The 41,026-nt window shown below is 63.4% G+C and carries 41 protein-coding genes and 1 pseudogene (1 of these 42 running past the window's edge); 17 read left to right on the top strand and 25 right to left on the bottom strand.

Features of this window, described 5'->3' with window-relative positions; translation table 11 throughout:
* Positions 1–703 (top strand): iron-sulfur cluster-binding domain-containing protein (locus EOA19_RS14055; protein WP_164892925.1); only part of this gene is annotated, 703 nt, incomplete at its 5' end.
* 95 nt (positions 704–798) lie between these two features.
* Here EOA19_RS14055 and EOA19_RS14050 read toward each other — a convergent pair.
* A complete protein-coding gene (locus EOA19_RS14050; RefSeq protein WP_127270219.1) occupies positions 799–996 on the bottom strand; it encodes a hypothetical protein in 198 nt (65 codons plus the stop codon).
* Between the two features lie 120 nt (positions 997–1,116).
* Complete coding sequence (locus tag EOA19_RS14045) at positions 1,117–1,350, bottom strand: hypothetical protein (RefSeq protein ID WP_128303946.1); 234 nt, start codon at positions 1,348–1,350, stop codon at positions 1,117–1,119.
* A 409-nt stretch (positions 1,351–1,759) separates the two neighbouring features.
* Here EOA19_RS14045 and EOA19_RS14040 point away from each other — a divergent pair, with 409 nt between their 5' ends.
* The 4 genes from EOA19_RS14040 to EOA19_RS14025 are packed head-to-tail and all read left to right on the top strand — an operon-like array spanning position 1,760 to position 5,648.
* Positions 1,760–2,764, top strand: a complete 1,005-nt coding sequence (locus EOA19_RS14040) for a substrate-binding domain-containing protein (protein ID WP_128303945.1) — start codon at positions 1,760–1,762, stop codon at positions 2,762–2,764.
* Positions 2,761–3,762, top strand: a complete 1,002-nt coding sequence (locus EOA19_RS14035) for an ABC transporter permease (protein WP_128303944.1) — start codon at positions 2,761–2,763, stop codon at positions 3,760–3,762. The genes EOA19_RS14040 and EOA19_RS14035 overlap by 4 nt, the downstream gene beginning before the upstream one ends.
* Positions 3,759–4,523: an ATP-binding cassette domain-containing protein gene (locus EOA19_RS14030; protein ID WP_127269572.1), complete on the top strand. Its 765-nt coding sequence runs from the start codon at positions 3,759–3,761 to the stop codon at positions 4,521–4,523. The genes EOA19_RS14035 and EOA19_RS14030 overlap by 4 nt, the downstream gene beginning before the upstream one ends.
* Positions 4,524–4,562: 39 nt before the next feature.
* Positions 4,563–5,648 carry a Gfo/Idh/MocA family oxidoreductase gene (locus EOA19_RS14025; protein ID WP_128303943.1) on the top strand — a complete coding sequence of 362 codons (1,086 nt, stop codon included), beginning with the start codon at positions 4,563–4,565 and terminating at the stop codon, positions 5,646–5,648.
* Between the two features lie 15 nt (positions 5,649–5,663).
* Here EOA19_RS14025 and EOA19_RS14020 read toward each other — a convergent pair whose 3' ends face one another.
* A complete protein-coding gene (locus EOA19_RS14020; protein ID WP_127269574.1) occupies positions 5,664–5,939 on the bottom strand; it encodes a hypothetical protein in 276 nt (91 codons plus the stop codon).
* Positions 5,940–6,081: 142 nt separating this feature from the next.
* Between EOA19_RS14020 and EOA19_RS14015 the strand changes: the two genes are divergently transcribed.
* Positions 6,082–8,103 (top strand): amidase, encoded by a 2,022-nt coding sequence (locus EOA19_RS14015; RefSeq protein ID WP_128303942.1) that lies wholly within the window; start codon positions 6,082–6,084, stop codon positions 8,101–8,103.
* 10 nt (positions 8,104–8,113) lie between these two features.
* On the opposite strand, the gene EOA19_RS14010 is transcribed toward EOA19_RS14015, so the two are convergent.
* The 9 genes and pseudogenes from EOA19_RS14010 to EOA19_RS13975 all read right to left on the bottom strand — a co-directional run bounded on the left by EOA19_RS14010 (position 8,114) and on the right by EOA19_RS13975 (position 16,107).
* Positions 8,114–8,524 (bottom strand): hypothetical protein, encoded by a 411-nt coding sequence (locus EOA19_RS14010; RefSeq protein WP_127396571.1) that lies wholly within the window; start codon positions 8,522–8,524, stop codon positions 8,114–8,116.
* 128 nt (positions 8,525–8,652) lie between these two features.
* Positions 8,653–9,300 (bottom strand): ThuA domain-containing protein, encoded by a 648-nt coding sequence (locus EOA19_RS14005; protein WP_128303941.1) that lies wholly within the window; start codon positions 9,298–9,300, stop codon positions 8,653–8,655.
* Positions 9,301–9,342: 42 nt separating this feature from the next.
* Positions 9,343–10,365, bottom strand: coding sequence for an LLM class flavin-dependent oxidoreductase (locus EOA19_RS14000; RefSeq protein ID WP_164892928.1), 1,023 nt, complete (start codon positions 10,363–10,365; stop codon positions 9,343–9,345).
* 70 nt (positions 10,366–10,435) lie between these two features.
* On the bottom strand, positions 10,436–11,323 hold the full coding sequence (locus EOA19_RS13995) for an ABC transporter permease (RefSeq protein WP_127326506.1): 888 nt from the start codon (positions 11,321–11,323) through the stop codon (positions 10,436–10,438).
* The gene (locus EOA19_RS13990; RefSeq protein ID WP_128303939.1) at positions 11,320–12,279 is read right to left on the bottom strand and encodes an ABC transporter permease; all 960 of its coding nucleotides are present in this window, start codon (positions 12,277–12,279) and stop codon (positions 11,320–11,322) included. Before EOA19_RS13990 ends, EOA19_RS13995 begins: the two co-directional genes overlap by 4 nt.
* A 7-nt stretch (positions 12,280–12,286) precedes the next feature.
* Positions 12,287–13,399, bottom strand: coding sequence for an ABC transporter substrate-binding protein (locus EOA19_RS13985; protein ID WP_281040478.1), 1,113 nt, complete (start codon positions 13,397–13,399; stop codon positions 12,287–12,289).
* Positions 13,400–13,491: 92 nt separating this feature from the next.
* Positions 13,492–13,923: pseudogene (locus EOA19_RS36395) on the bottom strand (ABC transporter substrate-binding protein); the annotation flags it as partial.
* 34 nt (positions 13,924–13,957) lie between these two features.
* Complete coding sequence (locus tag EOA19_RS13980; protein WP_128303938.1) at positions 13,958–14,734, bottom strand: DUF427 domain-containing protein; 777 nt, start codon at positions 14,732–14,734, stop codon at positions 13,958–13,960.
* 14 nt (positions 14,735–14,748) lie between these two features.
* Complete coding sequence (locus EOA19_RS13975; protein WP_127294813.1) at positions 14,749–16,107, bottom strand: LLM class flavin-dependent oxidoreductase; 1,359 nt, start codon at positions 16,105–16,107, stop codon at positions 14,749–14,751.
* A gap of 191 nt (positions 16,108–16,298) precedes the next feature.
* Between EOA19_RS13975 and EOA19_RS13970 the strand changes: the two genes are divergently transcribed.
* Together EOA19_RS13970 and EOA19_RS13965 are read left to right on the top strand one after the other, a co-directional pair.
* Entirely contained in the window at positions 16,299–18,107 is a 1,809-nt protein-coding gene (locus EOA19_RS13970; RefSeq protein ID WP_128303937.1) for an ABC transporter ATP-binding protein, read from the top strand.
* Positions 18,108–18,362: 255 nt separating this feature from the next.
* A complete protein-coding gene (locus tag EOA19_RS13965; RefSeq protein WP_023809388.1) occupies positions 18,363–18,785 on the top strand; it encodes a hypothetical protein in 423 nt (140 codons plus the stop codon).
* A 105-nt stretch (positions 18,786–18,890) separates the two neighbouring features.
* On the opposite strand, the gene EOA19_RS13960 is transcribed toward EOA19_RS13965, so the two are convergent.
* From EOA19_RS13960 to EOA19_RS13920, 8 genes are all read right to left on the bottom strand, one after another.
* A complete protein-coding gene (locus EOA19_RS13960) occupies positions 18,891–19,673 on the bottom strand; it encodes an ABC transporter ATP-binding protein (protein WP_023809389.1) in 783 nt (260 codons plus the stop codon).
* Between the two features lie 10 nt (positions 19,674–19,683).
* On the bottom strand, positions 19,684–20,451 hold the full coding sequence (locus EOA19_RS13955; RefSeq protein WP_031212557.1) for an ABC transporter permease: 768 nt from the start codon (positions 20,449–20,451) through the stop codon (positions 19,684–19,686).
* Positions 20,452–20,551: 100 nt separating this feature from the next.
* Entirely contained in the window at positions 20,552–21,559 is a 1,008-nt protein-coding gene (locus EOA19_RS13950; RefSeq protein WP_128303952.1) for an ABC transporter substrate-binding protein, read from the bottom strand.
* 207 nt (positions 21,560–21,766) lie between these two features.
* On the bottom strand, positions 21,767–23,059 hold the full coding sequence (locus EOA19_RS13945) for a hypothetical protein (protein ID WP_128303936.1): 1,293 nt from the start codon (positions 23,057–23,059) through the stop codon (positions 21,767–21,769).
* Positions 23,060–23,166: 107 nt separating this feature from the next.
* The gene (gene hutC, locus EOA19_RS13940; RefSeq protein ID WP_128303935.1) at positions 23,167–23,898 is read right to left on the bottom strand and encodes a histidine utilization repressor; all 732 of its coding nucleotides are present in this window, start codon (positions 23,896–23,898) and stop codon (positions 23,167–23,169) included.
* Between the two features lie 32 nt (positions 23,899–23,930).
* Entirely contained in the window at positions 23,931–24,956 is a 1,026-nt protein-coding gene (locus EOA19_RS13935; protein WP_128303934.1) for a zinc-binding dehydrogenase, read from the bottom strand.
* A 15-nt stretch (positions 24,957–24,971) separates the two neighbouring features.
* On the bottom strand, positions 24,972–26,294 hold the full coding sequence (gene hisD, locus EOA19_RS13930; protein WP_128303933.1) for a histidinol dehydrogenase: 1,323 nt from the start codon (positions 26,292–26,294) through the stop codon (positions 24,972–24,974).
* Between the two features lie 207 nt (positions 26,295–26,501).
* Positions 26,502–27,275, bottom strand: coding sequence for a 3-oxoacyl-ACP reductase family protein (locus tag EOA19_RS13920; protein WP_128303932.1), 774 nt, complete (start codon positions 27,273–27,275; stop codon positions 26,502–26,504).
* A 130-nt stretch (positions 27,276–27,405) separates the two neighbouring features.
* Here EOA19_RS13920 and EOA19_RS13915 point away from each other — a divergent pair, with 130 nt between their 5' ends.
* Both EOA19_RS13915 and EOA19_RS13910 read left to right on the top strand, forming a co-directional pair.
* On the top strand, positions 27,406–28,509 hold the full coding sequence (locus EOA19_RS13915) for a histidinol-phosphate transaminase (protein WP_128303931.1): 1,104 nt from the start codon (positions 27,406–27,408) through the stop codon (positions 28,507–28,509).
* Between the two features lie 268 nt (positions 28,510–28,777).
* Positions 28,778–28,981 carry a hypothetical protein gene (locus EOA19_RS13910; RefSeq protein ID WP_245486178.1) on the top strand — a complete coding sequence of 68 codons (204 nt, stop codon included), beginning with the start codon at positions 28,778–28,780 and terminating at the stop codon, positions 28,979–28,981.
* A 137-nt stretch (positions 28,982–29,118) separates the two neighbouring features.
* On the opposite strand, the gene EOA19_RS13905 is transcribed toward EOA19_RS13910, so the two are convergent.
* From EOA19_RS13905 to EOA19_RS13885, 5 genes are all read right to left on the bottom strand, one after another.
* The gene (locus EOA19_RS13905) at positions 29,119–29,802 is read right to left on the bottom strand and encodes an SGNH/GDSL hydrolase family protein (protein ID WP_128303930.1); all 684 of its coding nucleotides are present in this window, start codon (positions 29,800–29,802) and stop codon (positions 29,119–29,121) included.
* 64 nt (positions 29,803–29,866) lie between these two features.
* Positions 29,867–30,820, bottom strand: a complete 954-nt coding sequence (locus EOA19_RS13900; RefSeq protein WP_128303929.1) for an ABC transporter permease — start codon at positions 30,818–30,820, stop codon at positions 29,867–29,869.
* A 3-nt stretch (positions 30,821–30,823) separates the two neighbouring features.
* Positions 30,824–31,786, bottom strand: coding sequence for an ABC transporter permease (locus EOA19_RS13895; protein WP_128303928.1), 963 nt, complete (start codon positions 31,784–31,786; stop codon positions 30,824–30,826).
* A gap of 10 nt (positions 31,787–31,796) precedes the next feature.
* Positions 31,797–33,308, bottom strand: a complete 1,512-nt coding sequence (locus EOA19_RS13890; protein WP_128303927.1) for a sugar ABC transporter ATP-binding protein — start codon at positions 33,306–33,308, stop codon at positions 31,797–31,799.
* Positions 33,309–33,389: 81 nt separating this feature from the next.
* Positions 33,390–34,469, bottom strand: coding sequence for a substrate-binding domain-containing protein (locus EOA19_RS13885; protein ID WP_023809403.1), 1,080 nt, complete (start codon positions 34,467–34,469; stop codon positions 33,390–33,392).
* Positions 34,470–34,811: 342 nt separating this feature from the next.
* Here EOA19_RS13885 and EOA19_RS13880 point away from each other — a divergent pair, with 342 nt between their 5' ends.
* The 7 genes from EOA19_RS13880 to EOA19_RS13850 all read left to right on the top strand — a co-directional run.
* Positions 34,812–35,462 carry an SGNH/GDSL hydrolase family protein gene (locus EOA19_RS13880; RefSeq protein WP_023809404.1) on the top strand — a complete coding sequence of 217 codons (651 nt, stop codon included), beginning with the start codon at positions 34,812–34,814 and terminating at the stop codon, positions 35,460–35,462.
* 57 nt (positions 35,463–35,519) lie between these two features.
* A complete protein-coding gene (locus tag EOA19_RS13875) occupies positions 35,520–36,614 on the top strand; it encodes an ROK family transcriptional regulator (RefSeq protein WP_128303926.1) in 1,095 nt (364 codons plus the stop codon).
* 135 nt (positions 36,615–36,749) lie between these two features.
* Positions 36,750–37,442 carry an XRE family transcriptional regulator gene (locus tag EOA19_RS13870; protein ID WP_023809406.1) on the top strand — a complete coding sequence of 231 codons (693 nt, stop codon included), beginning with the start codon at positions 36,750–36,752 and terminating at the stop codon, positions 37,440–37,442.
* 3 nt (positions 37,443–37,445) lie between these two features.
* On the top strand, positions 37,446–38,525 hold the full coding sequence (locus EOA19_RS13865) for an extracellular solute-binding protein (protein ID WP_128303925.1): 1,080 nt from the start codon (positions 37,446–37,448) through the stop codon (positions 38,523–38,525).
* A 24-nt stretch (positions 38,526–38,549) separates the two neighbouring features.
* Positions 38,550–39,458, top strand: a complete 909-nt coding sequence (locus EOA19_RS13860) for an ABC transporter permease (RefSeq protein ID WP_128303924.1) — start codon at positions 38,550–38,552, stop codon at positions 39,456–39,458.
* Complete coding sequence (locus EOA19_RS13855) at positions 39,455–40,243, top strand: ABC transporter permease (protein WP_127267129.1); 789 nt, start codon at positions 39,455–39,457, stop codon at positions 40,241–40,243. Before EOA19_RS13860 ends, EOA19_RS13855 begins: the two co-directional genes overlap by 4 nt.
* A gap of 1 nt (position 40,244) precedes the next feature.
* A protein-coding gene (locus EOA19_RS13850; protein WP_128303923.1) for an ABC transporter ATP-binding protein crosses the window boundary here: on the top strand, positions 40,245–41,026 show its 5' portion. The gene runs 328 nt beyond the window's last position; 782 of the gene's 1,110 nt are visible here — the first part of the coding sequence; it begins with the start codon at positions 40,245–40,247; the stop codon falls past the right edge of the window.

The raw sequence follows: 41,026 nt of genomic DNA, 5'->3' as shown, positions 1-41,026 counted from the left end.
TCTCGATGACCTGCCCTATGAAAAGCCGCTCTTCCTTTCGGGCGGCAGCGGGATAACGCCGGTGATGTCCATGCTGCGTGCGCTTACCGACCGCGCGGCCGACCAGGATATCTCATTCGTTCATAGTGCCAGAACGCCTGGTGACATAATCTTTCGACGGGAATTGGACGCACTTGCCTCTCGCTTTCCCAACGTAAAAGTAACGTGCGTTTGTAGCCAGGAAGATCCCACCTGGAGGGGGCCGACTGGCAGAATAGACAGTCAGATGCTGCTGACCCTCGTTCCCGATCTCCACAACCGCACTATCTTTGCCTGTGGCCCTGAAGCGTACATGAAAGCCGCACGTGCCTGCCTGGATGCGATTGGCGTGGCTCCGTCGCGGTACCACCAGGAGAGCTTCGGCGGCGGCAGCAGCCCTCAGTTGGAACCGGCCCCGACAATACCATCTTCAGTCCGTTTCGTCCGCTCCGGGATCGTGCATAACTGCTTGCCCGGAGAGACGCTGCTGGAGGCGGCGCGCCAATGTGGGGTCTACGTCCCAACCGCCTGCCAGCAGGGAGTTTGCGGCACATGCCGCATCGCCAAGTTGTCCGGCGAAGTCGCCATGGAGGATCTCGGCGGGCTGGCCCCTGAAGAGAAGTCGGCCGGCTATGTCCTGGCATGCTGCAGCCACCCTCAGGGCGCGGTTTCGCTCGATCTTTAACCCCGGGTGCTTGGTTCAGCATTGAAGCCGGCGCAGTAGTGTTGAACTGCCGGTGAAGGCGTTGCCGGCGTAGCGGACTGATGCCCATCGACCCCTCAGAAGTCGAGAGCGACCATCATGCCGCGGACTTCGGCCATTTCCAGCAGCAGGTCCTGCAGTCTGTCGTCCAGCGCGGCACCGGTCAGCGCCAGAAGCTCGGTGATGCTCTCTCTCATCGATATGACGGCGGCGCCTGTCTTCTCGGCAAGCAGCCGTCCGATGGCAGCCCGGATCAGCTCGTCCTGATCAGACATTGCTTCACCTCCCGACGCACTGCAACCTCCCCTTGCTTTCCATGCCTCACCGCCGCTTTCGACAACAGTGCGTGATTTTCCCATACGGTATGTTTTTTGATGCGACCGCGGCGGCTTTGCTCACGCCAGCAGATCGTCTTTATCGACCCGCCAGTCGTTCAAAGCCGCCAATGAAGGCAGCGGCGAAAAATGGCCGGGTTGGACCGTTTCAACCGCTGCAAGCAGCTCCTGCGGCACTTTCTGCCGATAAAGCCCGGTGCATACGCCCCTTTCGACCATTGCCGGCAATTCCGTGATTGCGTCGAAAATCGAAACCGCACCCGTTGATTCTTCCAGGATCTCGAAACGCCCCATCCGAAACCTCCCTCTTGCGCAAAAAAGTAGCGACTAACGCCGCTATCCCCAAGTGGTTCCTTAGGCCGGCACATTTTTCGCGCCTTGGTTGTAGCGCATGCCGGCAGGACAGTCATGCCCCCCAAGGGTGCATAGTCAAATCGCTACGCACCACTTTTAAATCTTGACGCGTGTCAATTTTTTATAAAACATGCGCAAACGCCGGATTGGCATCGGCCGGCGCTCTGGGAGGAGCAATGCCTGACATCGAAAAGTGCCCGAACCTGGGCTGCAGTCCGCAGATTCCAAAGCGGGCAGCAATCTGTTGGCGGGACCATCGCGCCGGGGTCGCTTGCGCGCCGTCTAACATTGCAGTCACCGGACAGCGACATTGATGCAGCCCATAAAACAATCAGGAGGAGGAAAAACCATGCGTATGTTCAATTGCCCGAAGCTTGGCACGAACCTGCTTGGCGCAGGCATGCTTGCAGCCATCGTCGCAGCGCCCGCCCAGGCCGAGGATACGGCGAAAGTCGCGGCCATCGTCAAAGGCCTCGACAATCCGTTCTTCCAGACCATGCAGAAGGGCATCGAGGAACAGGCCAAGGCAAACGGCGTGAATGTCAGCGTCCAGGCCGCCGCCAATATGGGTGACGCCACCGGCCAGGCCGACCGCCTGACCGCCATGGCCATGCAGGATTTCGATTGCTACCTGGTCAACCCGATCAGCGTCTCCAATCTCGTCCAGGCGCTGGTGCCGGTCGCCCAGAAGAAGAAGCCGATCGTCAACATCGACTCGACCATAGACCCCGAACAGGCCAAGGCCGCCGGCTTTGTCGTCTCGACCTATATCGGCACCGACAATGTCGCCGCCGGCGCGCTGGCCGGCGAAGAGATGCTGAAGCTGGTGCCGAAGGGCTCCAAGGTCGCGCTGGTCGCCGGCATCGTCGGGGATGTCGGCTCCAACGCCCGCATCAAGGGCTTCAAGCAGGCGGTGGAAGGTAAACTCGACATCGTGGTGATGGTCAGCGCCGACTGGGATCGCGAAAAGGCGCTGACCGCCGCAACCGATATCCTCGCTGCCCATCCGGACCTCGCTGGCTTCTTCGCCGCCAACGACATCATGGCGCTCGGCGTCGAGCGCGCCGTGCGAACCTCGGGCAAGGACGTCAAGGTGATCGGCCTCGACGGCATCGTCGACGCGCTCAAGTCGATTGCGGCAGGCGAACTCACCGCCACCGTCGCCCAATATCCCTATGTCGTCGGCGCCATGGGCCTCGAGGCTTGTGCAGTGGCGGCCAAGGGCAAGGAACTGCCGGCCAACGTGCCGGCGCCGGTGCTGTTGATCAACAAGGACAATGCCGAAGCCTCGCTGAAGAACTTCCCGCGTCCCGGCGGCGACTACCCCGATCCCTTCCGCGAGATGCTGAAGTGAGCACACCTGCAGACAACGCGCCCGCCGCCCATTCGGCGGGTGCGGAGGAGAGCCGTCCCTCCCTGGCGGCTCTCCTCCTCGATCCCTCCTTCTGGGCCGACTGGGCATCCGTCGTCGGCCTGGTCGGCCTCGTCATCGTCTTCGGCATCGCCCAGCCGGTCTTTCTCAGCGTCGCCAATCTGCAGGCGCTGCTGTTGGCGGCTGCGATCCTGGTCGTGCTGTCGATCGGCCAGACCTTCGTCATCGCCACCTCGGGCATCGACCTGTCGCTGGCGGCAGCCGTCATGCTCGGCGCCATCATCCTCGGCCTCGTCAACGCCGCCGGCTACGGCATCTTTGTCGCCTGCGTGCTCGCGGTTCTCGCCACCAGCGCCGTCGGCTTCCTCAACGGGCTGATCATCACGGCAGGCAAGATCCCCGACTTCGTGGTGACGCTCGGCACGCTGTCAGGCATCACCGGCCTTGGCCTCATCCTGTCGGGCGGCGAGCCGACCATGGTCGGCTCGACCTTCCTGCTCAGGCTCGCTTCCGGCTCGCTCGGACCGTTCGGTTATCCGGTCTGGGTAGCAATCGCAGCCGTCATCGTCGCGCATATCGCACTCTACCACACACGCTTCGGCGTGCATCTGCTGGCGACCGGCGGCCAGACCGAAAGTGCCGGCGCGCTCGGCATCCGCACCAACCGGGTCAAGATTGCCGCCTATACAGTCTCGGGCTTCTGCGCCGGCATAGCGGCCATTCTTCTGGTCGCCCGTATCGGCTCGGCCGAACCGCAGATCAACACCAGCCTGCTCTTGAATTCGGTGGCGGCGGTGGTGCTGGGCGGCGTCAGCCTGTTCGGCGGCCGCGCCAGCATTCTGGGACCGGCGATCGGCGCGCTGATGCTCACAGCACTCGTCAACGGCCTGACCTTGCTCAACGTCTCAGCCTTCTACCAACCGCTTGCCGTGGGCGCCATCGTGGTGCTGGCGGCCCTGATCATGCGATATCAGAAATGAGCGCGCTCCATCACATCCCCGCCGCTGAGGCGATCATCGCCTGCGAAGGACTGAGCAAGCATTTCGGCGGCATCCGCGCCTTCACCGACGTCGCCTTCCAGGCCCGTCGCGGCGAGGTCACCGCCGTCATCGGCGACAATGGCGCCGGCAAGTCGACGCTGATCCGCAGCCTGGTCGGCGTGCATCAGCCGGACACCGGCAATTTGTTCTTCGACGGCCGGGCGCGGCCCTTCGCCAACCCCGACGAGGCACGCAAGGCCGGCATCGAGACCGTGCACCAGAACCTGGCGCTGATCGACGAACTGACGGTCGCGCAGAACCTGTTCCTCAACCGCGAGATCGTGCGTCGCATCGGGCCGTTCGCTTTCCTCGATCGCAAGGCGATGAAGCGCGAGGCCCGTTCCATGCTGTCGCGCCTGTCGATCAACGTGCCGTCGATCAACCAGCGTGTGCGGCGCTTGTCGGGCGGCCAGCGGCAGGCGATCTCGATCTGCCGCGCTGTCGGCTCCGGCGCCAAGCTGGTGGTGATGGACGAACCGACGGCAGCACTCGGCGTGCAGGAGACCGCCAATGTCGAGGCTCTGATCCGGCGTCTGCGCGAGCAGTCGGTCTCAGTCATCCTGGTCAGCCACAATTTCGATCAGGTCCGCCGCCTGTCCGACCAGATCTGGGTGATGCGGGCGGGAAAGATGGCGGCGACCGTGCGCGCTTCCGAAACGTCCGGAAACGAGCTCGTCGCGCTGGTCACCGGCGCGGCATAGTCCTGCAGCATCAGACTTAAAATCAAAGGGAGTTCGCCTGTGGCACCAATTCGTGTCGGACTGATAGGTCTTGGAGAGGTCGCGCAGTCGATCCATCTGCCTGTGCTGGGCGATCAGCGCGACCGCTGGGTGGTCGCGGGCGTGTACGACGTGTCGCCCAGCCTGGTGTCACTCGTCACCTCCGAATTTGCGACGGCAAAGGCCTTCGACACAGCCGAGGCGCTGATTAATTCGCCCGACATCGACGCGGTGTTCGTGCTGTCGTCCGATGACACCCACAGCCGCTTCGTGCGGGCGGCGATTGCTGCCAACAAGCATATCCTGCTGGAAAAGCCCGCCTGCCTGACGGTGCGCGAAATCGACGATCTGCTGGCGCTGATGCCAGGCTACGACAAGACCCTGTTCGTCGGCTATATGCGCCGCTACGCGCCGGCCTATCTGGCGGCCAGGGACGAGCTGCCGGCATACGCCGACATCACCCATGTCCGAATCTTCGACCTGATCTCGGAAGGCCGGCACTTTCTCAAGAAGAGCCAGAACGTCCTCTATCCCAACGACGTAGACCCTACCCTGCTGGCGCGTGGCGCAAGCGAGCGCGACGCGCTGATTCGCGAAGTCGTCGGCGCCGATGCGCCGGCCGACCTGGTGCGCGCCTATCGCGGCCTGACGGCGCTTTCCTCGCATCACATTTCGGCGATGCGCGGGCTGATCGGCGAGCCGGCGCGCGTGCTGGCCGCGCACCGCACCAATGGCGGCGCCAACACATCAGTCACCTTCGACTACGGCCATTTCGCTTGTGTCTACGACGCGGTGGTCGACGATCTCGGCCTGTTCGACGCCATGATCGAGGTGCGCTCGAACACCAGGCGTGTGCGCATTCTCTACGACACGCCCTACATCCGCAGCCTGCCGACGCGGCTGGAGGTCACCGATGCCGGCCCGCTTGGCCCGGTGACGAAGACCTTCGGCCCGCTCTATGGCGACGCCTTCTCGAATGAACTGGAAATTTTCCACCGCCACATCACCGAAGGCACAAAGCCTCTGACCGACCTCGCCGATTCACGCCGCGACCTGGCGCTGATGGCCGAGATCATCGAGCGGATGAAGGAGAGTGGCGGGCGCTGAGGCGCCGCCTGCCGCCTACTTCCCACAGTGATGATCGTTGATCTTGTTCACCGCATTCGCGTCGGGTCCGACGCGATGGTAGGAGCACGCGCCGGCCGCCGTCGTCACCAACTGCTGATCGTAGTAGCGCGGGCCGCCGAACAGGATGTCGATGAGATCGCCTTCGGCGGGAACGTAGCGTTCGGATTGGACCCGGCGGTCGTGGTGCCGGTCGCCAGCGAAAGCCGGGGCGCAAGCGCTTGAGCCCATGGCGACAGCGAGAGCTAGGATCGCAACGCATTTGGTGGTCATGCCAATACCCTCCTGGCCATTCCGGAATCACACCATACATCCAAAACCGCCAGCCGGACAAAAGTTCCGGAGAAGACCGCGATAGGCTTGCCGAAGCCAGCTGCCTCGCTCATCCATGGTGCGTGGAAATGTGGAACCTGTGATGACCGATGCCAGCCTTCATCTCGTCGAAGCGACGATCGACCAACTGCGCCGCGCGCTTGATGACGGCACCGTCACCAGCGTCGAACTGGTCGGGGCTTATCTCAGGCGCATCGGGCATTTCGACCGCCACGGCATCAGCCTCAATGCCGTCCCAGTGCTCAATCCTGATATGTTCGAGGAGGCGGCAGCCTCCGACCGGCGCCGCCGCAACGGCGCCGTGCTCGGACCGCTCGACGGCATCCCCTACACCGCCAAGGACAGCTACAAGGTATCAGGCCTGACGGTCGCCGCTGGTTCGCCCGCCTTCGAGCATCTCATCGCCAATGAGGACGCCTTCACCATCGCCCGGCTGCGCGCCGGCGGCGCCGTGCTGATCGGGCTGACCAACATGCCGCCAATGGCCAATGGCGGTATGCAGCGCGGCGTCTACGGTCGCGCCGAGAGCCCCTACAATGGCGACTATCTGACCGCCGCCTTCGCATCGGGCTCATCCAATGGCTCCGGCACGGCGACAGCAGCCAGCTTCTGCGCCTTCGGGCTTGGCGAGGAAACCTGGTCGTCCGGCCGCGCGCCGGCCACCAACAATGCGCTGGTCGCCTACACCCCGTCGCGCGGCGTCATTTCGGTACGCGGCAACTGGCCCCTGGTGCCGACCATGGATGTCGTGGTGCCGCACGCGCGGACAATGCCCGACATGCTCGAATTGCTTGACATCATCGTCGCCGACGATCCCGAGACGCGAGGCGATTTCTGGCGCGCGCAGCCCTGGGTCGAGCTGCCGAAAAGCTCCGATATGCGGCCGCCCCGCTATACCGATCTCGCATTGGCGGGATCGTTGAAAGGCAAGCGCCTGGGCGTGCCCAGAATGTATATCGGCCGCGACAGCGAGGCCGATGCGCCGATCGAAACCCGCGCCTCGGTGCTTGCCCTGTGGGAGCGGGCCGCGGCCGATCTCACGCGGCTTGGCGCCGAGGTGGTCGAGGTCGATTTTCCCGTCGTTTCCAACTATGAGCGCGACCGCCCCGGCACGCGCACCATGGTCGAGCGCGGGCTGATGCCCCCAGAGTTCGCCGAGCGCGAACTCTGGGATCTCTGCATCTGGGGCTGGGACGACTTTTTGCGCGCCAATGCCGACCCGGCCTTGCCCGATCTCGTTTCGGTCGACGGCCCAAAGATCTTCCCGCAGCCGCCCGGCACGCTGCCCGATCGCTATGAAGGCGGCTTCGACCTGAGGGAATATGTCGAGCGGGCATGGTCCGGCGTCACGCCCTTCGTGGACATTCCAACGCTGGAAGAGGGACTGAAGGGACTGGAAGCGACAAGGCGGATCGATTTCGAGGACTGGCTGGACGCGCAAGGCATCGACGCCGTGGTGCTGCCTGCCGCCGCCGATATCGGGCCGGCCGATGCCGATATTGATGAGATGTCCGCCGACCTTGCCTGGCGCAATGGCACCTGGGTCGCCAACGGCAATCTGGTCTGGCGCCATTTCGGCATCCCCACCGTCACCGTGCCGATGGGAACCATGGCCGATATCGGCATGCCGGTCGGCCTCACCTTTGCCGGCAAGGCCTATGACGATGAGAGACTGCTGCGCATGGCCGGCGACTTCGAACGCTCCACGCAGCGCCGCACCCGCCCGCCGCGCACGCCGGAACTTGACGACGATGTGTTTTCAGGCCGTCCTGCCCGAGCCGGCGACAGCAAGGTGCCAGCGTTCGCGATCACGCTTGCCGCCGAGACGCGGCCTTCCGGCGACCAGGACGAGATCGTCATCACGCTCGAACTGCCCGGCGAGGCCGCCGAAACGGCCAACATCCAGGTGCATGTCAACGGAGAGGTCGTCGTGCTGCAGCGAAGCGGTGCGCGCCTCAGCGGGCATGCCCTCATTCCGGCCGCCGAGCATCAGCGCTTCCACAGCGTCTGGCGTGGCTCCTACGGTTCGATCGTGACGGCGGTGGTGCGGCTGGAGGATGGGCGCACCGCTGGCGCCTTTGCGGTCACCGGCGGGATAAAATGAGTGCTGGGCACTAGGAGGGCAGAGAGGCCAGCCATTCTTCCCAAAATTCCTGCTGAATGTGGACGAAAACCGGAACCACGTCGACGCCATCGTCAAATATGTCGACCAGATCCGTCTCTTGGGGAAATCGCCCCATCGTCACCTTGCAGGCCATCAATCCGCGACTCTTCTCCATCACGGTATTTTCGGGATAAACATTGGCACTCGCCCCGTAGCAGAAGGGCAGCAAACCATCGGCTTCGAGCCCCTGACGGATCTGGAACAGAGCTTCGAAAAAATCTTCCTCTTCGGCCCTGATCACCTTGTCCCGGTAGCCGCATGTCAGGCTGCAGACGGCGCCCTCTACATGCAGCGTAAACACGGCTTCCTCGTCTCCGCCCGTGCCCCCTCCGACCAAGAATACTGTCCGCTGATGATCCATTCCACCCCCCTTTGCTGTTCACCGGATGGTAGTTCGACAGCGGCCGACTTTCTAGCCATTGCAGGAATTCAGACCTCGCTGCCTCCGCGGTTCGCCGCTCGCCTTTCGCAATTGGTGACTGACAGAGGCTACCCCCGCGCCGCCCAAAGCAAACCCCGCTCCACCATCAGCGCCATTTCCGGCACCGCGAACTCATCCGCCGTGTGACCAAGGGAACTGTAGAAAACCTTCCCCGCTCCATAGCGCCGTTTCCAGACGACCGGCATGACAACGCCGCCGATGCCCGGAAAATGCGAGTCGGTAAAGGTGGTGGTCGCCAGCACCTCATTGCTTGGGTCGACATGCATGTAATATTGCTCCGACCGGTAGGCGAAATCGCTGATGCCTTTTGTGATCGGATCGTCCGGCCGGGTGATCGCGACAGTATAGTCGATGATGTTGCCGGGATGCGCCACCCATTGGCCGCCGGTCATGAACTGATAGTCGGGCTCGTTGCGGAAACTGTCGCCCATCGTGCCGTGGAAACCGCCGAGCCCGCTTCCCCCGCGAACGGCAAGCGTAAGGTTCTGCAACTCGGCCTTTTCGATCGTCGACATCGTGATGACGGGCACGATGAGATCGAAGGAAGCAAGCTCCGGATCGGCGAACATCGCGGTGCCCTCGCCGAGCGTGACGTCGAACCCGTTGCGTTCAAGCAGGTTGCGAACGATCTTCGCGCTCTGCTCCGGCGTGTGGCCCTCCCAGCCGCCCCAAGCGATCAAGGCCTTCTTTGGCATGGTGTCCCTCCCTTGGAGCACTCCGCTTCGATCTATCTGGCGTCAGCGCCAGCCCAGCGCCGGCGCGACATGGGTCAGGATCGCCTCGATGACATGCGCATTGTAGTCGACGCCAAGTTGGTTCGGAACGGTGAGCAGCAGCGTGTCGGCCTCGGCGATCGCCTCGTCCTGCGCCAATTCCTTGATCAGCACATCCGGCTCGGCCGCGTAGCTGCGCCCGAAGATCGCCTTGGTGTTCTCCTCGATGAAGCCGATCTGGTCGCGGCTCTCATTGCCGCGGCCGAAATAGGCGCGGTCGCGATCGTCGACCAGCGCGAAGATGCTGCGGCTGACCGAGACGCGCGGCTCGCGACTGTGATCGGCCGCTTTCCAGGCCTCGCGATAGATGCGGATCTGCTCGGCCTGCTGGATATGGAACGGCTTGCCGCTCTCGTCGAATTTGAGCGTCGAACTCTGCAGGTTCATGCCGAGCTTGGCCGCCCATTCCGACGTGGCGTTGGTGGCCGCGCCCCACCAGATCCGCTCGCGCAAACCCTCCGAATGCGGCTCGAGGCGCAAGAGGCCGGGCGGGTTGGGGAACATTGGCCGTGGATTGGGCTGGGCGAACCCCTCGCCGCGCAGCGTCTCGAGGAAGACCTCGGCGTGGTGCCTTGCCATGTCGGCGTCGCTCTGCCCTTCCGGCGGCGCGTAGCCGAAATGGCGCCAGCCATCGATCACCTGCTCGGGCGAGCCACGGCTGATGCCAAGCTGCAGGCGGCCGCCGGCGATGATGTCGGCGGCGCCCGCGTCCTCGGCCATGTAGAGCGGGTTCTCGTAGCGCATGTCGATGACGGCGGTGCCGATCTCGATGCGGCTGGTCTTGGCGCCGACGGCCGCCAGCAGCGGGAACGGCGACGCGAGCTGGCGGGCGAAGTGATGTACGCGAAAATACGCGCCGTCCGCGCCCAGCTGCTCGGCGGCCACAGCCAGCTCTATGGATTGCAAAAGCGCGTCCGAAGCCGAGCGTACTTGCGATTGCGACGAGGGCGTCCAGTGCCCGAACGACAGGAAACCGATTTTCTTCATAGCCATGCGATATAAGGATGCGCGTCAGGCTTCAATGCAAAAGAGATTTTTCGACACGCCCGATCAAGGCTCATGCATCGCTATTCTCGAAGGCGCCGATGCCTTGTGCGATCAGATTGGTTGCCATCACCAGCGAGACGATTGCCGCGGAATTGAAGACGACGACCCACCATTTGCCGCCGGTCAGGAAACCATAGCCGTCGGCGACGGCCAGCCCCCAATCGGCCGATGGCGGCTGGATGCCGAGGCCGAGAAAGCTCAGCGTCGCGATCGAGAAGAACGCGTAGCCCAGCCTTGTGACGAGCTCGATGAGGATCGTTTCCCTGATGTTGGGCAGGATCTCCAGGAACATGATGGCGAGCGGACCTTCGCCGCCGAGCCGCGCGGCGCTGACATAGTCGCGCTCTTTCTGCTCGCGCACGGCAGCGCGGACAGTACGCGCCACCAGCGGCGCGTAGGCGATGCCGATCACCAGGATGACGGTGAGGTTCGATGGGCCGATCGCCACCAGCGTCATGGTGACGAGAACGATGAACGGAAACGCCATCAGCGTATCGAGCAGCCGTGCGCCGATGGCATCGACCAGGCCGTCGAAATAGCCGAGCACCAGGCCGATGATGCTGCCGGCGGCAACGCCGGCCAGCGTCGCCAGCGGCGCAACCAGCAGGATGTCGCGCGACCCGACGACAATGCGCGACAGCACGTCGCGGCCGAGCTGATCGGTCCCGAACCAGTGCAGCGCGTCGGGCGGCGTCAGCATCGCCAGGAAATCCTCGGCATAGGGATCGTAGGGAACGAAGAGGTTGCCTGCTATGGCGCACACGACCCAGAACAGAAGCAGCAGCGATCCGACCACGACCGACGGCGGCAATCCGGCGAAAGCACTGCGGATCCGGCGCACTGCCGGAAAGCCGGCCACGGAGCGCGGTGGTGCGGGAAACTCCGCCAGATCCGTCATGGCGAGGTCCGGCGGCGTTGCCGCGGATCGAGCAGCGCCAGTACGAGGTCGCCGGCCGCCGCCGACAGCACGAAGATTGCCGCCATCACCAGCACGCCGGCCTCGAGCATCGGGAAATCGCGTGCCTTGGCCGCATTCAGAACCAGATTGCCAAGCCCCTGGATGCCGAACAGCGCCTCGATCACCACCAGCCCGCCAAGCATGTAGCCGGTCTGCGTCGCCAGCACCGCGATGGTCGGCGTCAGCGCGTTGCGCAGCACGTGCCGAAAGATGATCTCGCGCCGCTCGAGCCCTTTCAGGACGGCGGTGCGCGTATAATCGGCGGCCATTGCCTCGATCACCCCTGCCCGCGTCATCCGGGCGATGTAGCCGGCAAGGTTCAGCACCAGCGGCAGCGCCGGCAGGATCAGATAATAGCCATGCGTCCAGAAGCCCGCGCCATCGGGCGCAACACCGGAGATCGGGAACCAGTTCAGCCACAGGCCGAAAACGATGAGCAGCATCAGGCCAGAAACGAAATCAGGCACAATGCCGAAGGAGACGCCTGCCATCACGATCAGCCGGTCGATCAAGCGGCCCGCATTGAGACCGGCAACGACGCCGGCACCAACGCCCAGCGGAATGAGAAAAATCAGAATAATGCCGGCAAGGGCGGCGGAGCGCTTGAAGCTTTCCAGCACGAACGGTGCCACCGGCCCGCGCATCGACAGCGAAGTGCCGAAATCGCCGGTCACCGCCTTGCTGAACCAGAGCCAGTACTGGACGAGAACCGGCTGGTCGGCGCCCAGCCGCTTGTTCAGTTCCGCCACCGCCTGCGCGTCGGCAAAAGGCCCGAGCATGACGCGGCCGACATCGCCGGGCAGAACCTGCCCGGCGAAGAACACCAGGATGCTGACCAGCCATAGCGTGAGGAGAAGTGTGCCCACACGCGCTGATAGAATGCGGCCGGTCAGCATGTCGCGATCATGCCTGGACGAAGGAAACGCGGTCGAGCAGGAGATGCGAAATCGCGGTGAAGCGCACGCCCTCGACCTTGGAGCTGACGATGCGGCTGTATTGCGAGAAGTAGCTGATGATCGCCGGCGTCTCGTCGAGCAGCAAGGTCTGGATCTTGCCGGCAACGAGGCGCTGTGCCTGCAGATCACGCGCCTTCGAGTAATCGAGCAGCAGCGCATCATAGGCCGGGTTGTTGAAATGCGCCGCGTTCCAGGCTCCCGAACTCTTCAGCGTTGCGTTGAGGAAGATGTCGGGCGTGCCGCGATGGCCGTAGTCGGTGATGCCGAGAACCGAATCCAGCCATGGCGAGCTGCCGAAAGTCGCCGAGCCGTAATAGGCGTCCTGCGGCAGGACATTGAGCTTGACGTCGATGCCGGCCTTCTTGGCGAAGTTCTGGATGATCACCGCATAGTCGGGAATGTCATAGGCGCGTTCGGTCGTCAGCGTCACCTCGAAGCCGTTGGGCACGCCCGCCTCGCCAAGCAGGCGCTTGGCCTCGGCAATGTCTTGCTTGCGCTGCGGCACCGATGGATCGGCCGATGGGAAGATCGGCGCGAACGGGGTGTCGTTGCCGACGATGGCGCGGCCCTTCAGCAGGCCCTTGACGATCGCCTCGCGATCGAGCGTGAGCGCCAGCGCGCGGCGGACCCGCTTGTCGGTGAACGGAGCCTGGTCGGTTCTGAGATGCACCTGGTCATGCGAGCTTGCCTGCACGCTGAGCAGCTTGAAGTTGGGATTGCCTTCGATCGCCAGCTCCAGGCGCGTCGTGCTCGGGATGACGTCGAGCTGGCCGGCCTGCAGCGCCAGCACCTGCGCCTGCTCATCATCGAAGAACTTGATCTCGACCCGGTCGGGCAGCGCCTTGTCGCTCCAGTAATCCTCATTGCGCACGAAGCTGGCGCCTTGCTTGGGACGGAAGGATTCCAGCTTGAACGGGCCGGTGCCGTTGAAAGTCTTCTCGAAATCACCGGCATAGTCGGCCGGCAGGATGACGGCATTGTAGACGTCGGAGGAGACATAGAAGGGGAAGTTGCTGTCGGGGCCATCGAGGTCGAAGGCGACCGTCTCATCGTCGACCAGCTTGGCGCCGCCCTTGGACAGGATGCCCTTGTAGGCGACAAGGCCGACGAGCCGCTGGCCGGATCGACCAGCCGCTCGAAGCTCGCCACAACATCCCTAGCGGTGACCGCGCGACCATCGTGGAATTTCACCCCTGGCCGCAATTTGAAGGTCCAGCGACTGGCCGTCTCGTTTGCCTCCCAGGACAGAGCGAGCTTCGGCTGCAGACCATCCTTCGGATCGTCGAGGATCAGATATTCGCCGACCTGGCTGATCACCCCGATGCTGGCCGGATCGGTCACTGAAACCGGATCGATCGCCTTGGTCGGCTGGCCGAGCCCGACGCGAACCGTGCCGCCGGCAGCAGTCGCGGCGCGCGCGCCTCCAAGCCCCTGCGAGGCGGCAAAGCCGGTCAGGCCGAGCAGTGCGGCGTATTTCAGGAGATCGCGGCGCTTGAGAAAGCCGCCCTGGTATTCGTCGACGGCGACATTCCAGATGTCCCCCGACAGGTTGCGAACTGCGTCGATATCTCTGCGTTTGGTCATGTTAAATCCCTGCTCTGAAATGAAGATTGAAAAGCTAGGCGACGGGTTCGCCGTCGAGATGGATGCGGTCTACGGCCTGCGGATAGAAGGCGATGAGCCCTTTGATCTTCGGCATTTCCTCTATCGGATTCCGGTAGCTCCAGGCGATGTCCGGGCGCACCGAACCGTCGCTCAGCAGGCCGGACCAGTAGGAGGCGATGCCCTTGTAGGGACATCGCGTCGTTGTGGCCGAGGTCGTCAGCCGCTCCAGCCGGACGTCTTCCGCTGGCAGATAGAAACGCGTCGGCAGATGCGTCTCGAACAGCAGCACAGGGCGGTGGCTTTCGGCGATCGGCTCGCCGTCGAACCAGACCTGCACATGGCTCGAGCTTTGCAGCACATCGATGCGCGCATACGGGTCTCGGGCGTGGACGAAGACTTCCTCTTCCTCCTCGAACCATTGGTCGACGGCCTTCCAGGTGAAGGCGATGCGCCCGGCCAGCGGCGCCAGGTTTTCATCCGGCGGCGAGACGAACGACCAGGCGGCGTTGGCGCTTCGCCTGTCGCCGCTGTCGATATCCCAATAGGCGGTTTCGCCACCGACCGGATGCGGCTCGCGATGCAGCGAGGGTTTCAGCACCGACGGATCGACCGCCGACGGCGGGAAGAAATAGATCGGCAGGAAATGGTTGGAGCGCAGCACCAGCACGTTGCGGCTGTCGGCGATGGTACGGCCGCCGAATCTGACGCGCACGCGCTTGGGGCTGTGCAGGACATTGACGAGCCGCGGCGCGGTTGCTTCGCGCGGCTGCAATCTTGGTGCGACGGTCATGATTGGTCTCCCGGTCAGGACACGGCGCGCGCATTGTCGCGCTGTTCGGCGAAGCGGTTGGCCGGCCGCGCCAGGCCGAAGCGGTCGCGCAGCGTTCCCGGCGCGTATTCGAGGGGGAATACGCCACGGCGCTGGAGCTCCGGCACCACCTGTTCGGCGAAGTTCACCCAGTCCTCGGGCAGCAGCGGGAACATCAGGTTGAAGCCGTCGGCGGCACCCGAAACGAACCAGTCCTGCAACTGGTCCGCGATCTGTACCGGCGTGCCGGCAACCGTCGGCACCGAACCGCTGTTGGCGAGCTTGCGGGCGATCTCGCGCAGGCTGAGATTCTGCTTCGCCCACTGCTTGACCCGGTTGAGCGATGTGCGCCCGCCATTGAACGTGCTTTCGTCCGGCAGCGGCGGCAGCGGCCCGTCCGGCGGGAACAGCGACAGGTCCAGCCCGCTCCAGCTCGACAGAAGGTCGATGCCGACCTGGTCGGGCAGCAAGGTCTGCAGATACTCCTGCTTCTCCCGCCCTTCCGCTTCGGAGGCGGCGACGATCGGCAAGATGCCGGGCAGGATCTTAAAGCTCTCCGGCCGCCTGCCGTGGCGGGCGAGGCGCTCGTTGATATCCTGCCGGTATTTTATGCCGTCTTCCTTGGTGCTGTAGATGGCGAAATGCGCATCGGCCTGGGCGGTGGCGAAGTTCTTGCCGTCCTCGGACGATCCGGCCTGGACGATCAGCGGATGGCCCTGCGGTGGCCGTGAGACGTTGAGCGGCCCGCGCACCTTGAAATGCTTGCCCTTGTGATCGATTGCGTGGACCTTGTCGGGGTCGGCGAAATAGCCCGACGCCTTGTCGATGAGCAGCGCCTCGTCTTCCCAGCTGTCCCACAGCGCCTTGACGATATCGAGGAATTCGGCCGCGCGCTCATAGCGGAACGCATGTTCGATGTTGCCGTCGCGGCCAAAATTGCGCGCCTCCTCGTCCATTGCCGAGGTGACGACGTTCCACGACGCCCTGCCCTTGCTGATATGGTCGAGCGAGGCAAACATGCGCGCCACATTGTAGGGCTCGCTGTAGGAGCTCGACGCCGTGGTGATCAGGCCAATATGCTTGGTCACGCCAGCCAGCGCCGACAGCAGCGTCAGCGGTTCGAGGCGGGCATTGGCATAGTGGGCGACGCCGCTCTTGACCGAATCCCAGATCGACACGTGGTCGGCGACAAAGATGGTGTCGATCCTGGCGCGTTCGGCCGCCTGCACGAGATCACGGTAGAACTCGAAGTCCAGCACCTCGCGGCCCGGCGCCCGCGGATGGCGCCACGACATCCGATGATCGCCCTGCGGGTTGAAGAAGAATGCGCTGAGGATCATGTGGTCTCGAGCCATGCCGGGCCTCCTTCCAGATCTGCTCCGGAGACCGTCGCGCTGCCTCGGCAGACGGCGACAATCTCTGCTGATGCGAGAAAGGTAGATTGCGCTCCGGCTTAATCCGAGTAATTTTATAGAGATAATGCATTGCGAAAGCGGAAGCGATTGCCCTTGATGGCGGCGCTGGAAGAAAGTGGTTTCAAGTCCCCATGTCCTCCTCGGTTCTGAACGTAGACCAGCTGTCCGTCGCCTATGACGGGCGCAAGGGATCGCATCCCGCTGTCAGCGGCGTGTCGCTGCACATCGGCGAAGGCGAAGCGCTCGGCCTGGTCGGCGAGTCCGGATCGGGCAAAAGCTCGGTGGCGCTCGCCATATTGCGATATCTGCCGAAGAACGCCCGCCTTGCCGCGTCAGCGCTTGAATTCCAGGGTCGGGAAATCCGCGACCTCTCCGCCGAGCAGCTGCGTCAGCTCAGGGGAAATCACATCGCCGCCGTCTACCAGCATCCCGGCGCGGCGCTCAATCCAAGCATGACGGTTGGCCGCCAGATCACCGAGACGATCATGCGGCACCGTCCGGTGCGCCTCGACGAGGCGCGTGACCGCGCCGCCGAACTGCTGGGCCGTGTCCGTGTCAGCCATCCGGAGCGTGTGCTGGGGCTCTATCCGCACGAACTGTCTGGCGGCATGCAGCAGCGCGCCAACATCGCCATCGCCATTGCGCTGGATCCGTCGCTGCTGGTGCTGGACGAGCCCACGACCGCGCTCGACGCCAGCGTTCAGTCCGAGATCATCGCCATCCTCCACGACCTGCGCAGGGATCACAAAACCAGCATCCTGCTGATCAGCCACGACATCCATATGATCCGCCGCTCCTGCGACCGGGTGGCGGTGATGCAGTCGGGCACGGTGGTCGAAAGCGGCGTCGCCGGCGATGTCTTCGACAACCCCTCTCATGCCTACACAAAGGCGCTCATCGCCTCGATCCCGGCGCTCAACTACACCAAGCGGGACGGAAGACTGGCGGAGACGGACGGCGTGCCAGCGCACCCGACAGCCCAAGGCGAAGACGCCGGCCTGCCAAAAGAACGCCGGATCGCGATCGCCTGCAAAGGCATCAGCCACGCCTTCGGCAGCCAGCAGGTGCTGCACCATGTCGATCTCGACATCGGCCAAGGCGAAACTTTCGGGCTGATCGGCGAGTCCGGTTCCGGCAAGTCGACCCTGGCCAGGATCGTCACCGGCCTGCAAACGCCCGATGCCGGATCGATCGAGCTGTTCGGCAGGACGGTCGCGCCGCGCGTCGAGAAGAGAAACCTTGCCGAACGCCGCGACGTGCAGATGGTCTTCCAGTCGCCGGATCGCACGCTCAACCCGCGCCAGCGGATAGGCCGCATCCTCGGCCGCCCGCTGCGCCGCCTCGCCGGCCTGCGCCGCAGCGAGGTGAGCGCCCGCGTCAGCGACCTGCTGGCCTCGGTTCGCCTCGCCGGCACCACGGCCGAGCAGAAGTCGCGCTCGCTGTCCGGCGGCCAGCGGCAGCGGGCTGCCATCGCACGCGCCTTCGCCGGCGTGCCGAAGGTCGTCGTGCTCGACGAACCCACCTCCGCGCTCGACGTCTCGGTCCAGGCGACCGTTCTCAACCTGCTCAACGACCTGCAGCGCGACAAGGACACGACCTATCTGTTCATCAGCCACGACCTCAGGGTGGTGCGCTACATGGCCGACAGGATCGGCGTGCTCTATCGCGGCCGCCTGGTCGAGACAGGCTCATCCGACCAGATCTTTCGCGGCCCGAACCACCCCTACACCGCACTGCTTCTGGCGGCATCTTCCGATGAGGCCGCGCCAAAGCTTTCCGCTTCGGTCGAGACAGAGGCCACCGGCATCCCGAACACGGGATGCTCCTTCGCCGACCGCTGCCCGCTGGTCCTGCCCGACTGCAGAAAGGCAGAGTCGCCCGCTAACGAGGTCGCGCACGGCCACCGGATCGCCTGCTGGCGGCACAGCCAGGGTTTTTGAGCGGCTCAACAGCAGCCCGAAGGCCCGCGGCAGCTCGGTTTTAGCGGCAGGCAGGTCGTCGATGCATGGAACCTCTCCGACGGCTGCGCCGGGGCGGTGTAAATTGTCATGGCGTGCTGATTTGCCGACACTGGAAGCTCGGAGTTCCAGGCGCCGTGCTGGGCCTGGGTGTTTCCTCGCATACAAATACATTCGTTCATGCTAATATAATGTGGTCATGCACATTCGTTCGTGACGAACATGTGGGAGGATGCAATGAAAACCATAAATCGCAGGTCTGCAATTGCTCTCGGTGTGACGGCCGCCGCGATTACGCCTCTGTTCACCCTGGCGGCATCCGCGAAGGTCAAGAAATACGGCCCGAAGGAAGGCAAGGAGATTGCGCCCGGTGTAAGGGTGGTGGAGGTCGGCACCGGCGACTCCGACATCGCCGCTTACAAGAGCATCGCGATCGTCGATGTGGTGTTTCAGCCCGGAGCGCACGCTTCCGCGATGATGATGGACAACGACATGGTATGCACCATCACTTCAGGCGCGTTCACCATCAAGAAGGCAGACAAGGAATTCAAGCTCAAGACGGGTGACATGTACACCTGCGCCAAGGGCAAGACCGACGAGGCGACGAATACAAGCAAAGAGGTCGGCGTGCATCGTATCGCCGTCCTGATACCTGCGTAGCAGTTGGAGTTCCGGCCGGACAGGCGGCTTGCATGCTGTCCGGCCGTCGTTTGCGTATCGCCGGGTGCTAGCCTCGTCCGGCATGATTGGGCCTACCACAAGCGCCTACGCCATTTCGGGGCGTTTTGAACCCTCGCGGATGGCCTTGTGCACGCCGCGCTGCAGATCCATGAATGCAGGGCTTTCCATCACCTCTTCGCGGCGCGGGCGCTCGATATCGACGTTGAAGGTCTGGGTGATGCGGCCCGGGCCGATGCCCATGACGACGATGCGGTCCGACAGATAGACGGCCTCCTCCACATCATGGGTGACAAACAGGACGGTCAACCTGTGTTCCTCCCAGATCTGGGTGAGCAGTTCCTGCATCTGGTGCCGGGTCAAGGCATCGAGCGCGCCGAAGGGCTCGTCCATCAACAGCATCTTGGGCCGGTAGGAAAGCGCGCGCGCAATGGCGACGCGCTGTTTCATGCCGCCCGAGAGTTCGGCCGGGTAGCGGTCGGCGCTGTCGGACAGCTTGACGAGTTCGAGATGCTCCAGCGCGATCCTGCGGCAGGTCGGGCGATCGTAGCCGGCGGCCTTGAGGGCAAACTCGATGTTCTGCCGCGCCGTCAGCCAGGGAAGCAGCGTGTAGGACTGGAAGACGACGCCACGGTCGAGACCCGGCTGCAGGATCGGCGCGCCGTCGATGCTGAGATCGCCCGCGTCGAAGTCCTGCAGTCCGGCAACGATCGACAGCAGCGTGCTCTTGCCGCAGCCCGACGTACCGACCAGGGACACAAACTCGTTGTCGGCAAGATCGAGGTTGATATCGCGCAGCACTTCCGTGCGCCGTTCGCCCGTGCCGAAGCTCTTGCGGAGGCCGGCGATCCGCAATTTGGGGAAACTCATCGGCTGGACCTCATTGCGAGCGGCCCTCTTGCTTGAACAGCACCTTCTCCAGCGCCTTCATCACCTGGTCGGTGATGAGGCCAAGCAGGCCAAGCAGCAGGATGTAGCCGATGATCGTGTTGGTCTGGAAATAGCGCTGCGACACGGTGATGCGATAGCCGAGCCCCGAAGTCGCGGCGACAAGTTCGGCCAGCACCAGCCAGGTCCATGCCCAGCCCAGGCTGATGCGCAGCGTATCCCAGATACCCGGCAAGGCGCTGGGGACGACGATGCGCGTCAGGATCTTGCGATCCGGCAGGCCGAGTGTGCGCCCAAGGCCGATGAAATCGGTGGGAACCCGTTTGACGTTGTCCATGATCATAAGGACCTGCTGGAAGAAGGTGCCGATGAAGATGATCAGGAACTTCTGCGAATCTCCGGTGCCGGCCCAAAGAATGGAGAGCGGCACGAAAGCGACGACCGGCATGTAGCGGATGAAATCAACCAGCGGCTCGATGGCCGCTTCCCAAGAACGGAAACTGCCAATCAGAACGCCGATCGGTATCGACAGTACCGAGGCGATGAGGAAGCCGATGGAGATGCGATACATCGAGGCTTTGAGGTCCAGCCACAACGTGCCGTCGGCAGCGAGCTTGGCGATCTGCGTCGCGACGCTGCCCGGCGAAGGCAGGAAGATCGGCTTTACCAACCCCAGTCCGGTCGCCGCCCACCAGGCAAGGCCCAGCCCAACGAACACGGCCACCGCGATGATCAGAAAGCGCGACCTGGCGATGGGCACGCCGATCCCGGAGGATCGGCGGCGCCTCGCCTGTTTCGCGATCGGTCCTGGCGCCGGTCGCTCCCCGGGCATCTGTGTCACCACCGCGATCCGGCCTTGATCATTCCGCCGCCTTGACGAAGGACGGGTCGATCATCTGCTCCGGCGTCACATCGGCCTGCAGCAGCTTGGCGTTCTTGGCGGCGGCTTCGACATCGGCGAAGGTCTTGGTGGTGAAGTCGCCGGTGAGCGCCGTCTTGTTTTCGGCCAGCGAGTAGTAGCGCACGCCGTCAAAGGCGGTGTTGAGGTCCTTGACGTCCGAACCGACAGCCTTGGCGATGATGGCGCGGCCGCCGGGCGTATCAGCATTGTAGTCCTTGAGCGCTGCGTCCCAGCTCTTGATCATGGCCAGCACCTGGCCGGGCCGCGACTTGATCACCTCGTCACGCACCACCAGCACGTCGCTGATCAGGCCGGGATCCTCGCCGGCGGTGAACAGAAGCTTGAGGTCCTTGTTCTGCGCCATGGCGACGGTGAGGTACGGTTCATAAGTCACCGCGACCGGCACCTGACCGGCGATCAAGGCGCTGCCGGCATCGGACGCCGGCATCGGGACCGGCTTCACATCGTCGATCGACATGCCGTTCCTGGCGAGCGCGTATTTGAGCAGGATGTCGCTCGTCGTGCCTTCCTCGAAGGCGACCTGCTTGCCCTTAAGGTCCGCGATGGAGGTGACGTCCTTGCCGGCGATGATGGCGTCGGCGGTCATGGAGACGTCGAGCAGCAGCACGATCTTCACCGGCAGGCCGGCCGCGACCATGCCCATCGCCGTGTGGGTGGCGATGTTGGCGGCGTCGAGCTGGCCGCTTGCAAGTGCTGCATTGATGTCCTTGTCCTCGGCGAAGTTGACGATCTGGACGTCGCCCAGCCCGTTTGTCTTGAACAGGCCCTTGGCCTCGGCGACATGCCATTGGCCATAGCCGAGCCAGGGCTCGATGCCGATCTTGAACGCTCCTGCCTCGGGCGTGGTGGGAATGGCCGCATCGGCCGCGTAGGCTGCCGGGGCGGCGGCGAGTCCGACGGCGGCGGCCATCACGAGCGCGCGAAACTGTCCTGTTAGGTTACGCATCATCTTTGTTCCCCTTGATGATCAGACCGCTTTTTCTAACTGAGGTAGCCGGCCTGGTGAGACTGCGGGTTTCTGCTCTTGCGGCACTGTGCCTCGGCGTCTTACCTGCCACTTCATGGTGAAGTGCGAGGATATTTCAGCGTCAGCGGGAGCGGATGTCAAGGCTAAAATACATACATGCATATACAAGTTGGAAAGACTCAATTTTCACGCTTTTTCCGGATCGATCCGGTCGAGGAAACCTGTCACCCGATCGGCCCCGGCAACGGGCTCGCTGCCGACCATGACCGCGACTGAGAAGGCAATGAGGGAGGAGACCGGCGTGTGGCTGCGCGCGCCAGCCCGCAGGTTCATGACCAGCGTCGGCGACAGGAAAAGACCGGCTCGCAGCACCGCGCGCCAATCGGCCGGCAGCATGCCGCGCCGTTTGAGCTCCAGCAGCAATGGCCGCCACAGCGCTGTCGCCTTGACCTCCAGCAGGTCGCGGCGGACGAGGCTCAGGTCCCAGTCCGTGTCGACATGGAGCAGATTTCCGTCCAGCCGCGCCTGCGCGCGAAAAGCCTCTGTCGCGGTCGCCGGATCATAGAGCCAGAACGGGTGGGCGAAGATGTTGTGAAACGTCGCCTTCACCTCGGCCAGCAGCGTCGGGATATGCGAGCCGGCAAAGGCAGGATCGAAGAAGGACAGCTCCGCCCTCCCCGCCTTCGCCGTGTACCAGACGTTGGCGTTGTGGGCGTCGCCATGCGCGACCACGCCGCCGGCATCGGCAAGGCGGTCCGGCCGTAAGCGCACAGCCGCGGCATCGAAAAGCTCACCGATGCTGTCGGTGTACTGCTGGTCGTTGATGACGAATTTCAGCCGGGAAAACCGGTCCCAATCCAGCTCGGCACCGGGAAAGACGAACGGCTTGCCGACATAGAAATCGGCCAGCCTTCCGCCTGGTGACAAGCGTGTCTCGGCATCGATCAGCCGCTCATGAAACAGCCTGTGGATCGGCTCCGCCGCCACGTCCTCGACAGTGACGGGATGCAGCGTCTCGAGATAGACCTTGAGCAGCCTGGCCGACAGGTCGCGCTCGGCAAGAACGGCTTCTTGCCGCTTGCAGGCATCGTCCTGCCCATCCAGCGCGAACAGCACATCCGAAAATCTTGGATCCGTGCGGCGGCGATAGACAAGGATCTGCTCGCCTGGTTGGGCAGACATATGCACGGGTTGGTCGACCGGCAGGCCTGCGCGCGACAGAATCTCGGCGCGGTAATACTCGCCCGTCATCGCCTCTTCCCGCTCCTCCTGATGGAACTTGAAGAAGTAGGCCTTGCCATCGTCCTCGAAGAAGCCGTTCAACGAATTGAGGCTGTACTTGTCGAAGTTGATGCGCACATTGCGGGGGGTCATCGCGAACAGGTCGCCCAGCAATGCCGCCAGCGCGCTTTGTGCTTCGGCAACATCATGCTGCGCGAGTGCCCGGATCCGCGCCGTGCGACTCTGTGTCTGCGTCATCTGTTGTCCTTCTTGGCCCGTTCATTCGAGAGCGAAAGCGTTCTCGTCAGCACATGTATATACATTGACAACGAAACCGCTCCCGACTTGCATTCATCCTGCTTCCGTTAGCTGCTTTTTGAAGGGGAATAGCGGCTGCCGAGCGAGTAGCGGCTGCCGGCATAAGTCAGCTTGCTGATCGTGGCCACCACCGCGCCTGTCCATGTCCGGCGGTGCAGGAAGAGGCAGCAGGCGCCGACATCGATGCCCAGATGCCGCGCCGTCTCGCCATCGGCCGGGATGGCGGAAATGATATGCTCGACCTCGGTCACCGGGGTTTTCTGCATGAGGTAGTCATAGGTCGCCGTCTTCGAAAAATCCTGCTTGTCATAGTCGGGGATGAGGCTCGAATTGACGAAGCGCTCTTCGAGTTGCACCGGCAAATCATTCTCGAAATTGACGACGACAGAATGATAGATCGGGACGCGCTTTGCGAACTCGAACGACAGCGCCAGCTCCTTTGTCGGCATGATGGTTTCGAGGACGAGGACTTCGGATCGATGCCTGTTGCCGCGCTCGACGATCTCGGCTGCGATGTTGTTGATCTCGATCAGCGTCGATTGCGGCCGCGGTGGCGCGATGAAAGTTCCCACACCTTGCAGACGGATCAGGAACCCGGCCGAGGTCAACTCTCTGAGCGCCCGGTGAACCGTCATCCGCGACACGCCGAGTGAAGCCACCAACTCATTCTCGGACGGCAGCTTGCGATCCTTGCCCCACCGGCCCGTTCCGATGTTGGCCAGGATGTAGTCCTTCACCTTCTCGTAGAGAGGGCTGGCCGTGTCGGGCAAAGTGATCATTTCAAAAGTCCTTTCCGGCGATTCATCGGAAATCACGACTGCTCGACAGGTTGCCGCATGCGGATGATTGTTTTCAAGCCGTCGCTGTGTCCCGCCAACAGCCGCTCATAGGCAGCCGGAATGTCATCCAGGCCGATCTCCTGGTCGATCAGCGCCAACAGCGGTTCGCTGAGTTCACCTAGCATCCGCACGGCCTCGGGCAGCTCATCGGCAAAGGCGTGGCATCCCAGCAACCCGATTTCGCGTTCGACCAGCGTATTGGGATCAATGTCGAGGCGGCCGTGAAAGATGCCCACCATGGCGATCGTGCCGCCGGGATCGAGAACGCCGAGCAACTGATTGAGCGCCGCAATGCTGCCGGTCGCCTCAATGGCCGCGAGCAGCGGCGCATTGGCAGTCGCAGCGGCAACGGCATCCCGGTTCAGATCGACGATCGTGGCACCCGCCACCCGCGCCACCCGGGCGCAGCGGCTCTGGTTGCGGTCGGCGACGAGCACGGTGCCGGCGAAGGTCCGCGACAGCAGCAGCGCGGCAAGACCACCGATCGGCCCGCAGCCGACCACCAGCACCGCGCCTGCCGTTTTCGGCAGCCGCCGCACCGCATGCAGCGCCACCGCCAGCGGTTCGGCCATCGCCGCAACCCGCTCGTCGAGCGCGGCATCGATGATATGCAAAAGCCGTGCGGGCAGCACCGCCTGTTCGGCAAATCCGCCGTCGCAGATTTCTCCCACGAAGCCCAGCGACGCGCAGAGATGCCGCCTGCCGGCATGACATTGCGCGCAGTCTCCGCACCAGAACCGGGAATCGGCAACCACCCTGTCACCGACGGCGACGCTATCAACGCCTGCGCCGATGGCGGTCACCGTGCCGGTGAGTTCATGGCCGGCCGTCGAAGGCGACCGGCTTATCCACTGTCCCGTGCGGAAATTATGCAGGTCCGAACCGCAGATGCCGGCGGCATCGACCCTGAGCTTCACCCAGCCCGCATCCGGCGCGCCTGGCGGAGCGATGTCCTCGACACGCAGGTCACCAGGTCGATAAAGTCGAGCAGCCCTCATCGCGATCGTTTCCGCTCAGCCGGCGAGATAGCGGTCGCGGATTTCCGAGACCGCGTTCTCGTGCGAACTGAAGCCCTCATAGCGGGCAAGCCTGCGGGCATGCAGAGCGAGTTCCGGATAGGCCGCCGAGGTGACATAGCCGACCGACGAGCGCTTGACGAAATCCGTCACCGAAAGCGGGCCGTAGGTCCGCGCCCACCGGCTGGTCGGCAGCACTGCATTGGGTCCAAGGACGAAGTTGGCAAGGGTCACCGGCGTATGCGGTCCCATGAGGATTTCGGCCGCCTCGGTGATGCGTCCGAGATGGGCGAACGGCTCCGTCGACAGGATCTCGAGATGTTCGGGCGCATAGTCGTTGATGAAGCGGTAGCTGTCTTCCAGCGATGCGGTCAGCACGATGCCGCCGCGCTTGCCGGTCAACACCGCGCGCGAAAACTCCACACGCTGCTCGGTCATCCGCGACCAATGCTCGGGAAGTGCGGCGAGTGCTGCTTCTGCAACCTTGCGGCTGTGCGTCACCAGATAGGCCGAGGAATCTGGCCCGTGCTCGGCTTCGATCAACAGGTCGAGCGCGGCAAGCCCGCCGTCGACGCTGTCATCGGCAAAGATGATCGCTTCCGACGGGCCGGCCGGAAGACCTGTGTTGATGACCGACGACAGCACGCTCTTGGCCGCCACGACCCACGGGCTGCCGGGACCGACGATCTTGAGCGCGGGCTTCACCGTCTCGGTGCCGTAAGCGACGGCGGCAACTGCCTGGGCGCCGCCGCATTTGTAGACCGTGCCCACGCCGGCGAGACGCGCGGCGACGAGCGTTGCCGCGTCCACCGACCCATCCGATGTCGGCGGCGTCACGATGGCGATCTGCGGCACGCCGGCAATCACCGCCGGCACCGACGTCATCATCGTCACTGACGGGAAAGCGCCCTTGCCGCGCGGCACGTAGAGCGCAACGGAAGCGATCGGCGTGTACCTGTCCCCGGCATAGGCGCCCGGCCGGACTTCCTTGAGCCACATCGTTTCCGGCTTCTGCTCCTCATGGAAATGCCTGATGTTGTCGATGCCGAACTGGATGCTCTCGACGACGTCCCTTTCCACCTTGTCGAACGCCGCATCGAACTCGGCTTCCGACACCTGCAGTTCGCCCTCGGCGACATTGGCCTTGTCGAGTTCCCTGGCGAAGCGGATCAAGGCGGCGTCGCCTTCGTCCTTGACGGCCTGGATGATCGGCCGGACCTTCTCAACGAAGACCGTCAGATCGGCCTCGGCGCGCTTCAGCAGACTGGCGCGCTGGTCGGCATCGATGGATGACAGATCGTGGAAGCTGATGTCGGACATGATTGCTCGTCTCCTGGAACTCTTGGAACGCAATGACGGTTGGCCCGTGGAGGGCCATAGTTCTGCGGGTCGACAAGCCGACCGGGGCAAGGATCAAAGCCGTCGAGAGGCTTCACTCAGGCAAAAGTATATACATGTATGTATGATGGTCGCCAGCAATTTTTCCATCATCCTTCCCGTCGAAACTGCGGAGGCAAACCTGCCTCATCAGATCGAGGCGAGAAAGCCGCCATCGACCGGAATGGACTGGCCGGTTATGTAGGCAGCCGCATCCGAAGCGAGGAACACGGCGATGCCGTGCAAGTCGTGGAGATCACCGAAACGCCGCTGCGGGATCTTGGCCAGCATGGAGTGCTGCCATGCCTCGTCGCTGTAAAAAACGTCGGTCATCGCCGTCCTGAAATAGCCCGGCGCGATGGCGTTGACCCTTATGCCAAGCTCCGCCCACTCCGCCGCAAGGGCGCGGGTCATGCCGAGCAGGCCCGACTTCGACGAGCCATACGGCACCGCGGTGGGGATTCCGACTTCGGATGTCAGCGAGCACAGATTGATGATGGCACCAGAGCGTCCGGCGTCGCGCATCTGCCGCGCGGCGGCCTGGGCGCAGAAGAACGCTCCCTTGAGATTCGTGTCGACGATCCTGTCCCACAGCGCCTCGTCGACATCGAGCGAGGGCCGCACCTCCTCCACGCCGGCATTGTTGACGAGAATGTCGAGACCGCCAAGCAGGCTGGCAGCCTCTGCGGTTGCTGCCCGGCAGCGGCCGACATCGGTGACGTCGAGAGCGATGGCGTGCGCCACTCCGCCGGCGGCGCGGATGGCTGCCGTGGTGGCCTCCAGCGAGGCCAGGCTGCGCGCCGTGACCGCGACGTCTGCGCCGGCAGCACTCAGCGCCTCGGCGATGCTGCGCCCGATGCCCCGGCTTGCACCGGTGACAAGCGCCTTCCTGCCGGAGAGATCGAAGAGAGAAGCGTTGCGCATGTGATCCTCCTGATCGGTGTCGGTTTCCGCTTCAGCGTCGAGACTATCAGATCAAGTTACATATACAAGCATATACAAACTATTTCGACTACGGTACGGATGACGAAATCCGCCGCAAAGGAGCCCACCCGTGTCGAAAGCCTCGGATATGGTCCGCACCGAAGTCAACCGTTTGTCGCCCTACAATTCCGGGCTCACCATTGACGAGGTTATGGAGCGATACGCACCGGCCAGGATCGCCAAACTGGGCTCGAACGAAAATCCGCTCGGGCCCAGCCCGACCCTCGTCACGACGATGCATGCCGGCTCCGAGATGTTCCGCCTCTATCCGGACCCTGCCGGGCGCAAGCTGCGCCAAGCGATCGGCGACAAATATGCCGTCACCGAGGACCAGATTATCCTCGGCAACGGTTCCGAAGACCTTCTCTCCGTCATCAGCCGTGCCGTGTTGCGGCCGGGCGACGCCGTCGTCACGCTCTATCCGTCGTTTCCGCTGCATGAGGACTACGCGACGTTGATGGGCGCTACCGTCAAGCGCGTTGTCGTCAACGACGATCTGACCATTAATGTCGATGCGCTGGTCGAGGCGGCGCGCGAGCGGCCGCGCATGCTGCTGTTCTCGAACCCGATGAACCCGGTCGGCAGCTGGCTCTCCGGCGGCGATCTGTCGAGGGTTCTGGATGCGACGAGCGACGAGACGCTGATCGTCATCGACGAAGCCTATGCCGAATATGCCGAGGGCGACGACTATGCGTCGTCCCTGCCCTATCTCGAAAAGCTGGACCGGCCCTGGATCGTGCTGCGGACCTTTTCCAAGGCGTTCGGTCTGGCCGGATTGCGGATCGGCTTCGGCATCGTCGGTGACCCGGAGCTGCGCGCGCTGCTCGACCGCGTCCGCACGCCTTTCAACGCCAACGGCATGGCCCAAGCCGCCGCACTCGCGGCGCTGGCCGACGACGAACACCTCGCCAGGGTCGTCGCGCTGGCCAGGGCGGAGAGAAAACGCGTCGAGACTTTCCTGGCAAGCAAGGGCCTCGACGTCGCCGCCTCCAGGGGCAACTTCCTGTTCTTCAACTGCCGGCAAGATGCTTCCGCCTTCGTTGAAGGCCTGCTGCGGCAAGGCGTCATCGTCAAGCCGTGGAAGCAGCAGGGTTTTGACACCTATGTGCGCGCCAGCATCGGCTCGGCTGCGGAGAACGACCACTTCATGGCCGTTCTGTCGGAACTGTTCTGAATACACGCTTTGTTCGCAATTCGGACGGGTTAGTTGACCCGCGCCTTGCGGCTGCGATGTGCCAATTCGGACACGATGTCACTCTGCGGCGCAGTTCGTTGAACGGAGGCAATAGATTTTTTGGGCTTCAAACCGACAGGAGGCCTTAACTTTCGCGGCGTGGGTTTTTACATCTCGGGGGTCTGCAAACGATCGACCCTGAGGAGGCTCCCTTGCAGCAACCAGATGACATCGCCGCCCGCCGATTGGGCATTCTCATCGAGCATATGTGGAAGCGCGCAAAAAGCACTACGACTATGTGTCGACCGAGCAGGCCTATCGGGCCATCCGGCAGGTCCTCAAACCCGCCATTCCCGATCGCGAACTCGACGACATGGTCGCCGCGCTTGCCGTGAAGAACGGCCTGGCGGTCGTTTTCGACCGCCAAACCAAAGCGTCCGCCGATCATGTCCCTCGGAGCGCAAGGCCCTAGATCAACGCAGGTCTGCAGGCGTCGAGCGCCACATCGATACGGGGCCAAACGGCCCCGTATCGATGTGTATCGCCGGAGGAACGAGCGATACACCTGCGCCATGGGCCTGTGTGCCGCAGGCCGACGGCCTGGCAGCTTCAGGCGGCAGTGCTGACCTTGCCCGGCTCGAGGATCGACTTGACCTTGTCGGCGACGGCGCGCCCCAGATCGGCGTTGTTTGCGGCGGTGAAATGAATTCCGTCGACACCGTCCGTGGTGAGGTAATCGCCGGCATTGAGGAAATCGATCTTCATAAAATCCGCCATCGCCTTGTATTGCCTGGCCAGGTCTCTGGATTTTTCGTGCCCGCCGCCGAACATGCCCTCGAACCACGGATCGGGCATCGGGGTCAGCGGCGGCGGCGCAATGACCAGCGCCTTCGGCGCCGGATAAGGCGTGCCGATGCCCCCGGCGCTGGTCAGGATCTGCCCGACCAATTTCGCCATTCCATTGGCGATCTCATAGGGCGTCCGGCGGAAATAAGACTTGGTGTCGTTGGTGCCGAGCATGACGATGACCAGATCGAGCGGCAGATGGCTGGCGATGGCCGCGGGCAGATAATTGGCCCCGTTCAGGCGCGGATCGTTGGGGTCGTCGAGACAGGTGGTGCGCGCGCTCAGGCCTTCTTCGATGATGTGGTAGCCCGCCCCTAGCGCCGTCGCCATCACACCGGTCCAGCGCTGATCATAAGGGTAGCGGTAGGTCGGCGACCCCTCCTTGACCGGAACCCAGCCCCAGGTCAGCGAGTCGCCGTAGCACATGATGTTTTTTGGCGGTGACATCCATGTTTCTCCATCTGTTTGCAATTGTCTGAACGCCGGCGCACTTGCTTTTCGCCGTCTTAAGTCAGGGGTTTCGCACGCGCACTCCGTAGAAGATCGCCGCGCCGAGGATGATGACGCCCTGCGCGATGAGCTTGCCGGGCTCGTCGATGCCGAGCACCGTCATCACCACGAACAGCAGCGCAAAGCACAGCGCCCCGAAGAAGGGCCCCCAGACGCCGCCGTCGCCACGACCGAAGACGACGCCGCCGAGGATCGTTGCCGCGACCGCCAGGATCGGCAGGTCGAGGCCGACACGGACGCTGCCGACGGCGATCGAACCGGTCTGCACCAGGGCCGCGATCGCCGCGATCAGGCCGGCGAGCGTATGCGCCAGGATGACCGTGCGCTGGACCGGCACGCCGGAAAAATGCGCGGCTTCGGCATTCTCCCCGACCGAGGCGACGTAGCGGCCAAAGACGGTCCGCGACAGAAGCAGCCACACCGAAGCGGTCAGCAGGACCCAGAACAGCACCGGCGTCGGAACCGACAGGAATTTCGTGTTGTAGAGATCGTTGAACAGCTTCGGCACATCGCCGGGCGGATTGCCGCTCGACAGGAACTGCACCAGCCCTACCAGGATGATGCTGACCGCCAGCGTGACGATGACAGCCGACACCCGCCGGCTCCCTATCATGAAGCCGTTGAACAGGCCGATGACGAGGCCGGTGGCGAGCGCCAGCACGACGAAGAAAGGCATCGACGCGCCGGGGAAAGTGCCCGACGAGATGAAATAGTTGATGAGCAGGATGATGCCGCCGCCGGAGAGGTCGATCGACTTCACCCGCATGACGACGAGCTGCCCCAGCACCAGGATGCCGAGCGGGACGATCTGCCTGACGAAGATACCCATGATGTTGAGGTTGAGCATGTTCGGTCGCGCGATCCACAGCGTCGCCATCAGCACGAGAAAGACAAAATAGGACGGCGGTATGCGCAGCAGGCGCCGGGCGATCGGATTTGCGAGAACGGCAGCCATCTTTTAGAGCCCCATCTTCTTGCGGGATTGCAGCCCGACCACCGCCAGCAGGATGCCGCCCTTGATCGCGGTCTGGACAAAGGGGGAGACGTTGGCGAGGTTCATGCCATTGGCCAGCAGCGCCATGACCAGCGCGCCGATCACCGTGCCGTGCAGGCTGCCTATGCCGCCGGAGAGCTGGGTGCCTCCAAGGGCGACGGCGGTGACGGTGTCGAGTTCGAAAAGCAGCCCGACATTCGGATCGCCCGACACGATGCGCCCGGCCAGGAAGACACCGGCAACGGCCGCGAAACAGGAACAGACCACATAGGCGAGGATGATGTTGCGACGGTCGGAGACGCCGAAATTGCGGGCAGCACTTTCAGCGCCCGAAGCAATGCCGCCGCCAATCGCAAACAGATGCAGCCCGTATCGCGATCCGTAGAGCAGTTTCCACGCTGCCAGGATCACGACGATGCCCCAGAAAACCGGATAGGGAACGCCGAGGAAACTGCCTGAGACGGCATCGATGACGATCTCCGGCACCGTACCGCCGGACACAGGACGCAGGATGCGCGTGATGCCGAGCACGATGTACTGCGTCGACAGCGTCGCGATGATCGGATGGACGTTGAAACGGGTGATCGCCAGGCCGTTGATCAGCCCGATGAGTGCCGCCAGCACGAAGACCGCCGGGATCAGCACGACAGCCGGCTGATCGAGCGCCAGCACCGCCGTGGTGAAGCTGATGACGGAGCCGACCGACAGATCGAGCCCGCCGATGAGCACGACCACCAACTGTCCGATGGCCGCGATGATCAGCGGCATTGCCTGGGCCACCAGGTTGAAGAGGTTTTCGGCCGTGGCAAATTGTGTCGTCTCGACGGTCAGCCACAGCGAAATGAACAAGGCGACCAGCAGTGGCAGGCCCCACAGGCCTTGCCGCGTGTTCCGGCCACTCAGGATGTTGAACAGCGAGCGAACCATGGCAGCCCCCCTAGTGCTGGCGCGCGGAGCCGCCCGTCAGGGCCGCGTCGAGGATCTTGTGTTCCGTCGCCTGCGCCGCCGGCATTTCGGCAACGATGGTGTCGTCGTGGACGACGTAGATGCGATCGCAGAGCCCGATCAACTCGATCGTCTCGCGCGACAGCACCAGCACGGCGCCGCCCTTGGCGGTAAAGTCGCGCAGCAGGTGGTAGATCTCGGACTTGGCGCCGATGTCGACGCCGCGGGTCGGCTCCTCGACCAGCAGAAGATCGAGATCGGCGGCCAGGTAGCGGCCGAGGAGAACCTTTTGCTGGTTGCCGCCCGACAGGGAGCCGACCGGCGCGGACGGCCCTGCCGCCTTTATGTTCATGACCTCCATCATGCGGGCGATGACGTTTCGATACGGCCGCGCCGGCGCGAGTTCGAATCGCCTCGAATGCAATCCGATGGCGATGTTGTGGGCGATCGGCAAAGCGAGGAAGAGCCCCTCCTCCTTGCGGTCCTCGGGAACGAAGCCGACCCTCAGCTGCTGCAAATGGCGAACGCCTGATGATGCCGGGAGCGGCATTTTCAGCGCTTTGCCGTTGACGGAAATCGTCCCGGCGGAGGGATGATAGCGGCCGATCAGCGATCTCAGGAAGCGCTGCTGGCCCTGCCCCTCCAGTCCGGCCAGGGCTACGATCTCACCCTTGTGCAAAGACAGCGACAGCGGCCGCGATGTGTCGGTGATTCTGAGGTTCTCGACTCGCAGGATCTCATCACCCTTATCGCCCGTGCGATCGGGAAAAAGGTCCTGGAGTTCGCGTCCGACCATCATGGCGATGAGGTCGTCGGTGGTGATCTCGGACACCATCCTGGTGCCGACCAGTGCGCCGTCCTTCAGCACCGTCACCGTGTCGCACAGCTCGAAGATCTCCTCCATGCGATGCGAGATGTAGACGATGGCTTTTCCCTTATCGCGCAGCCGGCGGATGTTGCGGTTGAGCACATCGACATCGGCCGCGTTGAGAGCAGCCGTCGGCTCGTCGAGGATAAGCACGCTGGCGTCCGCCTGGATGCAATGCGCGATCTCGACGAATTGCCGCTCGGCTATGGTCAGGTTGGAAACGAGTTGCGACGGGTCGAGCGTGAGGCCGAGTTCGCCAAGCGCCTTGGCGGTCTGGCTTTTCATCGCCCGATAATCGATCGAGCCGAACCGGGTCGTCGGCTCCCGGCCCAGAAACATGTTTTCGGCGATCGACAGATTGGGCAGCAGCGAATGCTCCTGGAAAACGGTCGAAATGCCGGCATCGAGTGCGGCGCGCGGCGATTTCAGATCGAGCTTCTCCCCGTTCATGAAGATCTCGCCGGAATCGGGCTGATGCACGCCCGCCAGGATCTTCATCAACGTCGATTTGCCGGCGCCGTTCTCGCCCATCAGGGCGTGGACGCTGCCCGCCTTGAGATCGAGGGAAACGGAATGGAGCGCCTTGCTCCCTCCGAATGCCTTCGAAATGTGGGACATCTCGATAAGATTGGTCACGAAACCCTCGAACGAACCAAATTCAACACATGGAACGGCCTGCGGGGAATGCTTGTCCACTCCCCGCCAGCCACGGCGCCGTCACTTCTTGCCGTAATATTCCTTGAGCTTGTCCTCGGGCAGTTCGCTCGGCCACCAGACATTGGCGGTCAGGTCGTCGCGATAGTATTTTTTGGCCTTGTCCTGGTCCCATCCGTCGGGATTATAGACATAGCGTTTGTAGAGCTGCTTGCCTTCCAGAAGGGCAACAGCGGCGCGCACGCCGGCCGCACCTTGGGCGGGGCTGTATTCCGGCGAGATCGACTTGAACCCGTCCGTGATCCACTGGCCGAAATAGCCATTGTTGCCCTCGCCCGAAATCGGCGGAACGGGCGTGCCGAACTGCTTGAAGACATCGACGCAGGCGCGCGTCATGTCAGCGCCGGACGACCAGATGCCGTCAACCTGTGGGTTGTTCAGATAAAGCGTCTCGCACAGCTTCTTGGCCTTGTCGTACTGCCAGTCACCATGCTCCTCGGCGATGATCTGCACATGCGTGCCCTTGAGCGACTCCAGGAGTCCGTTGTAGCGGTTGGTGTCTTCCGGATGTCCGGCCAGGCCACGCAGGACCCAGATCTTGCCGTTGTCGCCGACGGTCTTGACCAGCCAGTCGCCCATCACCTTGCCGAAATGCTCGGCGCCGCCCTGGATTTCGGTGGTGTAGGCGTCGGAATCGATGCGACCGGTGTGGAGAATGACGGGAATGCCGGCGGCGACCGCCTTGGCGATGCTGGCATTCGCCGATGTGCTGGTCACCGGCTGCACGATGATCGCGTCGACATGCTGCGCAATCAGGTCCTCGATATCCGCCACCTGCTTCTTCTGGTCGAAGCCGGCATCGAGCAGGATGAATTTCGAGATGCGCTTGTCCTTGGCCGCGGCATTCTCCGCCTCATGCGCCACCTGTACCGTCCACGTGTTTGCGTTGACGCCGAAGTCGCTCATTCCGATGACCCAGGGCGGGTCCTTCTTGAACGCACCGGCCGCGGTCATGCGCGTGTCGTCGGGGCGCGGCGCGACGCCGTCCATCAGCTTGATGTCTTCCGCATGCGCCAGGGACGTCACGGCAAGCGTGGACGCAACTAGCATCCCCAGGCCGACGGTTTTCAGCAATCCTAACATTCAACTCTCCTCCTTGTGGTTGTCCCGGCCTACGAATTCGTATGGCCGGCCGTACGAATGTGTACTGCCGCGAGACGCTCTCCCGATGCATGCTCGTCGTCGCAAACCGACCGATGCACGCGATTCTCCCGTCCCCGAACACATGCGTGTCGAGGCCCAACCCGGGCTGGACGATGGTGACGGTTGAGAACTCCTCCGGCACTTTAGAAGCACAGCGGATTCGCCCTGTCAATAGTTAGTCATGTTGAATGACTATTCCCTTGCTTGCCTTTCACCGCTCCGCTATCCATCATGAATGGCGCTCGCCGGCTTCGGCGCGCTGTCAGTCCCGGCGGGAAAAACATGCGATCAGTCTTGTGCTACGGCGACTCCAACACGCACGGCCAGATCCCCGGCAGGGGGCCGCTCGAGCGCTATGGGCCGGGTGAACGCTGGCCGGGAATATTGCGTTCTCAGCTAGGCCCCGACTGGTATGTCATCGAGGAAGGATTGAGCGGCCGCACCACCGTCCACGACGACCCGATCGAGGGCGCCCACAAAAACGGCAGAACCTATCTTCGCCCCTGCCTGCAGAGCCATGCGACGCTCGACCTCGTCATCATCATGCTCGGCACCAACGACCTGAAGATCCGCTTCAACAAGCCGCCGTCGGAAGTGGCGATGGGGATCGGCTGCCTCGTCTATGACATCAAGGAGCTGGCGCCTGGGCCAGGCGGCTCGACGCCCGAGATCATGATCGTGGCGCCGCCGCCGATGCAGGACGACGTCAAGGAATGGAAGTCCATCTTCGCCGGTGCGCCGGAGAAATCGCGCCTGCTCGCGCTCGAGTTCGAGGTTCTGGCGGACTCGCTCGAACTCCACTTTTTCGATGCCGGCTCGGTGGTGTCGTGCAGCGAAGCGGACGGCTTTCACATCGATGCCGAGGCGCACAGATTGCTGGGCACCGCACTTGCCCGCGCGGTCGATGCCATCGGCTGGAGCCGCTCGACATGAGCAACACTAAAGCCACCGGGCAACGAGCTCCAACCGACGGGGCGACCCTTGCCTGACATGAGGTTCGCACCACCCAATCCATTGCGCATCGCCGATCGCGCGAGCGGGCTGAATGCGTTGAGCGTCCGCAGCTACAATGAGCGGCTGGTGCTGTCGCTGCTGCTTCAGAACGAAGGCATTTCGCGGATGGAAATCGGCGAAAAAACCGGCCTCTCGGCGCAGACGGCATCGGTTATCGTCCGCTCGCTCGAGCAGGAAGGCCTGGTCTCGCAAGGCGAGGCGCAGCGCGGCCGCGTCGGGCCGCCCACCATCCCGCTTTCGCTCAACCCGGAGGGCGCCTATGCGGTTGGCGTCGGCTTCAGCCGACGCCGGATCGACATCGCACTCATCGATTTCATCGGCACCGTGCGCTTCCACACGCAATTGCCGGCGGATGAAGCCAATCCCTTTCCGCAAAGCGGCGATCTGTTCGGCGCGATCAGGCAAGCCATGACCAGCCTGCCGGTCGAGGCGCGCAGCCGGGTTGCCGGCATCGGCCTGGCCGTTCCCGACGATGTCGACACGATGGCTGCAACCCGCAACGGATCGAGCACCTCGCTGAAAGCCTTGCAGGGGGAGATCGAGGAACAGATCAAGCTGCCGGTTTTCGTGCAGAACGACATCACCGCAGCAGCCGGCGGCGAGAGCATGTTCGGCGTCGCCAAGCCGCTCAACGACTATTTGTTCTTCTATCTCGGAGCGCGGCTGCAGAGCAGGCTCATCCTCAACCACCAGATCTACAAGGGGAACTCCAGCGCCAGCTTCGATCATGGCCTTGTGCGCCTGGAAAGCGAACTGACAATGCGCGGGCGCCCCTCCGAAATCATTTGGAGCAGCAGCCCTGAATGGCCTGACCTCGGCGAGGCCTACAGCGAATGGCTGGGGGAATGCTCCAACCGCCTGAAAGCCTCTATTTCCGCACTGACCCAGTTTGTCGAATTCAGGACGGTCGTCCTGTCCAGCTATGCGCCGCAGAAGATCGCCAAGGCCTTGTGCGCCGACATCAGCCGGGAATTCCCCGGCATCGAAGCGCTGCCCGCGCGGGTCAGCATCAGCCCGAAGGCCGTCGGCGCGGCAAGCCTGCCGTTCAGTTCGCGCTTCATGATCCAGTGATCGAGCCGAACCGGCGTTGCCGGTCTGCCGATCATGCACCCTCCGCAGGTCCATCGATGATTTTCAGGTGACCAAGCGAATCTACTTGCCAGGACGCCTCACTTAATAGCATGTTAAGTGAACCCTGAGATCACCATGAAAATCGCTGCGGATCACGCACTCAATGACAATGCCGCAACCAGCGCCGAAGCGCGCCGCTCGACGGTATTGGGCGATCGCATCAAGGCCTATCGCACCACGCGGCGCCTGACGCTGCGCCAGCTCGGCGGCATGATCGGCACCACCGCCAGCTTCCTGAGCCAGCTCGAGCGCGGCCTTTCCGGCGCCAACACCAGCACATTGATGCTGATCGCCAATGCGCTCGGCATCAGCCTCGCCGATCTTTTCGACGACTGCGAAGTGTCGCCGCACGCGGTGCTGACACGCGCCGAGCGGCCGGCGCTGCCGACCAGCGAAGGCTACCGCAAGACGCTGCTGTCGCGCCGGCCGATCCGCGAGATGGAAGTCTATTGCGGCGAGTTCGCCGTCGGCGGCTCCACCGGCGACGTGCCCTATACGCATGGCAACGCGAGCGAGATGTTCCTCGTGCTGCGCGGACGCGTGCAACTGACGCTCGGCGACGAGAGCTTCACCCTCGAAGAGGGCGACAGCATCGAATATTCGACCTCGACGCCGCACCGGACGATCAATGTCGGCGATGCGGTGGCCGAGGTGCTGTGGATCATCGCGCCGCCGACAAGCGGCGCTGTCGACCTCGATCAATATGTAGCCCGGAAAACGCTCGCGCCCGGCCTGCCAAAATCAAACAGCGAGCCATCGGAGGGTTAGAAAATGGGAAGCAGATCAAGATTGGCCGGATTTGTCGGCGCCGCCGCACTGGCCTTGCTCGCAGCCGCCGCTCACGCGCAGAACGCGCCGCCGGCCGGAACCGTGGTCGACGGCTCGTTGAAGGGCAAGACGCTGACCTTCGTCTCCTATGGCGGCATCTACCAGGACGGCCAGGTTGCCGCGCTCAAGGAATTCGTCGACAAGAGCGGCGTCAAGCTTTTGAACGACGGACCGACCGAAATCGCCAAGCTTCAGGCGCAGGTCGAATCAGGCAATGTGACCTGGGATGTCGTCGACACAGACGATTTTCCGCCCTTCGTGCATTGCGGAAAACTGTTCCAGAAACTCGATCTGACCAAGCTCGACATCTCGCACATCCCGCCCGGACAGGTCGGCGAATGCAGCGTGCCGGCGATGAACTACGGCATGGTCCTGATGTACAAGAACGACACGTACAAGGACAATCCGCCAAAGGACTGGAAGGATTTCTTCGACACCGCGAAATTCCCCGGCACCCGTGCCATCGACGGCAGTGGCAGCCCGCTCGGCGGCCTGATCGAACAGGCCATCCTGGCCGACAGCGGCAAGGTCGACGCCATGACGCCTGCCGATATCGACAAGGGCATCGCCAAGATCAAGGCGATCGGCCCCGACACCATCTTCTGGAAGACCGGCGCAGAATCCCAGCAGCTTGCCGAATCCGGCGAGGCCGACATGATCATCATGTGGACTGGCCGCGCCATGACGGCGGTCAAGAATGGCGCTGCCTATACGCCGGTGTGGAAGGACTGGCTGGTCGTCATGGATCAGCTGACCATCCCGGTCGGCGCCAAGGACACCGATGCCTCCTACGCGCTGATCAACGCCTATCTCGGCAAGAAGTCGCAGGAGATCCTGACCGAGCAGACGTCCTACTCGCCGATCAACAACGAGGCGCAGCCCAAGGTCGACGCATCCGTCGCCGCCTTCCTGACCAACACGCCGGACCACGCGAAGCTCGGCTACCAGCAGAACATCAAGTTCTGGGTCGCCAATTTCGCCGCCGCGTCCGACAAGTGGACGGCGCTGATGGCCGGCAACTGAGCCGGCTATCACTGAGGTGACGGCGTGAGCCAGACATCGCATACGCCGACGGCCGGGGGTGATCATTCCCGGCCGTCAGGTGCCGTGCAGGGGCCGCAGCGGCGCCGGCGCCTTGCCGCCTATCCGTCCCTGCTGGCGATGCCGGCCCTGCTCCTGCTTATCGCGGCTATGGGCTATCCCTTGCTGACCGTCACGCTGCGCAGTTTTTCGGACCCGGCCTGGGGCCTGCAGAACTACGTCTGGTTCTTCTCCACGCCGGTGAACGTCACCGTCCTGTGGCGCACCTTTTCCATCGCCGCCTGGGTCACCATCGTCTGCGTCATCGCGGCCTACCCCTACGCCTATCTCATGACGGCCGTCGAGCCGCGCCTGCGACTCGTCCTCATCTTGTGCGTTTTGGTGCCGTTCTGGGTCAGCGGCGTGGTGCGCACCTTGGCCTGGGTCATCCTGCTGCAAGATTCCGGCATCATCAATTCGGTGATCAGGCTGCTCGGCTTTGACGGCGTGAAGCTGATCCGCACGCAGACCGGAGTCGTCATCGGCATGGCGCAGGTGTTGCTGCCGTTCATGATCCTGCCGCTCTACTCGGTCATGCGCGGCATCGATTTGCGCCTCGTGCAGGCGGCGCGCAGCCTTGGTGCGCGCCCGGCACGCGCCTTCCTGGAAATCTATCTGCCGTTGTCGCTGCCCGGCGTCTTTGCCGGCGCCATCATCGTCTTCATCCTGTCGCTCGGCTTCTACATCACACCGGCCCTGCTCGGCGGACCGCGCAGCACCATGCTGTCGACGCTGGTGCAGAGCCAGGTGCTCAGCCTGCTCAACTGGGGACGCGGCGGCGCCATGGGGGTCGTCCTACTGGTCGCGACCTTCGTGCTTCTGGCGCTCGCCGCACCGCTGATGCGCCAGCGCCACAAGCAGGCGTCCAGGTCATGAGACTGGCACCGTTCCGGATTCTGCTCGGCCTGTTCTGCCTGCTGGTAGCCGTCTGGCTGGTGATGCCGACGCTGGTCATCATCCCGATGTCGTTCAACGAGAAGAAGTCGCTTGCCTTCCCGCCCTCCGGCTTCTCGTGGCAGTGGTACGCGAATTTCTTCACCAATCCCGATTGGCTGTCGAGCTTCTTCAATTCGCTCAGGGTCGCGGGCCTCGTCGCCGTTGCCGCCACGCTGATCGGCACGCTGGCGTCGCTTGGCCTCAGCCGCATGAAACATTCCGGCGCCGGCCTGCTGCGCGCCATCCTGATCACGCCGATGATCGTGCCCGGCGTGGTGCTGGCGATCGGCATCTATGCCGTTTACCTCGACTACCAGCTTGTCGGCACCACCACCGGCTTCGTCATCGCGCACACGATGCTGGCGATCCCCTTCGTCATCATCGCCGTATCGGCAAGCCTCGAAGTCTTCGACGTGCGGCTGGAAACGGCGGCGGCCAGCCTCGGCGCCAACCGCTTCACCACATTCCGCACCGTGACCTTGCCGCTGATCGCGCCCGGTATCCTGTCCGGGCTTTTGTTTGCCTTCGTCACCTCCTTCGATGAAATCATCGTCGCGCTGTTCATCACCAGTCCCTACCTCAAGACCTTGCCGGTGCAGATCTTCACCAGCATCACCCGCGACGCCGACCCGACGGTGACGGCCGTCGGAACCATCATCTTCATTGCCACGACGCTGATCATCAGCGCCGGGCTGATCATCAGCTCGAAATCGACGAGGAGTTGAGATGACTGCGAGGGAACGTGGCGCGGCCATCGACATCAAGGGCGCAACCAAGCGCTACGGCAATTTCACCGCGCTCGACGATGTCAGCCTGCATATCGAGCCCGGCGAGTTCATGACGCTGCTGGGGCCCAGCGGCTCGGGCAAGACGACCACGCTCAACGTCGTTGCGGGCTTCACCGACCTCACCGCAGGCGATCTTGCCGTCGGCGGCAACAGCATCGTCGCCCTGCCGGCGCACAAGCGCAACATCGGCGTCGTGTTCCAGCACTACGCGCTGTTCCCGCACATGACGGTCGGCAAGAACGTCGCCTATCCCCTCACCTTGCGCGGCATGGACAAGCAGGCGCGCGACCGTCTCGTCGTACGAGCACTGGACATGGTCAAGATGGCCGGTTTCGCGCATCGCTATCCCTCCGAACTTTCCGGCGGCCAGCAGCAGCGCGTGGCGCTGGCGCGCGCCATCGTCTTCGATCCGCCGCTGCTTTTGATGGACGAGCCGCTCGGCGCGCTCGACAAGAAACTGCGCGAATGGCTGCAGCTGGAGATCAAGCGCATCCACCGCGAACTCGGCACCACCTTCGTCTATGTGACGCACGACCAGGAAGAAGCGCTGGTTCTGTCCGACCGCATCGCCGTGTTCAACCAGGGGCGCATCGAACAGGTCGGAACCGGCCGCCAGCTCTATGACGAGCCGACGACCTTGTTCGTGGCCAAGTTCATCGGCGAATCGACCAGTTTGCGTGGCACCGCCCAGACGTCAGGAAACGAGACCAGCCTGACGAT

It is taken from the genome of Mesorhizobium sp. M7A.F.Ca.US.010.02.1.1 (genome assembly GCF_004023085.1).
Classification (GTDB): domain Bacteria; phylum Pseudomonadota; class Alphaproteobacteria; order Rhizobiales; family Rhizobiaceae; genus Mesorhizobium.
Note: the sequence above shows the minus strand (reverse complement) of the source record. Positions and strands in the feature narration are given on the sequence as shown.

Bases quoted from the DNA above. Each gene is read 5' to 3' on its own strand.
- EOA19_RS14050 (WP_127270219.1), bottom strand. From the start codon at position 996: ATGTCTGATCAGGACGAGCTGATCCGGGCTGCCATCGGACGGCTGCTT.
- EOA19_RS14045 (WP_128303946.1), bottom strand. From the start codon at position 1,350: ATGGGGCGTTTCGAGATCCTGGAAGAATCAACGGGTGCGGTTTCGATT.
- EOA19_RS14040 (WP_128303945.1), top strand. From the start codon at position 1,760: ATGCGTATGTTCAATTGCCCGAAGCTTGGCACGAACCTGCTTGGCGCA.
- EOA19_RS14030 (WP_127269572.1), top strand. From the start codon at position 3,759: ATGAGCGCGCTCCATCACATCCCCGCCGCTGAGGCGATCATCGCCTGC.
- EOA19_RS14020 (WP_127269574.1), bottom strand. From the start codon at position 5,939: ATGACCACCAAATGCGTTGCGATCCTAGCTCTCGCTGTCGCCATGGGC.
- EOA19_RS14015 (WP_128303942.1), top strand. From the start codon at position 6,082: ATGACCGATGCCAGCCTTCATCTCGTCGAAGCGACGATCGACCAACTG.
- EOA19_RS14010 (WP_127396571.1), bottom strand. From the start codon at position 8,524: ATGGATCATCAGCGGACAGTATTCTTGGTCGGAGGGGGCACGGGCGGA.
- EOA19_RS14005 (WP_128303941.1), bottom strand. From the start codon at position 9,300: ATGCCAAAGAAGGCCTTGATCGCTTGGGGCGGCTGGGAGGGCCACACG.
- EOA19_RS14000 (WP_164892928.1), bottom strand. From the start codon at position 10,365: ATGAAGAAAATCGGTTTCCTGTCGTTCGGGCACTGGACGCCCTCGTCG.
- EOA19_RS13995 (WP_127326506.1), bottom strand. From the start codon at position 11,323: ATGACGGATCTGGCGGAGTTTCCCGCACCACCGCGCTCCGTGGCCGGC.
- EOA19_RS13990 (WP_128303939.1), bottom strand. From the start codon at position 12,279: ATGCTGACCGGCCGCATTCTATCAGCGCGTGTGGGCACACTTCTCCTC.
- EOA19_RS13980 (WP_128303938.1), bottom strand. From the start codon at position 14,734: ATGACCGTCGCACCAAGATTGCAGCCGCGCGAAGCAACCGCGCCGCGG.
- EOA19_RS13975 (WP_127294813.1), bottom strand. From the start codon at position 16,107: ATGGCTCGAGACCACATGATCCTCAGCGCATTCTTCTTCAACCCGCAG.
- EOA19_RS13970 (WP_128303937.1), top strand. From the start codon at position 16,299: ATGTCCTCCTCGGTTCTGAACGTAGACCAGCTGTCCGTCGCCTATGAC.
- EOA19_RS13965 (WP_023809388.1), top strand. From the start codon at position 18,363: ATGAAAACCATAAATCGCAGGTCTGCAATTGCTCTCGGTGTGACGGCC.
- EOA19_RS13960 (WP_023809389.1), bottom strand. From the start codon at position 19,673: ATGAGTTTCCCCAAATTGCGGATCGCCGGCCTCCGCAAGAGCTTCGGC.
- EOA19_RS13950 (WP_128303952.1), bottom strand. From the start codon at position 21,559: ATGCGTAACCTAACAGGACAGTTTCGCGCGCTCGTGATGGCCGCCGCC.
- EOA19_RS13945 (WP_128303936.1), bottom strand. From the start codon at position 23,059: ATGACGCAGACACAGAGTCGCACGGCGCGGATCCGGGCACTCGCGCAG.
- hutC (WP_128303935.1), bottom strand. From the start codon at position 23,898: ATGATCACTTTGCCCGACACGGCCAGCCCTCTCTACGAGAAGGTGAAG.
- EOA19_RS13935 (WP_128303934.1), bottom strand. From the start codon at position 24,956: ATGAGGGCTGCTCGACTTTATCGACCTGGTGACCTGCGTGTCGAGGAC.
- hisD (WP_128303933.1), bottom strand. From the start codon at position 26,294: ATGTCCGACATCAGCTTCCACGATCTGTCATCCATCGATGCCGACCAG.
- EOA19_RS13920 (WP_128303932.1), bottom strand. From the start codon at position 27,275: ATGCGCAACGCTTCTCTCTTCGATCTCTCCGGCAGGAAGGCGCTTGTC.
- EOA19_RS13905 (WP_128303930.1), bottom strand. From the start codon at position 29,802: ATGTCACCGCCAAAAAACATCATGTGCTACGGCGACTCGCTGACCTGG.
- EOA19_RS13900 (WP_128303929.1), bottom strand. From the start codon at position 30,820: ATGGCTGCCGTTCTCGCAAATCCGATCGCCCGGCGCCTGCTGCGCATA.
- EOA19_RS13895 (WP_128303928.1), bottom strand. From the start codon at position 31,786: ATGGTTCGCTCGCTGTTCAACATCCTGAGTGGCCGGAACACGCGGCAA.
- EOA19_RS13885 (WP_023809403.1), bottom strand. From the start codon at position 34,469: ATGTTAGGATTGCTGAAAACCGTCGGCCTGGGGATGCTAGTTGCGTCC.
- EOA19_RS13880 (WP_023809404.1), top strand. From the start codon at position 34,812: ATGCGATCAGTCTTGTGCTACGGCGACTCCAACACGCACGGCCAGATC.
- EOA19_RS13875 (WP_128303926.1), top strand. From the start codon at position 35,520: ATGAGGTTCGCACCACCCAATCCATTGCGCATCGCCGATCGCGCGAGC.
- EOA19_RS13870 (WP_023809406.1), top strand. From the start codon at position 36,750: ATGAAAATCGCTGCGGATCACGCACTCAATGACAATGCCGCAACCAGC.
- EOA19_RS13865 (WP_128303925.1), top strand. From the start codon at position 37,446: ATGGGAAGCAGATCAAGATTGGCCGGATTTGTCGGCGCCGCCGCACTG.
- EOA19_RS13855 (WP_127267129.1), top strand. From the start codon at position 39,455: ATGAGACTGGCACCGTTCCGGATTCTGCTCGGCCTGTTCTGCCTGCTG.